The 57,671-nt window shown below is 56.9% G+C and carries 54 protein-coding genes (1 of these 54 cut by a window edge); 25 read left to right on the forward strand and 29 right to left on the reverse strand.

Annotation, left to right across the window (positions count from 1 at the left end):
- The 3 genes from obgE to rplU all read right to left on the reverse strand — a co-directional run.
- Window positions 1-574: the 5' portion of a GTPase ObgE gene (gene obgE / locus W02_RS16565; RefSeq protein ID WP_173049669.1), read on the reverse strand. Its footprint begins 452 nt before the window's first position; 574 of the gene's 1,026 nt are visible here — the first part of the coding sequence; its start codon is at window positions 572-574; the stop codon falls past the left edge of the window.
- A 99-nt stretch (window positions 575-673) separates the two neighbouring features.
- Window positions 674-937, reverse strand: coding sequence for a 50S ribosomal protein L27 (gene rpmA / locus W02_RS16570; protein WP_173049671.1), 264 nt, complete (start codon window positions 935-937; stop codon window positions 674-676).
- Between the two features lie 15 nt (window positions 938-952).
- Window positions 953-1,267 carry a 50S ribosomal protein L21 gene (rplU, locus tag W02_RS16575; protein ID WP_173049673.1) on the reverse strand — a complete coding sequence of 105 codons (315 nt, stop codon included), beginning with the start codon at window positions 1,265-1,267 and terminating at the stop codon, window positions 953-955.
- 206 nt (window positions 1,268-1,473) lie between these two features.
- Between rplU and W02_RS16580 the strand changes: the two genes are divergently transcribed.
- Together W02_RS16580 and W02_RS16585 are read left to right on the forward strand one after the other, a co-directional pair.
- Complete coding sequence (locus tag W02_RS16580; protein WP_173049675.1) at window positions 1,474-1,833, forward strand: PilZ domain-containing protein; 360 nt, start codon at window positions 1,474-1,476, stop codon at window positions 1,831-1,833.
- Between the two features lie 159 nt (window positions 1,834-1,992).
- The gene (locus W02_RS16585) at window positions 1,993-2,904 is read left to right on the forward strand and encodes a branched-chain amino acid transaminase (RefSeq protein ID WP_173049677.1); all 912 of its coding nucleotides are present in this window, start codon (window positions 1,993-1,995) and stop codon (window positions 2,902-2,904) included.
- Window positions 2,905-3,079: 175 nt separating this feature from the next.
- On the opposite strand, the gene secG is transcribed toward W02_RS16585, so the two are convergent.
- The 4 genes from secG to gap are packed head-to-tail and all read right to left on the reverse strand — an operon-like array spanning window position 3,080 to window position 6,513.
- Window positions 3,080-3,433, reverse strand: a complete 354-nt coding sequence (gene secG, locus W02_RS16590; RefSeq protein WP_173049679.1) for a preprotein translocase subunit SecG — start codon at window positions 3,431-3,433, stop codon at window positions 3,080-3,082.
- A 10-nt stretch (window positions 3,434-3,443) separates the two neighbouring features.
- Window positions 3,444-4,205, reverse strand: a complete 762-nt coding sequence (tpiA, locus tag W02_RS16595) for a triose-phosphate isomerase (RefSeq protein ID WP_173049681.1) — start codon at window positions 4,203-4,205, stop codon at window positions 3,444-3,446.
- Window positions 4,206-4,249: 44 nt separating this feature from the next.
- On the reverse strand, window positions 4,250-5,449 hold the full coding sequence (pgk, locus tag W02_RS16600; RefSeq protein WP_197742046.1) for a phosphoglycerate kinase: 1,200 nt from the start codon (window positions 5,447-5,449) through the stop codon (window positions 4,250-4,252).
- A 50-nt stretch (window positions 5,450-5,499) separates the two neighbouring features.
- The gene (gene gap / locus W02_RS16605) at window positions 5,500-6,513 is read right to left on the reverse strand and encodes a type I glyceraldehyde-3-phosphate dehydrogenase (protein ID WP_173049683.1); all 1,014 of its coding nucleotides are present in this window, start codon (window positions 6,511-6,513) and stop codon (window positions 5,500-5,502) included.
- A gap of 245 nt (window positions 6,514-6,758) precedes the next feature.
- On the opposite strand from gap, the gene W02_RS16610 reads away from it, so the two are divergent.
- Window positions 6,759-9,161 (forward strand): endonuclease MutS2, encoded by a 2,403-nt coding sequence (locus W02_RS16610; protein WP_173049685.1) that lies wholly within the window; start codon window positions 6,759-6,761, stop codon window positions 9,159-9,161.
- A 65-nt stretch (window positions 9,162-9,226) separates the two neighbouring features.
- On the opposite strand, the gene W02_RS22230 is transcribed toward W02_RS16610, so the two are convergent.
- From W02_RS22230 to queG, 4 genes are all read right to left on the reverse strand, one after another.
- Window positions 9,227-9,469 (reverse strand): S16 family serine protease, encoded by a 243-nt coding sequence (locus W02_RS22230; RefSeq protein WP_173051528.1) that lies wholly within the window; start codon window positions 9,467-9,469, stop codon window positions 9,227-9,229.
- A gap of 179 nt (window positions 9,470-9,648) precedes the next feature.
- Window positions 9,649-9,852 (reverse strand): hypothetical protein, encoded by a 204-nt coding sequence (locus W02_RS16620; RefSeq protein WP_173049687.1) that lies wholly within the window; start codon window positions 9,850-9,852, stop codon window positions 9,649-9,651.
- A gap of 188 nt (window positions 9,853-10,040) precedes the next feature.
- Window positions 10,041-11,399, reverse strand: coding sequence for a sigma-54 dependent transcriptional regulator (locus tag W02_RS16625; RefSeq protein ID WP_173049689.1), 1,359 nt, complete (start codon window positions 11,397-11,399; stop codon window positions 10,041-10,043).
- A gap of 83 nt (window positions 11,400-11,482) precedes the next feature.
- Window positions 11,483-12,445 carry a tRNA epoxyqueuosine(34) reductase QueG gene (gene queG / locus W02_RS16630; RefSeq protein ID WP_197742047.1) on the reverse strand — a complete coding sequence of 321 codons (963 nt, stop codon included), beginning with the start codon at window positions 12,443-12,445 and terminating at the stop codon, window positions 11,483-11,485.
- Window positions 12,446-12,934: 489 nt separating this feature from the next.
- Between queG and W02_RS16635 the strand changes: the two genes are divergently transcribed.
- Window positions 12,935-14,047, forward strand: coding sequence for a DGQHR domain-containing protein (locus tag W02_RS16635; RefSeq protein WP_173049691.1), 1,113 nt, complete (start codon window positions 12,935-12,937; stop codon window positions 14,045-14,047).
- The gene (locus W02_RS16640) at window positions 14,031-14,627 is read left to right on the forward strand and encodes an SRPBCC family protein (RefSeq protein WP_173049693.1); all 597 of its coding nucleotides are present in this window, start codon (window positions 14,031-14,033) and stop codon (window positions 14,625-14,627) included. Before W02_RS16635 ends, W02_RS16640 begins: the two co-directional genes overlap by 17 nt.
- Here the strand turns inward: W02_RS16640 and thiI are convergent.
- From thiI to coaE, 3 genes are all read right to left on the reverse strand, one after another.
- Window positions 14,611-15,789: a tRNA uracil 4-sulfurtransferase ThiI gene (gene thiI / locus W02_RS16645; protein WP_173049695.1), complete on the reverse strand. Its 1,179-nt coding sequence runs from the start codon at window positions 15,787-15,789 to the stop codon at window positions 14,611-14,613. The two genes, W02_RS16640 and thiI, sit on opposite strands and share 17 nt — an antisense overlap.
- 64 nt (window positions 15,790-15,853) lie before the next feature.
- On the reverse strand, window positions 15,854-16,774 hold the full coding sequence (trxB, locus tag W02_RS16650) for a thioredoxin-disulfide reductase (RefSeq protein ID WP_173049697.1): 921 nt from the start codon (window positions 16,772-16,774) through the stop codon (window positions 15,854-15,856).
- 44 nt (window positions 16,775-16,818) lie between these two features.
- On the reverse strand, window positions 16,819-17,439 hold the full coding sequence (coaE, locus tag W02_RS16655) for a dephospho-CoA kinase (protein ID WP_370467945.1): 621 nt from the start codon (window positions 17,437-17,439) through the stop codon (window positions 16,819-16,821).
- Between the two features lie 72 nt (window positions 17,440-17,511).
- On the opposite strand from coaE, the gene W02_RS16660 reads away from it, so the two are divergent.
- The 6 genes from W02_RS16660 to W02_RS16685 all read left to right on the forward strand — a co-directional run bounded on the left by W02_RS16660 (window position 17,512) and on the right by W02_RS16685 (window position 21,142).
- Window positions 17,512-18,537, forward strand: a complete 1,026-nt coding sequence (locus W02_RS16660) for a right-handed parallel beta-helix repeat-containing protein (protein WP_173049699.1) — start codon at window positions 17,512-17,514, stop codon at window positions 18,535-18,537.
- Window positions 18,538-18,726: 189 nt separating this feature from the next.
- Entirely contained in the window at window positions 18,727-18,912 is a 186-nt protein-coding gene (locus W02_RS16665) for a hypothetical protein (RefSeq protein ID WP_173049701.1), read from the forward strand.
- A 193-nt stretch (window positions 18,913-19,105) separates the two neighbouring features.
- The gene (locus tag W02_RS16670; protein ID WP_173049703.1) at window positions 19,106-19,558 is read left to right on the forward strand and encodes a hypothetical protein; all 453 of its coding nucleotides are present in this window, start codon (window positions 19,106-19,108) and stop codon (window positions 19,556-19,558) included.
- A gap of 84 nt (window positions 19,559-19,642) precedes the next feature.
- On the forward strand, window positions 19,643-19,840 hold the full coding sequence (locus tag W02_RS22235) for a DUF3565 domain-containing protein (protein WP_173049705.1): 198 nt from the start codon (window positions 19,643-19,645) through the stop codon (window positions 19,838-19,840).
- 96 nt (window positions 19,841-19,936) lie between these two features.
- Entirely contained in the window at window positions 19,937-20,569 is a 633-nt protein-coding gene (locus tag W02_RS16680; protein ID WP_173049707.1) for a methyl-accepting chemotaxis protein, read from the forward strand.
- Between the two features lie 9 nt (window positions 20,570-20,578).
- Window positions 20,579-21,142, forward strand: coding sequence for a type IV pilin protein (locus W02_RS16685; protein WP_173049710.1), 564 nt, complete (start codon window positions 20,579-20,581; stop codon window positions 21,140-21,142).
- A gap of 10 nt (window positions 21,143-21,152) precedes the next feature.
- Here W02_RS16685 and W02_RS16690 read toward each other — a convergent pair whose 3' ends face one another.
- Window positions 21,153-22,259, reverse strand: coding sequence for a dipeptide epimerase (locus W02_RS16690; protein WP_173049712.1), 1,107 nt, complete (start codon window positions 22,257-22,259; stop codon window positions 21,153-21,155).
- 109 nt (window positions 22,260-22,368) lie between these two features.
- Between W02_RS16690 and W02_RS16695 the strand changes: the two genes are divergently transcribed.
- From W02_RS16695 to W02_RS16705, 3 genes are read left to right on the forward strand one after another with little or no spacing between them, the layout of a single operon-like run.
- Entirely contained in the window at window positions 22,369-25,140 is a 2,772-nt protein-coding gene (locus tag W02_RS16695) for a YdbH domain-containing protein (RefSeq protein WP_173049714.1), read from the forward strand.
- A 12-nt stretch (window positions 25,141-25,152) separates the two neighbouring features.
- Window positions 25,153-25,362 (forward strand): YnbE family lipoprotein, encoded by a 210-nt coding sequence (locus W02_RS16700; protein ID WP_173049717.1) that lies wholly within the window; start codon window positions 25,153-25,155, stop codon window positions 25,360-25,362.
- Window positions 25,363-25,382: 20 nt separating this feature from the next.
- Window positions 25,383-25,718: a YdbL family protein gene (locus W02_RS16705; RefSeq protein ID WP_173049719.1), complete on the forward strand. Its 336-nt coding sequence runs from the start codon at window positions 25,383-25,385 to the stop codon at window positions 25,716-25,718.
- A 60-nt stretch (window positions 25,719-25,778) separates the two neighbouring features.
- Here the strand turns inward: W02_RS16705 and W02_RS16710 are convergent, their stop codons facing one another.
- A complete protein-coding gene (locus W02_RS16710) occupies window positions 25,779-26,423 on the reverse strand; it encodes a sulfite oxidase-like oxidoreductase (protein ID WP_173049721.1) in 645 nt (214 codons plus the stop codon).
- 158 nt (window positions 26,424-26,581) lie between these two features.
- Between W02_RS16710 and W02_RS16715 the strand changes: the two genes are divergently transcribed.
- From W02_RS16715 to W02_RS16725, 3 genes are all read left to right on the forward strand, one after another.
- Entirely contained in the window at window positions 26,582-27,115 is a 534-nt protein-coding gene (locus W02_RS16715; protein WP_173049722.1) for an EF-hand domain-containing protein, read from the forward strand.
- 228 nt (window positions 27,116-27,343) lie between these two features.
- Complete coding sequence (locus W02_RS16720; protein ID WP_173049724.1) at window positions 27,344-28,903, forward strand: mercuric reductase; 1,560 nt, start codon at window positions 27,344-27,346, stop codon at window positions 28,901-28,903.
- Window positions 28,881-29,690 (forward strand): DUF3047 domain-containing protein, encoded by an 810-nt coding sequence (locus W02_RS16725; protein WP_232068576.1) that lies wholly within the window; start codon window positions 28,881-28,883, stop codon window positions 29,688-29,690. Before W02_RS16720 ends, W02_RS16725 begins: the two co-directional genes overlap by 23 nt.
- Before the next feature lie 61 nt (window positions 29,691-29,751).
- Here W02_RS16725 and W02_RS16730 read toward each other — a convergent pair whose 3' ends face one another.
- The gene (locus W02_RS16730) at window positions 29,752-30,141 is read right to left on the reverse strand and encodes a hypothetical protein (RefSeq protein WP_173049728.1); all 390 of its coding nucleotides are present in this window, start codon (window positions 30,139-30,141) and stop codon (window positions 29,752-29,754) included.
- A 287-nt stretch (window positions 30,142-30,428) separates the two neighbouring features.
- Between W02_RS16730 and W02_RS16735 the strand changes: the two genes are divergently transcribed.
- Window positions 30,429-31,799 (forward strand): CCA tRNA nucleotidyltransferase, encoded by a 1,371-nt coding sequence (locus tag W02_RS16735; RefSeq protein ID WP_173049730.1) that lies wholly within the window; start codon window positions 30,429-30,431, stop codon window positions 31,797-31,799.
- Here W02_RS16735 and W02_RS16740 read toward each other — a convergent pair.
- Window positions 31,723-32,337 (reverse strand): hypothetical protein, encoded by a 615-nt coding sequence (locus tag W02_RS16740; protein WP_173049732.1) that lies wholly within the window; start codon window positions 32,335-32,337, stop codon window positions 31,723-31,725. The two genes, W02_RS16735 and W02_RS16740, sit on opposite strands and share 77 nt — an antisense overlap.
- Window positions 32,338-32,447: 110 nt before the next feature.
- On the opposite strand from W02_RS16740, the gene W02_RS16745 reads away from it, so the two are divergent.
- A complete protein-coding gene (locus W02_RS16745) occupies window positions 32,448-32,990 on the forward strand; it encodes a metal-dependent hydrolase (RefSeq protein ID WP_173049734.1) in 543 nt (180 codons plus the stop codon).
- On the opposite strand, the gene W02_RS16750 is transcribed toward W02_RS16745, so the two are convergent.
- The gene (locus W02_RS16750; protein WP_173049736.1) at window positions 32,987-33,652 is read right to left on the reverse strand and encodes a hypothetical protein; all 666 of its coding nucleotides are present in this window, start codon (window positions 33,650-33,652) and stop codon (window positions 32,987-32,989) included. The genes W02_RS16745 and W02_RS16750 overlap by 4 nt on opposite strands.
- A gap of 134 nt (window positions 33,653-33,786) precedes the next feature.
- Between W02_RS16750 and W02_RS16755 the strand changes: the two genes are divergently transcribed.
- Entirely contained in the window at window positions 33,787-34,425 is a 639-nt protein-coding gene (locus W02_RS16755; protein ID WP_173049739.1) for a DnaJ domain-containing protein, read from the forward strand.
- Between the two features lie 218 nt (window positions 34,426-34,643).
- On the opposite strand, the gene W02_RS16760 is transcribed toward W02_RS16755, so the two are convergent.
- The 3 genes from W02_RS16760 to W02_RS16770 are packed head-to-tail and all read right to left on the reverse strand — an operon-like array spanning window position 34,644 to window position 37,672.
- Window positions 34,644-35,867, reverse strand: coding sequence for an amidohydrolase family protein (locus W02_RS16760; protein ID WP_173049741.1), 1,224 nt, complete (start codon window positions 35,865-35,867; stop codon window positions 34,644-34,646).
- Window positions 35,867-36,466 (reverse strand): DUF3365 domain-containing protein, encoded by a 600-nt coding sequence (locus W02_RS16765; RefSeq protein WP_173049743.1) that lies wholly within the window; start codon window positions 36,464-36,466, stop codon window positions 35,867-35,869. The genes W02_RS16760 and W02_RS16765 overlap by 1 nt, the downstream gene beginning before the upstream one ends.
- Before the next feature lie 18 nt (window positions 36,467-36,484).
- Window positions 36,485-37,672 (reverse strand): alanine--glyoxylate aminotransferase family protein, encoded by a 1,188-nt coding sequence (locus W02_RS16770; protein ID WP_173049745.1) that lies wholly within the window; start codon window positions 37,670-37,672, stop codon window positions 36,485-36,487.
- A gap of 209 nt (window positions 37,673-37,881) precedes the next feature.
- On the opposite strand from W02_RS16770, the gene W02_RS16775 reads away from it, so the two are divergent.
- On the forward strand, window positions 37,882-39,372 hold the full coding sequence (locus W02_RS16775; protein ID WP_173049748.1) for a CPBP family intramembrane glutamic endopeptidase: 1,491 nt from the start codon (window positions 37,882-37,884) through the stop codon (window positions 39,370-39,372).
- On the opposite strand, the gene W02_RS16780 is transcribed toward W02_RS16775, so the two are convergent.
- Window positions 39,334-40,161 (reverse strand): hypothetical protein, encoded by an 828-nt coding sequence (locus tag W02_RS16780; RefSeq protein ID WP_173049750.1) that lies wholly within the window; start codon window positions 40,159-40,161, stop codon window positions 39,334-39,336. The two genes, W02_RS16775 and W02_RS16780, sit on opposite strands and share 39 nt — an antisense overlap.
- A 111-nt stretch (window positions 40,162-40,272) precedes the next feature.
- Between W02_RS16780 and W02_RS16785 the strand changes: the two genes are divergently transcribed.
- On the forward strand, window positions 40,273-41,928 hold the full coding sequence (locus W02_RS16785) for a putative Ig domain-containing protein (RefSeq protein ID WP_173049752.1): 1,656 nt from the start codon (window positions 40,273-40,275) through the stop codon (window positions 41,926-41,928).
- 42 nt (window positions 41,929-41,970) lie between these two features.
- The gene (locus tag W02_RS16790; protein WP_173049754.1) at window positions 41,971-46,296 is read left to right on the forward strand and encodes a DEAD/DEAH box helicase; all 4,326 of its coding nucleotides are present in this window, start codon (window positions 41,971-41,973) and stop codon (window positions 46,294-46,296) included.
- Window positions 46,297-46,323: 27 nt separating this feature from the next.
- Here the strand turns inward: W02_RS16790 and W02_RS16795 are convergent, their stop codons facing one another.
- From W02_RS16795 to W02_RS16805, 3 genes are all read right to left on the reverse strand, one after another.
- A complete protein-coding gene (locus W02_RS16795; protein ID WP_173049756.1) occupies window positions 46,324-47,151 on the reverse strand; it encodes a universal stress protein in 828 nt (275 codons plus the stop codon).
- 23 nt (window positions 47,152-47,174) lie between these two features.
- The gene (locus W02_RS16800; protein ID WP_173049758.1) at window positions 47,175-47,561 is read right to left on the reverse strand and encodes a DUF3015 family protein; all 387 of its coding nucleotides are present in this window, start codon (window positions 47,559-47,561) and stop codon (window positions 47,175-47,177) included.
- A 119-nt stretch (window positions 47,562-47,680) separates the two neighbouring features.
- Window positions 47,681-48,535, reverse strand: a complete 855-nt coding sequence (locus W02_RS16805) for a universal stress protein (protein ID WP_173049760.1) — start codon at window positions 48,533-48,535, stop codon at window positions 47,681-47,683.
- A gap of 178 nt (window positions 48,536-48,713) precedes the next feature.
- Between W02_RS16805 and W02_RS16810 the strand changes: the two genes are divergently transcribed.
- The gene (locus W02_RS16810) at window positions 48,714-49,169 is read left to right on the forward strand and encodes a DUF3617 family protein (protein ID WP_173049762.1); all 456 of its coding nucleotides are present in this window, start codon (window positions 48,714-48,716) and stop codon (window positions 49,167-49,169) included.
- A gap of 149 nt (window positions 49,170-49,318) precedes the next feature.
- Here W02_RS16810 and W02_RS16815 read toward each other — a convergent pair whose 3' ends face one another.
- The 3 genes from W02_RS16815 to pyk form a co-directional block, all read right to left on the reverse strand.
- Window positions 49,319-51,532: a DUF2330 domain-containing protein gene (locus W02_RS16815; protein WP_173049764.1), complete on the reverse strand. Its 2,214-nt coding sequence runs from the start codon at window positions 51,530-51,532 to the stop codon at window positions 49,319-49,321.
- Window positions 51,533-51,862: 330 nt separating this feature from the next.
- Window positions 51,863-53,398, reverse strand: coding sequence for an ATP-dependent DNA ligase (locus tag W02_RS16820; protein WP_173049766.1), 1,536 nt, complete (start codon window positions 53,396-53,398; stop codon window positions 51,863-51,865).
- 63 nt (window positions 53,399-53,461) lie between these two features.
- Entirely contained in the window at window positions 53,462-54,913 is a 1,452-nt protein-coding gene (gene pyk, locus W02_RS16825; protein WP_173049768.1) for a pyruvate kinase, read from the reverse strand.
- A gap of 124 nt (window positions 54,914-55,037) precedes the next feature.
- Between pyk and W02_RS16830 the strand changes: the two genes are divergently transcribed.
- Window positions 55,038-57,368: a 6-phosphofructokinase gene (locus tag W02_RS16830; protein WP_173049770.1), complete on the forward strand. Its 2,331-nt coding sequence runs from the start codon at window positions 55,038-55,040 to the stop codon at window positions 57,366-57,368.
- Window positions 57,369-57,671 lie beyond the last annotated feature (303 nt).

Raw genomic sequence — 57,671 nt, forward strand, 5'->3', positions numbered from 1 at the left:
TCGTAAAAGGGTAACCAGCGATCTTGGGCCGTGCGGCCGAGATGGCCGCGATGAGAGTGGATTTCCCGGCATTGGGATATCCGACGAGTCCCACATCGGCCAACAGTTTGAGCTCCAGGCGGAGCTGCCGCTGTTGTCCCTGTGTGCCGTGTTCGAAGTGGGTCGGGACGCGATTGGTGGATGTGGCAAAGTTCCCATTCCCTCGTCCGCCGCGCCCGCCTTGCGCGATGGTGACGGTGACGCCATCCTCGGTAAGATCAGCGAGGATCTCCCCGGTGTCGTCGTCGTAGACGACGGTGCCCACAGGGAGGCCGACAATCACGCACTTTCCTCGCCTGCCCGTGCAATTGGAGCCTGCGCCAGGCTTGCCGTCCTCGGCCTCGTAATGTTTTTGATAGCGCAGATCGAGCAGGGTGGTCAGTCGATGAGAGGCGGTAAAGATCACGTCGCCGCCGTTTCCACCGTCGCCTCCGTCCGGTCCCCCGCGCGGTACAAACATTTCTCGACGGAAACTGCAGACGCCATCACCACCGCGGCCTGACCTGACGGTAATGCGTACTTCGTCGACAAACATACGAGTCCATCCCGATGAGGTGAGTCGGAGGGACTGCCGCGAGGGCAGCCCTATATGACATCGCCGGTGAGGTGAACGATGGAAGAAGAGGAAGAGCCGCTATGAATTTATGGGCGCGGGGTAGACGCTGACCTTCTGCCGCGCGCGTCCTCCCTCGAACTTCACGGTTCCCGTTACTCGGGCGAACAGGGTGTGGTCTTTGCCGAGGCCCACATTGAATCCGGGGAAAAACTTAGTTCCACGCTGACGAACAATGATCGCCCCCGCCTTCACGGTTTCACCGCCGAACGCTTTGACGCCTAGATATTGTGGATTGCTGTCACGCCCGTTTCTGGATGAGCCGCCGCCTTTATTTGTTGCCATGGAAGGTCCTTGTGTCTATGCGGTGTGAATGCCAGTGATACGGAGTTGGGTAAATCCCTGCCGGTGACCTTTTGTGCGCCGGTAGTTTTTTCGCCGCTGCTTTTTGAACACCATGATTGAACGTGTCCGTCCTTGATTCACAATTTCAGCGGTGACTCTAGCGCCTTGCACGAGAGGCTGGCCGATGACGAGGCCGCCGGTTCCCTGCACCAGCCGTACTTGATTGAGTTCCACCGTCCCGCCGACATCTCCCGGGAGGCTTTCGACTCGAACTACGGTTCCGTTTTCGACCCGATACTGTTTGCCGCCTGTCTCTACGATCGCGTACATACTACGTGCCTCCGTAATAGAACACAGCTGTGTATCATAGTGATTTCAAAAGTGTCAAGCCGCAAACCGCATAGACCAACCACCATGAGCGGCCATGACAATCGCCATGTCGAACAATTCTGAGCGGGAGAAGTGCCTCTTTTAGGGGGCTACCGCAGTCGAGCCGGCGATTGTATTCTGAACTTCTGAAAGTGAGGGCTTCAAATATGAAGACTCATACACGATCCGTCTCCAGAAAATTTACCCTCAGGCCCTACCGCAGGATTCCCACCTGGTACACAGCCTTCTATATGACCGGTCATTCGATTGGAAAAGGCGTTGTGATGAATCTGTCACTTGGCGGCATGAGAATGCTGGGCGATCACGCTCTCAAGCCCGGCGCCGAATTGACAGTTCGCTTTGCGATCGATGACACACGCCCTCCAGTGGAAATTGCAAAAGTCTCCGTGCGATGGGCGAAAAATGGCGAACTTGGACTGCAATTCGACCAAATCAGTCCGTTGGCGTCTCGCCATATTGTGACGGTTCTTAACGAGCAAGCCAATGCGTTTCGTGAAGACCTGTAACAGAAATATAGACGGCCACCCGGCTCCATTCTCCGACGTGTAAGTTCGTGGTCTCCCTTTAGAACGATGCGCCTTCGTTCGAGTCGGCCTCGGCCTACTCGATGCCGACCGGTTGCTTGACGCTTCTTTAAGGGCGCTGCTATAGTTCGCCCGATCATCATGGAACAACAAGGAAAAATCTGGATGGACGGCTCCTTTGTCAACTGGGAGGAGGCAAACGTTCATGTGCTCACTCATTCACTTCATTACGGACTGGCGGCGTTTGAAGGTATCCGCTGCTACAAGGGCAAATCCGGATCGGCCATTTTCCGGCTGCAGGACCACATCGATCGCCTATTCGAGTCGGCGCATATCGGCATGATGGCCATACCGTTTGATAAAAAGCAGGTTGCCGACGCCGTTGTGGAGACCGTGAGAATCAATAATCTCGATGCCTGTTACATCCGTCCGCTGTTGTATATCGGACACGGGGCAATGGGCGTGTATCCTGGTGATAACCCCATTCGTTTGGCCATCGCGGCTTGGAAATGGGGTACCTATCTCGGTGATGAGGCATTGGCCAAGGGGATCAGCGCGTGTGTATCCTCATTTACCAGGCATCATGTCAACGTCTCTATGACCAGAGGGAAGATCTCTGGCTATTACGTGAATTCGATCTTTGCGAAACGCGAAGCCAAATCGGATGGCTATGACGAGGCTATTCTTCTTGATCCCGAGGGATATGTATCAGAGGGAACAGGAGAGAACATCTTCATCGTTCGGAAAGGCCGAATCAAGACAACTCCGCTTACGTCCATCCTGGAGGGTATCACCAGGAATTCGGTAATCGAGTTGGCGCGCGAGCAGGGAATCTCCGTGACGGAAGAGCGTTTCACGCGTGACGAGATGTATATTGCCGATGAAGTGTTCGTAACCGGAACTGCCGCTGAATTGACTCCCGTTCGAGAGATTGACAATCGACGCATCGGTGCGGGGCATCCCGGGCTCATCACTCAGGCTCTGCAGAAGCGTTTCTTTGCCATCGTGCGTGGAGAAGATGCTGTCCATGAGTCTTGGCTGACACGTATCTGATCGAGATCAGATCCTGACTTCCTGCCGCCAGTTCCCTTGAGCAAACACATCTCAGCTGATTTGGGACGATCCAGTCATCGATATGCAGCGCGTTGGACGCAAATGCCACCGCTTTGCCAATGGCGACGGAGGCGCAGGATGTTAGGGCAGCGATTATCGGAAGCGACGAATCAGTTTAATGTGCGGAGGAAGGGGCATCACCCGCTGGGTGGGTCTCAGTGGCCGGTTTTTCGGACGAAGTTGCGGGGGCTGGCGCAGAACTGTCTTTTTTCTTCATGTCGATTACCGTCGAAGCAAAGTTGCGCTCCTTGGCCATAATGGCAAGGGTCAGGGACGTCAACATGAATACTGCAGCAACGATCACTGTAAACTTGCTCAAGAAATTGGCCGGGCCTCGGCTGCCAAAAACCGTCTGACTCGACCCTCCGAAGGCTGCACCGATTTCAGCACCCTTTCCTGATTGGAGAAGGATGGCTCCGATCATCAGAAAACAGGCCAAAAGATGAATGATGATAACCAGTGTGTGCATAGTTCCCTATTCAATGTACCGCGGCGCGGATGATTGTAGCAAATGAATTCACGACGAGACAAGCCCCACCGACAAGTGCTCCATCGATTCCTTCAGCCGACAACAACGCGCCGGCATTGTGAGGTGTCACACTGCCTCCGTATAGGATGCGAATTGTCTCGGCTGCGTCTTTGCCCCACCGCTGGCCGATGAAGGTACGGATTACCGCATGCACTTCGACGGCCTGCTCCACCGTCGCGGCCTTTCCGGTCCCGATCGCCCATACTGGCTCGTAGGCAACGATGACCGAGGTTAAGTCACCGGCGGTCAACTGGTCCAGCCCCGACTGCAGTTGTTCCGTGATCACGTTGTGAGTCTGCCCGTTTTCACGTTGTTGCAGAGACTCGCCGACACAAAGAATAGGTTGAAGCCCATGAGCCAGCGCAGCCTGCACTTTCTTGTGAATGTCGGGGTTGCGTTCTCCAAACAGTGAGCGACGTTCGGAATGACCAATGAGTACGTGGGTACAACCCAGATCGCGCAACATTGGACCTGAAATCTCTCCAGTAAACGCCCCTTGAGGCTCCCAGTGCAGATTCTGTGCTCCCAGCCCGATCCCTGAAGAAGGTCCTAATGTCTCCCGTACCGCTGCGAGCGCGGTGAACGGCGGTGCGATGACGACATCGACCCTGGGAGAGGTCGAGAGGTGCGCGACCAGCTCCCGGACGCAGGCAGATGCCTCCGAGGCCGTCTTGTTCATTTTCCAATTACCGACGATGAGCGGCTTTCGCACGGTGTGTTCCGCGGAGGACTGGTGAATAGGGCCGGCCGATTGCCCTAGTCCCGTCGTTCAGGCAGGGCGGTCAGACCAGGGAGTTGTTTGCCTTCCAAGAGTTCCAGCGCCGCACCGCCCCCGGTTGAGATAAAGGAGATGTTTTCGGACTCTCCGGCGCGATGAACGGCCATCGCTGTTTCTCCTCCACCGACAATCGTCAATGCATAGGCATCTGCAATCGCATGGGCGACTGACAGCGTACCTCTGGCATAGGCGTCAACCTCAAATACTCCCATGGGACCGTTCCAAAGGATCGTTTTTGCATTCTGGACCGCTTCGTTGAACAGTTTGACCGACGCAGGGCCAATATCCAGCGCGTACCAACCCTTGGGGATTTCTTGGACGGGAACGATCTTGGTTTCCGCTCCGGGTTCGCGGCTTGCGGCGACGACGCAATCGACGGGAAGGTAAAATTTCACACCGCGTGAGAAGGCATGGTCTTCTATGCCTTTCGCAAAGTCCAGCATGTCGTTTTCGACGAGGGAATTCCCGATTTCAAGCCCCTTGGCTTTTAGAAAGGTAAAAGCCATGCCGCCGCCGATGATGACCTTGTCGACTCGTTTGCCGAGATTCTCAATGACGCCGATCTTACCGGACACCTTGGCGCCGCCGAGAATGGCCACGAACGGACGGACGGGATTTTCGACGGCTCCTTCGAGGTATTCGATTTCTTTCTTGAGCAAGAAGCCGGCTGCCGCCGCCGTAATGAATTTCGTAATGCCGACTGTCGAGGCATGGGCCCGGTGCGCAGCGCCGAACGCGTCGTTGATATAGACATCGCCGAGGTTGGCGAGCGCCTTGGAGAAGGCCTCGTCATTTTTCTCTTCGCCGGCATGGAAGCGAAGATTTTCGAGCAACATGACGTCGCCCGGATTCATCTTAGCCACCAGTCCTTCAACGGTGGAGCCGATGCAGTCGGGCGCAAAAATGACATTTTTCCCCAGAAGTCTTCCAAGCCGCTTCGCGATCGGGGCGAGACTGAATTTGGGATCGAACTTACCGTTTGGCCGTCCCAGATGGGAGCAGAGAATCACTTTCCCGCCATCGTCAACGACGCGGTTGATGGTCGGAAGAGTGGAACGGATGCGGGTGTCGTCGGTGATCTGCAAGGAATCGTCGAGCGGAACATTGAAGTCCGCGCGAATGATCACCCGTTTATTGGCGAGGGTCAGATCGTCGATTGTTTGCTTGTGCAGATTCATGAGAAATCCTTCGAGCGGAAGCGAATCGGGCGTCCTAGGCAGTTCCGCCGTCAGCGGTTCTTGGCCTTGGCGGCAAGCACCTTAATAAGGTCGCGCACGCGGCACGAATATCCCCACTCATTGTCATACCAGGCGGTGACTTTCACCAACCGCTTGTCGATCACGGCTGTCAATGGCGCATCCACCGTCGCAGAGTGGTCATCGCCCTTCTGATCGATTGACACGATCGGATCTTCGGAATATTCAAGGATGCCTTTGAGTGGACCGCCGGCGGCCTTCCTGAAGGCTTCGTTCACGGCGGCGACATCGCAATCCTTTTCAGTTTCGACGGTCAGGTCCACCAAGGAGACGTTCGGCGTAGGGACTCGGATGGCGAGACCGTCCATCTTGCCCTTCAGTTGAGGAAGAACGAGATGCAGAGCCTTGGCCGCACCGGTGCTTGTGGGGATCATTGACATTCCGGCTGCCCGCGCGCGGCGGAGATCCTTGTGCGGGAGGTCCAGCAACTGCTGATCATTGGTGTAAGAATGAATTGTCGTCATCACGCCATGTTTAATGCCGAAGTTCTCGAGCAGCACTTTGGCGACCGGCGCCAAACAATTTGTCGTACAGGATGCATTCGATACGATGTGATGGGTCTTCGGATCGTACTTGTCGTCATTGACCCCTAGCACGACGGTGAAATCGGGATCCTTGGCGGGCGCAGAAATGATGACTTGCTTCGCGCCGGCGGACAGGTGTTTGCCCGCCCCCTCGCGGTCGGTGAAGCGTCCGGTGGACTCGATGACGACTTCGACATTCAGCTCTTTCCAGGGCAGTTCTTTAGGATCCTTGACTGCTAAGACTTTGATCGGCTTACCTTCGACAAAAATGTGATCATCCTTGGCCTCAACCTTGCCCTTCAAAGTCCCATGGACGGAATCATATTTCAGCAAGTACGCTAGTGTCTTGGCATCTGTAAGGTCGTTGATCGCGACGAAATCCAACTGTGGATCACCGAGGGACGCCCGTAGAACGTTCCGTCCGATTCGACCAAACCCATTGATTCCGACTCTGATGGCCATGGCAACAGTTCCTCAAAGAAAAAATGAGCCGGTGAATCCACCGGCTCGAACGATCGCCGATAGTATCGGCGACGTCACAGCATTGTCAAGTCATACGAAAGGGTAAACCCGCGTGGGATTAGGTGTTTCGCATGTATTTGCCGCGCAGGAATCCCTTGCCGGATTGAGCAGGTTTCACGCCTTGCGTCACGGTAAGTGGTTGTTTAGAGTTTGCGGGATAATCTTATGAAGAAACGGAGACAATTGTGAATCTTTTCGATCTTGCGAAGCAGGTCCTGGAATGGGACAAGCTTCTGGAGATCTTGGCCTTACAGGCCCGCTCATCGATGGGGGCAATCCGTTGTCGTTCGATGACACTAGCGGAAGAACTGGGAGAGGCCCAACGTCGACAACAGGAAACGATGGAAATGGCGGTACTGATCGAAGGAGCCGATCCTTTTCAGGCGGTAGCATTCCCGGACGTCCGTGAATCACTGACCAGAGCGTTCAAGGGAGGGGTGCTCGATACACATGAACTTCGTGACCAGGCGCTGATTATCGCTCTTATCCAGGATACGTTCCAGTACATTGGCCGGCATCGAGATGCGGTGCCGGCAATTGCCAGGTTTGGAGATGCCCTGCAACAGGCAAGAGAACTTCGCCCCGTCGGACTCGCGATCCAAGCCTCTATCTATGAAGACGGATCAATCAAAGAAACAGCGACACCGGAACTCAGACGGTTGACGCAGTATGCCAACGGGTTAAAGCAGCAGATCCGCCAGGACCTCGATCGGATCCTGCACTCCACGCGATATGCTGAAGCACTGCAGGAACATTATTTCGATCAACGTGAAGGACGCTATGTGGTGCCGATCAAGGTCGAAATGCAAGGTCGGGTGGCGGGTATTGTACATGATGTCTCGTCAAGCGGGGCTACTGTCTTCATCGAGCCGCGCGAACTTCTTGACTTGAACAATGCCATCAAAGTTGCAGACCTCGAGATTGACAGAGAGATCCGTAAAATACTCCGAGAATTGTCGATCGCGGTGGCGAATCGTGCCGATTTGATTAGAGCCTGTATCGAGGTATTGGCCGAACTCGATGAGATCATGGCCCGTGCCGTTTTCAGTCGTCTCCTGCAAGCGAATCCGGTCACGCTCAATATCGAGGGGCGTGTGATCTTGAAGCAGGCACGACATCCCTTATTGGCTCTGTCAAAACCACACATCGTGCCCAACGATATCAAGCTGGATGAAACCATCGATGTCTTGATTGTTTCTGGTCCGAATACTGGCGGGAAGACTGTCACACTTAAAATTGTCGGGCTCTTTGCCCTTATGGCGAGGGCTGGTCTGTTGCTGCCGTGCGCACCCGGATCCGAGATGGCGATATTTTCGCAAGTATATGCCGACATCGGGGACGCTCAAGACCTGTCCAGAGACCTCTCTAGTTTCTCGGCTCATATGACCCAGATGATTCAATTGCTGCGTGAAGCGAGAGCGGCGCGCGAACTTCGTCCTGTTTCGACATCCATCCATTCGCTCGTGCTGCTGGATGAACCGGCGACCTCGACCGATCCCATCGAAGGAGCCGCGCTGGCCGAAGCATTATTGTGCCGTCTGTCTGAATTGGGCATGAAAGTCGTGGCGACGACTCATTACCAGTCTCTCAAAGCGCTTGCCCAAAGCACCTCGGGGTTTGCCAATGCCAGTGTGGAATTCGACGTAAGCACGCTCTCTCCGACCTATCGATTGTTCATGGGAATTCCCGGCGGATCATCGGCCATTGAGATCGCGGGGCGTTTAGGTATGGAAGATGATCTCTTGGATGACGCCCGACGAAGGATGGATAGGGATGATCGAGCCGTGGAGCGCATGTTGGAGGACCTGCATGCCAAGCAACGCCGTCTATCCGCTGATCTCGCCAGCGCAGTCAACGCGAGAGAGGAGGCGGACACCGCAGTGCGACTTGCCAAGGAACAGCTGGCGAGGTTGGAAGCCACGGACAAAGAACAACGCAAGGATTTCCGGAAAAAACTGCAGGAACAATTTAGCCGAGCCAGGGCTGAAGTGCAGGCAACCGTTGACGAAGTGAAGCGGGATCAGCGATTGATCAAGGCCAGAGAAGCGAAGCAACGGCTCCACGCTCTCGAAGCGCAGGCGACCAGCGAACTCGTTCCGATCGGGGAAGCCATTCCGCTCGACAAGCTGGTGGCGGGTGATCGGGTCGAGATCGGAGGGTTGGGACTGACCGGAACGCTGCTGGAGCCGGTACAGGGCAGGAAGCGCGTGCGGGTGAAGGTCGGGGAGGGAGAGCTATCGGCAACTGTCTCCAGTTTGATCGGGCTGCCCCGCGAATCCGTCGCTTTAGGATCTCCTCGATCCATTCAGCATGATTTGCCAAAACAGCGGCCGTATCATTCCGATGCACAACCGGTCGTTGATGTGAGGGGACGGGCAGTTGACGACGCGTTGGATGAGGTGGTTGCGGCCTTGGACCGGGCCATCTTGTGCGGTGAGCCGATGCTGCGAATTATTCATGGCCACGGAACAGGCAAGCTGAAATCGGCTCTGCGTGAGTATCTGAAGGGATCACCCTATGTCCAAACATTTCGAGCCGGCGACCGCTCGGAAGGTGGAGACGGGGTCACGGTGGCGAATCTCCCTTGAGCGATGCAGGGTGCAACGGAGGCTGTCGGTTGATGGAATAGGCACATTATTCCGATCCGGATATTTCAGTCAGGCATCAAGGCGTCAGGAATAGATCTGACTGGCGAGACGACGAACGTGGGAGATAGAGAAAAATCGACTCCAAGAGGAGCTTGGTGATGCGGTACCAGCACGCGGTGAAGCTGCGCACGTTTCGCAGCCTGTATTTTGAGATTGATTCTACCGACACGCCCGATCCGGCCGTCCGAGTAAACGGTGCCGGTGAGAACAGAGCCGGCATGAACCCGCTTCCCTTGGGCCGGGCTGATACCGTGAGGCCGACCATCGCGGAAAGGCTGTCACCGGAAAGCTGCACGTCCGGATATGGGCTGGTCGGCTGGACGGTCCAGGAGTCTGTCGACAGCTCGAGATATCCGGCCACCTGTCTTATCGCCCGCTCAGTCGCGAATTGCGCCACGGGAGAAAATCGACCGGGCTGATCATGAAATCACACCGTGAGCCCGCGGCGGTCGGCCCGTTGCTTCACGGCGACGACAATGTCTGTCACGGATCCCTGCGATGGCGTATCACTGGTAACGCTCAGAATGGGTATGAGTTGCTCATGAGATTGTGCCTCCTCCATTGCCGGAGTCACCGTCCAGAGCATCAAGCAGAGGCAAAGTCCGAATAGGCGACGACAGATTTGAGGCATGAGATGAATCGTGTGTTCGTTGTGAGCCCTCATCATGTCGGCAGGACTTCGCTTAGACTTGAGTGTTTTGCCATCCGATGTCGAAAGTGAGCAGTGAGAAGCACGCAAGCGGTTGGTCGCGAGAAATTGGCCGAAGCGTTTGTGTGAGCAAAAGCTTGGAAGCAGGTCGTGGAACGGAGGGCGTTTTATTAAGTGAGATGATGTTTGGCCATGCGATATCGAAGAGTATTGCGCGTCATCTTGAGAAGCCGACTGGCCTCTGTGACGTTGCCCGCGGCCTTATAGAGAGCTTCTTCCAATATTTTTTTCTCCATCTCCTGGAGAGACAGGCCGAATGCCAGTAGTGAGAGCTCTCCGTGGGAGGATCTGGGCGAAGGTTCCGCCGGATCGCGAAATGACGAGGGAAGATCGTCTACGGTGACCATTTCCTGTTTGCACGTGATCGTGAGCCCCTCGACGACGTTGTGCAATTCCCGCACATTGCCTGGCCAATCATGGCGTTGAAGCCTCATGAGCGCAGCTTGCGTAATCCCTCTGATTCGATGGCCATGAGCCTGTCGACTGCTTTCAAGGAATGCATGAAAGATCGGTTCAAGGTCTTCTGGTCGTTCCCGGAGGGAAGGGATTCTGAGTTGATAAACATTCAAACGGTAATACAAATCCAAGCGAAAACGTCCGGCCTTGATTTGTGCGGGCAGATCTTCATTCGTTGCAGCAACCACCCGGATGTTCACGGGTACGCTGCGGGTGTCGCCGAGGGGATCAACTTCATGCGTCTCCAGCACTCTGAGCAGCTTGGCCTGGGCAGAGGGACTCATCTCTCCGATCTCGTCGAGGAAGAGGGTGCCGCCTGCTGCCGATTGAAATCTCCCTTGCTTGGCATGTTTGGCATCGGTAAAGGCGCCGCGTTGATAACCGAATAATTCGGATTCGATAAGATGTTCGGGAATCCCTCCGCAATTGAGTGCGACGAACGGCCCGCGAGACCGTGCGCTGCCGAGGTGAATGGCCTTGGCGAACAACTCTTTGCCCGTTCCGCTTTCACCGGTGATGAGCACTGTCGCGTCTGTCGCAGCAACTTCGAGTGCCAGGCGTTTGAGCAGCTGCATCTGAGGAGACAGGCTAATGAGACGATCGAATCCTTCCTCCTGATGGGAACGGTCGCCGGAGTGTGAAGCTGTTCTCCGTTCGAAGCGGGCGAGCACAGGCCGCAAGGCCTCCACGGTGAACGGTTTGGCGAGATAGTCGTTCGCGCCATCCTGAAGCGCCTGCACAGCGGCTCTTGCCGAATCTGTCTCGCCCAGCACGATTATTGGGATTAGGGGAGCCAACTTCAAGATTTCTGATATGACAGTTCGGCCATGGATTTGCCCACCACTTTCGTCGATCACCGCACAGACAACGTCCTGAGACCGTGAGAGCGATTCGAGCCCTTCGTTTGCCGAACGGCTAACCAGGAGGGAATGGTGAGTGCCTGAGAGAGTCTCCTCGAGCAGGCGGTGGGAGTTAGGATCGGCTGAGATGAGCAGAAAGGTCGAAGGATGCATCCCGCACCCTCGGGTCGAATGTGACGAGCACTGGAACGTATTCTTAGCCTACTCCTATCTGCGGGAGTATGAAAGGGGCACGGTCACGAAGCCCGTGATTCATTGTCTTGAGCAATCGCAGCATTTCGCATCAAACCCGCGTGTTTGGCCCTTTTGAGTGGACTGGAATGAAATGTCTCGGCGAACCGGGCTTCGGTGAAATCGGTCAATTCGTCCAGACGCGGGGCAAGGGTGCCTGGCTGAGGCAGGAACTCGGCATGAACCGAGGGGTCCGCGCGAAGGTTAAAAGGACATACATCCAGACAATCGTCGCAACCGAAAATGTGATTTCCTATTGCCGAGGCCAGGTCGTCAGGTATCGACTCACGGTCTCCGCGATACTCGATCGTCAAATACGAGATGCACCGTCTTGCGTCCACCACGTATGGTTCGGAAATGGCTCCCGTGGGACATGCCTTGATGCAGAGAGAGCAACTGCCGCATAGATCGGTGCCAGGTTCGTCGCCCGGCAATTCAAGGGTCGTAAGAATTTCACCGAGCAACAGCCAGGACCCATGATCGGAAGATACAAGGTTGGAATGTTTGCCGATCCAGCCGATTCCCGCCTGCTGTGCCAGTGATTTTTCCATGATAGGTCCGGTATCGACATAGACGCGTGTCCGTGTATCGGGCACCTGTTCAAGAATCATCGCCTCCAGCTGACGCAATCGTGATTCCATTACGCCATGATAGTCCTTTCCCCAGGCGTATCGGGCGATGCGGCCCAAACCAGGACCTTCCGTCGGACGGTGTCCCGTATTGTAATTCATGGCGACGCAAATAATGGAGCGGCATCCCGGCAAGATTCGCCCGGGATCGGCGCGACGAGCCGGATCCCGCTCCATCCATGACATCGACGCGTGATAACCACGCTGGAGCCATTCTTGAAGCCGCCTGAGCCGTTGGGGTGCCCCGTGTTCGGAAGGGTCTTGTCTCAACGAAATGATACCGACGGCATCGAATCCGAGGGAGCGGGCTTCATGCTTGATCCTCTCAGCGGAAAGCATGGCGCGGGTCAATGGGGATTGCAGTCGAACCGAACGATAAATTGTACGGTGCACTGGGCGGAGGTGCAGCGTCCGCAACTTCCGGTAATTCTGGTTTTCCAGTCGGTTGATTTGTCGTCGAAACGGCAGACCGTTTTGCCGCCTTTAGAAATAGTCGTCCAGGGTCTATCAGTACCGGGCGTGCGGGCGACCAAACAACCGGCCGGGATCGGCACCTGGCAATTCCGGCTAGTCTCGCCCTTGCCCATGCCGAAACTACAGGATCGCTCCGTAGTGGCTGGAAAACTGGGCGTGTCTTGCGCCATTGCTAGAGGGGAGGTCCAAAGAAGCCATCCAGAGATCAGGCAAACGATTACAACCAGGTGCCGCAGGAGTTGCATACGGCAGATCGTACCACAGGGCTTACGCTTGCGGCTATGCTTGCGGCCATGATGGACTCTGCGTAGAATGCGCCCAGGTTCAGGGCATCATCTTCTCCCAGGAGGGATCATGCTGGCGACACGGATACGGCAGAAGGAAGGGACGTTCTATTTCATCGGGTATCAGGCGGTGGATCTGCTGTCGAAAGTCCGATTCACGAGCCGATATTTTTTTGAGGGAGAGGAACTGGCCCAGTCCAAGTTATCGGATAACGACGAGGTCGCTCAATTCATCGCCGGCATTGAACGGAGCGAAAAGGGATTTCAACGATTATTGAACCGGCAAAAGATCAAGCAGATCGTCAATTTCTACGAAACGGTCGTCGTCCAGCCCATGATTCCGGGCACAGTCCTGTTATTCACTGACGAAACATTGCGATTTCAACGGTCTGCTGATTCCGAATCTATCGGACATCTGAGCGAACCCAAAGGAAAGTATCTGATCATCGATGGTCAGCACCGGCTGGCCGGGCTCCATTTCTTCCAACAGCGTCATCCAGATCAGATCAGCAACGTCGAGGTGCCCTGTATCCTGTTCGACGGTCGAAGCGGCGACTTTGCTACGGAGATGTTCGTGATCATCAACAGCACGCATACCCGCATCAATCGCTCCCACCTGGTGGACCTGTATGAGAAAGTATCCTGGGAAAGTCCTGAGAAGAAATTCTCGGCCAAGGTCGTGAACATGCTGTACGGGGAAGATGATTCGCCGCTTCAATACAAGATCAACAGACTCGGTGGCCGCAGCAGACAGGAAAAATGGGTGCTCCAGTCGGAAATCTTCAACGAACTCCTCAAAGTGGTGATCGCACACAAACGGTGGATGGAATCCCATTTCGACATGAAGGCGGACCGTCTGTATGCCTTGATCCGGGACTACTTGAAGGGGGTCAAAGAGGTCATGGAAAGTGTCTGGGGTGACAACGATCGGTATATGTTTACCCGCGACGTGACGCTCAAAGCGTTGTTCCGGGTCCTGGACGATATCATTGTGGACCGCAAGCTTGTCGCCGATTGGGAAGCTCAGCGCTCGCCCAAGCCGTTTGCAGAACTGCTTAAGCCGTGGGCCGCTCTTGGGAAAGAGTTCAAGGCGGAAGGATTTTATGAGCGGTTCCCTGCGAAAGGGCAATTGGAACGCGTTCGCAAGATCCATCAGCGATTATTGGATGCGATCGTCGGGTAGAAACACCGGCTATCGGTTGGTGCACATTGCCGTACTCGGTCTGGCCGTTCTTCTTCCCATCTGTCCACTTCAACTCTTCGCCGCTTTGGATTCAGGGGAAGTAGACGTCACGACAGGGGCGGATGGGGCCATCCATGCCAAAGCGCACCTGCTCTTTTCTGCCGCGCCTGAAATCATCTCCGCGTTGTTGACGGATTATGCGCATTGGCCCGATTTGTTCGAGGTGCGCATGCGCGTGGCAAGTGTGACGATGCAGCATGGCGTGGCGACGACAGACCTGCGGATCGAGCATGCACTGATGCCGGGGGAGCGCCGGCTTATTACAGAGTCGCGCCAATTCCCGGACGGAAGGATCGTCACGGATCTTGCCGGCGGTGGTGATTTCAAGCGATATCATCGTGAGTGGAGGCTTGGAGCAGGCGCGACTCCGAATCAAACAGTCGCCGATTTTGAACTGATCGTTGCGATCGACACCATGGTGCCGGACTGGATGATCGCATTGGCCACGAGGCGCGAACTCGAATCTCATTTTCGAATTGTGAAGGAGAAGGCTGCTCGGCGGGCTACTCAGGAAAGGTGAACGTTGTGTTCTCGGCCTTGTCGATGCCCTGTTTGACCAGTCCGCCGATATCCAGAGCCCGCTCGACTTTGCGGATGTCATCGAGGCGAGTCTTGGTGCTGGGGTGGGCGGGGGTGAAGAGGGAGCAGCAATCCTGATCCGGTTCAATGGAAATAGGAAAGGTTCCAATTCTCGTAGCTTCCTCCGTAATTTCCAGCTTGTCCATGCCGATGAGCGGACGGAGAATCGGAAACTCCGATGCTTCTTCGATCACGCAGAGGTTCTCCGGAGTTTGCGACGCTACTTGGCCGAGACTGTCTCCGGTCACAAGACCCCAACAATGTTCCCGGTTAGCAAATTCCCCGGCGATTCTCACCATCAAACGGCGATACAGGACCACGCGATACGGAGCCGGTGCCCTCGCGACGATTTCCCGCTGAATTTCTCCGAATGGCACGACATATAGGCGGCTGTGCCGTTGGTAGGCGGACAGCAACTTGACCAGTTCGTGCACTTTTTCTTCCGAGGCCCTGCTCACGAGAGGCCGCCCCGTGAAATGGACAAAGACCGCATCGCATCCTCGCTTCATCATCCGATAGGCGGCCACCGGTGAATCGATCCCTCCTGAAATAAGACAAGCCACCGTTCCGCTGACTCCGACGGGCATTCCTCCCGGACCCTGTATCTTTCCCGTCGAATAGAAGGCCTCTTTCGACAGCAACTCGATGTATACCGTCAGGTCAGGGTCGATGAGCCGTACCTTCTTATTCGTCGCTTCGCGCAGGTGTTCCCCCACGGCACGTTCCACATCCATGGAGGTGAGGGATAGTCGTTTGTCGGCCCGTTTGGCCGTGATTCGAAATGTGTCGAAGGCGCGATGTTGCACGGCCTCCGCCGCTCCGCGCATCAATTCTCTCAGGTCGGGATTCGCGAGGTCCAGCGGGACGGATTCAGCGAGTGAAAAATTTGCAATGCCAAACACCCGTGCCAGACGCTCAGTCACAATCTGGTCGTCAAGTTGCGCGGGGAGGAGGATTCGAATGCGGCTCCGAAGACGCTCGATTCTCTTCACCCCGAGGTCTTGGAGCACGTATCGTATGTTAAGAACAAGACGCTGTTCGAAAAAGTTCCGGTTGCGCCCTTTGAGCGCGAGTTCATGATAATGGACAATGACGCAACGCATGGAGGTGATGGTGGCCGCTTACATGGGCATGGAATGCCGGCTGAGCACCGCGTGACGAAGACGGTCAGGCATGAAGGGATTCCAGATATCGCTCTGCATCGATTGCGGCCATGCAGCCCGTTCCTGCGGCCGTGACTGCCTGGCGGTAGACGGGGTCTTGGACATCGCCGGCTGCAAATATTCCTGGGATACTGGTCATCGTTCCGCGAGAAGTCCTGATATACCCTCTCTGGTCCATGTCGAGCTGGCCAGAGAACAAGGCCGTATTTGGACGATGACCGATGGCCACGAACACTCCGGCACCGGGGAGCTCAGCGGTCTTCCCGGTGACGATGTTTTTCAGCTTGGCTCCGGTCACAAACGCGTCTCCAAGGATGTCCTCGACCACCGAATTCCACACAAAAGCGATTTTTTCGTTTTTTAATGCACGGTCCTGCATAATTTTCGATGCCCGAAGTCTGTCTCGCCGGTGGACTACCGATACTTTTGTCGCGAATTTCGTCAAAAAGGTCGCTTCCTCCAGTGCACTGTCTCCTCCTCCGACCACGATCAATTCCTTGCCGCGGAAAAAAAATCCGTCGCAGGTGGCGCAGGTGGACACCCCGTGCCCCGTCAGGCGGAGTTCATTTTTCAGCCCGAGCTGAATTGCAGAAGCGCCGGTGGCGATGATCACGGCCTTCGTTTCAATGGTGCCTCCTGAGTCCACATCGATAGTAAATGGGTGCGCACCGAATGCGACCTTCGTCACGTCTCCGGTCAAGAATTCTGTACCAAAGCGCTCGGCTTGCCCGCGCATTTCTTTCATCAACTCCGGCCCCATGATGCCTTTGGCGAATCCAGGAAAGTTTTCCACTTCTGTGGTTGTCGTAAGCTGTCCACCCGATTGCCACCCTTCGATCACGAGAGGAGACAGGTTCGCTCTCGCCGCATAGACGGCAGCGGTGAGCCCGGCCGGTCCTGAGCCGATGATGACCACGCGTCGCACGCAAACAATCTAACACAGCGCCGCTTGCGATTGACACGGCGCCATTAAGCCAGCCGCTTCAGACTTTTGTAGAGAGCACGTACGGCGGTATGGAGTTGTTGGGGCGAGTCCGATCCGTCGAGTATCCAATTCGCCCGTCTCGCTTTGCGATCCAGCGGCATCTGGCTCTGGATCCGCCGGAGGGCGTCCGCTCTGTTGAGACCATTGCGCTGCCTAAGTCGCATCAGTTGCGTTGATTGGGCAGCCGTGACGACGATGGTGTAATCCACGCGCCTATCGATTCCCGTCTCGAACAGCAGAGGGACATCGTAAATCACCACCACTTTGGGGTTTCTCGTGGTTGCAGCCTTCGTCAACCGCCGTTGTTCGCGAGCAACAAACGGATGAACGATGTTTTCCAGCATGCGGCGTTTGGCGCGGTCGCGAAAGACAACTGCGCCCAAGGCGCAACGGTCAACGGTTCCGTCAGGATTGAGAATCCCGGTTCCAAAAGCCTTTCGAATCTTTCTCCAGGCGGGTGTGCCTGGAGTCACGACCTGGCGAGCCAGCCGGTCCGCATCGATCACCATGGCCCCTAACCGTCGAAACATCAGAGCCACAGTACTTTTCCCTGTTGCCACGCCTCCAGTCAGACCTATCAGGATCATGGCGGGCGAGAATACCATGCTGATCAGAGACTTCCCATACGAAATCCGTCGGTTGACTTCTCGAAGGATGTCCCTGTAAGAGCTAAACCCATGCGTGTTGGAAGCGGCATCCATTTTGCGGCGATGGTCCTGGTTGCTTGTCTCGACCCTGCGTTTGCAGCCGAACCGGTCAACCAGACCGCTCGTACCATTGTCGTGGCGCTGGACGGCAGCGGCGACTTTATATCCATCCAGGAGGCAGTGGATTCGGCCAAGAAAGGAGACACGGTGTTTCTTAAGCCTGGCCGGTACAGTCAGGACGTCACTGTTCATAGTAAGGAACGGGTCAAACTGGTAGGCGCGGGACGCGACGCAGTGACCCTGGTCGGTCGCGAGGATGTGGTGGGGGTGCTACACGTCGGCAAATGGCCTTATGGAGCCACGGACATAGAGATCAGCGATATGACCATTGAGGAACACGGCGGTCACGCCGTCGGTCTGTTCAATGGCCGAGGAGTGACTCTTCGCAGATTGACCGTGAACGGGATGCTGTTCAGTCAGCAGTTCGATGATATACGAATCGAAGACTGCGCAATCGGAGGCAGTGAGACTACCGGTGTACAATTTGCCGATTCGCAAGCGGTACTGCTCGGCAATTTCATCCATGACAACGACCACGGGGTCAATGTTGCAGGGAAATCGAAAGTTCGGCTAGAGCGAAATATCATTGTGAGGAGTTTGTTCGAGGCCATCGTCGTTACGGACAAGGCCAAAGCCACACTGGTAAGCAACACGCTGGTGAAAAACGGGGGTGGGGTGGCGTTCCTTGGACAGTCGGAGAGTGAAGTCAGCGGAAACGTCGTTGGACTCAATAAGGTCGGATTTCTCGTGGCATCTTCCAGTCGGGCTACCACCTCCTATAACTCACTATATGGCAACGAGTGGGATTATGGGCGTGCTGGTACTCCCAATGAACCGGCACCTGACCTCAAGCAACAGTCAGATATTACCGGAGACCCGTACTTTGTCGATCCGGCCCATGACGATTTCCGTCTGCGCGGCGACACTCCGCTACGAAAAATCGGCGAGTTTCCATTCCTCGGCGCCCTCCCCCCCATTACCACCTCTTCCCCATAGTTCAAACTTTTCCCTATAACGCAAATAAAACCTGCGCTTACAATGTCGTTGGCGTTCAAGCGACGATCATGTGCTATGCTGTTTGTATCTGACGATTGACCACAAAATGGTTGGCTCAAGAATTGCTGGGTATTAGCCGATATCTGTAACAAGAACAAGCCTGAACGCAGTCATTAAGAGGAGCAGACAGTGGCGAGTTACCGGCAAGATTTGGAAAAAAGGTGTGGGGACGGGATTCCCTCACTAGACGATATCGAGCCGGGGAAAATCGTCGGAGCCGTCATTCCCATGTCCGAGCGTGCCCAGACACAAATGCGGGATAGCATAGAAGTGATCGACTACTTGCTCAATCAAGAACGCGTTGTCTGGAGTTAGCCCTGGTCCTTCCCACCTTCTCGCAACTGCACCGTTGACATCGGTTGAGTTCCTCCGTAGCCTGCTGCGAGTCCTGTCGATAGCTATAGAGTTACAGGGATAGAATTTCACTCCAGAGCGTCCGCTAGGGTTTCACGCGATGTGGCCGCCATGCCGATCATGTAGGTGCGGCTCGCAATGTCGGACATTGCTCATGTATGTTCGATCTGCACCTGTCGGTATGCTTGTCCTGCTCTGTTCCGCTGGTTGCAATAGCGATCTTCCCGATCCGGCCACCACGGCCGTGGACGAACTCAGAGCGAAAGTGACTCTGACGCGCGTAGCCACTCATCCATTTCTTGCACGGTTCAACCTCAAGTTAGATGTGAATGTGAATGAAGCGTGCTCAGCGTCGGCCGACCTATTTCCCGACACGGGCGGCGTGAGCAGGCGAAATCTTTATGTCAGGTCCGACGGCCGGTTATACGTCATAGGGCAATTCGATGTCCGAGCGTTTGATGCAAAACAATGTCAGGTGTCTCTTGTTGAGTTCCGTTCGATTCAAGACGGGATGCGATATTTGGGGACATTCGATGTTGACCGTGAGAAGGGGTGGACATTTGTTCCTGCCTCCGTGCGGCCTGAGCGGCTGTTCGAGAAACTCTAGAGCAGGGATTGGGTCTGTAACGGTTCAGATCAACGAACTCGACAGGATGCCATAGACGACCAAATCACGAGACTCACAGGATCTATGAAGCAGCCGATTATCGGATATCATCAAGACGAACAGGGAGATTGGGTCGCCGATTTGGCGTGCGGTCATGGCCAACATGTGCGCCATCATCCACCCATGACGAACAGGCCATGGGTACTTACGGTTTCCGGACGACAAGACCATTTGGGCAGCTTTCTCGATTGCAAACGATGCGAGGAACCGAGTTCATTTTGACGATTTTCTTGGGACTCCTAGCCCGCCGGTGCTACTCTCTTCTTGCGCTGCATTCTCTAACATTCCGAGGACATCTGCCAGGTGGGGGATACTGCTATGACCACACTTGCTATCGGGAAGGCGGGATCCGCTGAACTCAAAGATCAGCGGAGGCTGCATCGAATTCAAAAGGGATATGCATTGTGGATTGGCTTGCTCTTGTTTTTGTATTCATCGTTATTCTTCACGCTCGCCTTCTTTGGCCCCCATCTACAACCGCTCATGACGCTTTATACAACCCGATCTCTCATCGAACGGCAGGAAGCGGCAGTGGAACTCCTGACATTGAGCGAGACCGTTTGGGTAGCCGTACCAGTTCTGTTTTTTGGAGCGGTCGTGTTCAGTCTCATCCTCACAAGGCGCGTCGCAGGCCCGTTGAGGAATCTGGAACTGAGCGTTGGAGAATGGGCTCAGGGGAATCTGACCGCTCGATTGCAGTTCAGGAAAACGGATAGGCTTGATCATTTGGCGACATCGATCAACGGAGCCATCGAAACCATTGAAGGAGCGTTCATCACCGTTTCGGGGGAGCATACTCGAGCACTCACTGCACTCGACAGAGCCCGGGCGGCCATTCAGTTGTCCCCAGCATTGTCTCAGGATCTTCTCAAAAATCTGACCGACGCCTCGGAAGCTTTAACCCGTGCTGAGGCATCGGTCGAGCGATTTCGATTCAGAAAGTCGAATTAGGGTCGTCGTATGGCTGGACGCTCCACGCCCGTATCGAGGGCCGGCGGCTTCACGCTGATCGAATTGTTGACGGTGCTGGCAATTGTGTCAAGCCTCATCGCCGTCGGAGGCCTGTTCTATTCCCGTCTCATCGACAAAGCGAGAGCCGTCGAGGCGGAAATTGCACTGTCTGAGATTAATCGTCTGGAGCAGATATACTATGCGTCGAACGGGTCTTACACGACCAACATGAACGAGCTGGGATTCAGACCCTTCCAACCGATGAAATATTATACGCTGTCTGTGCAAGTGTTGAGTCAACAGGGCACTAGCGCATTTCGTGCTTTTGCGGTGCCAGTAGCCGGTGCCGGAACTGGCCAGACATTCTCGGTGGTCCAATACGCGAATCCTGCCATGGCCGGAGGTGTCAACCCGGCCACGATCACGTCGTCCAGCGGCATGGCATTTGGTGGAGAGGGCTGGAGTGATGAAGGGATTGTCCGAATTGAGACGGGTCCCAGTTCTAGAGGCGGAATCGAAAAGGTCGTGCAGCATCAAAGGCCGGATGCCACTCCACCACCGCAGAACAAGTAAAGATACCCATCTATTCAATTCGCATTGCAGACCCAACTGGTTCGGTGGTCAGACCTAATCCGGGCGTTGACCAGGGATGCAACGTCGCCCCGTCATAGCGGTACCCTCCGGCTATCGGATCTTCGGCAAGTAGCAGAGGCGTGTCGAGATCAAGAATGTCGAACCCTCGCATACCCAATACCATGCTGAATGAACAGGCCATGGCGACTCTGGATTCCACCATCCCCCCGATCATGAGCTTGAGCCCAGCCTCCAATGCGAAAACTGCGATGGCACGAGCTTCGATGACGCCTGTTTTCATGATCTTGATATTCACGTAATCAGCGGCTGCCTCACGAATCACGGCCTTCAGGTCACTGAGCGATCGGACCGATTCATCGGCTGCAACCGGCACACCCGTATTCCGGCGGATGATTGCGAGCCCTTCCAGGTCGTTCCGATCCAGCGGTTGTTCGAGCAATGCGAGCATTCCTCCGAACCGCTTGACCGCCTCTGCAAAGAAGAGGCATTCATCTCGCGAAAAGCCCTGATTCCCATCGCCGATGAAACTGATGCCAGGAAAGGCATGGTGAACGGCTTCAAGCCGTCGAACGTCCTCGATGACATCTCGCCCCACCTTCATTTTGAACAACCGGAAACCCCGTGCATACCATTCGGCAGCCAATTCGAGCGTCTTGTCGATGCTGCAGATCGGAATAGTGATGTCCGTTTCCCGTTTGCGGACATCGGCTGCCCCCCAAAAACGCCACATCGACACCCCCAAAGACCGGCAATAGGCGTCGAGCATCGCGGTTTCCAATGCGCAACGTGCGGCTGGTTGGCTCTCGCCGACCGTTTTCATCCATGCGGCATGCTCCGTAAAGCCATGGACGGAGCGACCGACAAGGGCTTCGCCGAACTGTTGCAGGGCTGCCACACAGGACGCTCGGTCTTCTCCCCCGACCTCGGGGAATGGCGCTGCTTCGCCATACCCTTGCGAACTGTCTTCAAGGGTCACCCGCACGAACACATTTTCAGCGACGGATCGGGTTCCAGTAGCGACAACAAAAGGGTCCGTCAACGGCAAATTCACAGGCCAGAACTCAATTCTATGGATCTTCAGAGGCATAGAAATCATAGTGTCCTTCCGAGAGGCATAGTGACGGCATGGCCGCAATCGTTCAAGTCTGGCTGAGTGACAGGACTTGACTTCGTGCCGCCGTTAGTCGAGAAACACATCACGGCGTATGACACGGCGTTTCCGTCCCCCAGTTCTCCTTCTCTGCTTCATCCTCGGTATGACCCTATTATGGCTGTCATTTCCGTTCGTGACGGCATTCTCTCTCACGCAATGGCTTCTGTACCGCGGCTATAGGGATGTGACGGTGCATATCGGTTACCCCGGACTGAGGAGTGTGCGGATATTCGAGATACGGTTCGCAAAAGCCCTGAATGACGAACAATATTCGATTCATGCAAAAAATTGTAGTCTCGAGTGGAGTGTGTCCAGCCTGTTGAGCGGACAGTTTGATCGGGTTGTCCTTCCGGACGCTGCTGTCGCGCTCACGTCGGCATCACGAAGGGACATCCCTGCTACGAGGGTCGGCCAGGCACCCGCCGATGCCTCGGCGTCGACAAATATTGTGACGGTGAACGACTTGGTGGAAGGGATTCCCACGTTGCCGTTCGTGACGCTGCAAATGGACCATATGACGGTGCTTCGCGAACAGGCGACCGGACCGCTCCGAGAACTCACCATCGAGGGCACAGTTCAACAGCATTCCGAAGGCGTGTTTGCCCAATTCTCCGTCCGAGGCAGCGGCACGCAATCGTATCTGCTGCGAGTGACGGATCTTACCACGCAGGTCATGTCCATCCGGCTTGACCGTGGGGATCAGACTAAGACTCCCATCGTCTATTGGCGCTCAGAGGCTGTTCCCAGAGGCACGGAGACGCAACTTAAAGGACAGATCGAAATCGATGTCGATCAGCTGGCGCCCTTCATTGATGTCGCTTTACCGATTGGCCCTGAACTCCGTCAAGTGTCTGGAAAGATTCGCGCCTCGTGGTCCGGTACGGCCTCGTCGCTTGTCTCAGTCACCTCCATCTGGCGGCATCCTGACACTCGTATTCAGGGGATGATGCAGTCCGATATCCACCTTCCAGAGATCAAGGGGGTCGGCAAGAACCTGGCCCTCACAATGACAGGAAGGTTTTCCGGCAATTCGACACGACTCCTATGGGCCATCGATGCAGGAAAGCTCGGCGCGGCGACAGTGGATGTCCAATACGTTCCGTTTCTCCGGCAGATCCAACAATACCTGCCTACCGGAGTCCATGCCCTTCGTATTGAATGTAGACAAGGAATGACAGGGGAGCTGTCATGGGTATCGTCGCCTGCTCATTTCCTTATCCGAGGCCCCATTACGATTTCTCATGGGAGCCGGCCGTTCGATTGGTCTGGTCAGGTTGTCGTGGCAGATATCGCTGGGATCGGCAAGACGATCGAGACTTCCAGCGGCACATTCAATCTTAGCGGCCGTTTGCCCAAGGCATTGTTGGAGGCAACGCATGCCAGAGCAGCGAACATGAAAGTGTTGGGGTCTTTCACCATCGATCGGTCTCGCATTCGTGCGTCAATTGAAAAGCCTACCTCGATCACGATTGATGGCATTCGGCATCCACGTGCAGAGGTCGATCATCTGAGGGTATTCCTTCAGCGCTCGATGCCGATCGCCTTCGACGTGCAATCGAAAGAATGGGACATCGGCTCGTCGGCAGTGACAATCCGTTTAGGTGAAATCCGAGCGGATCACCTCAGGCTATCCTCCCAACCGGTCAGGCTGGATCTGAAGTCGGCGGGTGGTTCTCGCCTTTCCTGGAGCGTGACCGGATCCGTGGCCATGTCGTCCGTCACCTTTCTGGATAAGGCTCGTGTACCGGTCACGGATTGGACCGTGCATTTCTCGGCGGACCCGGGCATCATGAAGGCTGAATTTCAAGTCCAGGCGCATAACATCCCTGTGCCGCTTACCGTTCATGCGCAATACGGATTGAGCATTGGCCGTGGGGCGTTGCGCGGAGAACTGGGGCCGGTGTCGTTTGACCATGAAGCCGTTCTGATTCGAACGATGCCCTTTTTCTCTTCTTATCCGGTGAGCCTGACCGGAGGGAAACTATTCGTCCGATTCGACGCGGATTGGAAGGAAGGCCCATCCCATCTGATTCAGTTCCAGGGCGGGAGAGCGGAGATCGTGCTGCAGGGTCTTTCCGGCAGGTTTCAGGAGGTGCTCTTTCACGGCGCGGAGACCACCGTGTCCATGGCCGCCAAGGGGTTCGACAGCCTCTCGACCTTGCGGCCAGCGCAGGTGACTGTGACGTCGATCAATCCCGGTATTGAGATGACCGGTCTTTCCATGACGGTGCAAGCTGAGTGGATGAGCCCCGCTCCACTTCCAGTGATCGAGATTCGCGATGTCAAAGTTGGCCTGCTGGGAGGTACCCTCACCAGTCAAGGTGTTCGGGCAGACCTGAACCACCCACCTCATACCGTGACATTTCTCGCCAGGCAGCTCGACTTGCAGCAAATTCTCGGGCTGGAGCAACAGCGAGGTTTGCACGGAAGTGGGTTCATCGACGGGACCGTGCCTGTGACGGTCAATTCTGGCTCGGTGACAGCGAGGGAAGCCGAATTCGAAGCGCGCCCGCCCGGTGGAGTGATCCGATATGAGCCGCCCGATGGCGGGAAGACGGTCGCGCAGGCGAATCCAGCCATGAAGTTGGTCCTTCAGGCCCTGAGCAATTTTCACTATAATGTCTTGCAGGTCGGCGCCGAGTACACGCGGGACAAGAATTTGAATATCAAGGCACGTCTCGAAGGGCGCAATCCGGATCTGAAGATCGCTCCTCCCGTTCACTTCAACTTGACGGTTCAGGAGCATATCCCTGCACTGATCAAGAGTCTGAGGATCGCCAGAGACATCGAAGACTCGGTCGGTGCGAACGTTGAGAGACCGTAGAGGAGAACGGTAATGAGAAGACGTTGGATGCTGTCCCGGGCGATTCCATATTCAATTGTGGCAGCCATTCTGCTGTGCTCGGCTTGTACGCCGCGAGTGGAGGTGGCGGCACCCGACAAGCCGATTACGATCAATCTGAACGTCAAAATCGATCATGAGATTCGTGTGAAAGTCGATAAGGAGCTCGATCAAGTCTTGTCAAGCGATGGCGGACTCTTTTGATCCGTCCACCAGGAGGGTGCATGAAATTGTCAATCACGAAGCTTGTGACGGGAGTTCTTACCACTTCACTCTGGTTCGTGTCGGCTATCTATGGCATGTCTCTCGATGAAGCGAAGGACAAAGGGTTGGTAGGGGAGAAGATGGACGGATATTTGGGAGTCGTGAAATCCTCTGGATCGGATGTCCAGGCGCTTGCCGAAGCGGTCAACCGAAAAAGACATCAGGCCTATGAAGACATTGCTAAGAGAAATCGCACTCCGATGAGTTCCGTGGAAACCTTGGCTGGCGAAAAAGCGATTCATAACACCAAACCCGGTCATTTCATTGAAGGCCCGGAGGGCTGGATCAAGAAGTAGCGAACACCGAGGTCTGACACCTCATCCGCCGAGATGAACAAAACGAACAACCGTGATAATTCACGCGTAGCGATCGTTCAGCCAGGGGAAGGCTGTATTGGAGTAGCCTCTGACTTCCCAAAACCCTTTTTCGTCTTTGTCCGAGAACGTAATCTCTTTCACCCATTTCGCCCCCTTCCATGCATACCGTTTCGGCACGATGACACGGACGGGCCCGCCATGGTCCCGTGTCAACGGTTTGCCGTTCCATTGATGAGTAAGAAGGACGTCAGTGTCGTCGCAAGCCTCCAGCGGAAGGTTGGTTGTGTAGTCGTCGTAAGACTTGAACAGGACGAACTTGGCCATCGATACAGGTTGTACCACTGACAGGATGTGCTTGAAACTCACACCTTCCCAGTCATTGTCGAAACGGCTCCATGATGTGACGCAATGAAAATCGGATCGGTCTTGGAATTGAGGTTGGGCCAGGAACTGTTCCCACGTCCACGTCACCGGATTCGCGACGAAGCCGCCGATCGTCAACCTCCACTCATGCCGAGAGATCTCCGGTTTGAATCCCAGATCGAGAACGGGGAATGTCTCCACCAGGTGTTGCCCTGGAGGCAGCCGTTCGTCTCCCTGCTCAAATACCTCTCGTTCTTCACCGCCCCGGCGTGCTTTCGCCCATTGCTCCTTCGTTCTCGTCAGACGGGAGTCTTCATTCATGAGATCGTCTCCTGGTACAGAGTCGTGTAACAACGGGTTTCCAACTGTCCCAGCATTAGTTTGCCGGGTCGGAAGGGGACAAATCAACGATCGATTCGGCGATAGGTCAATAACCTGCTACACTTACAGGACTGGGAGGAAGTATGGGACTAATCCATATGTCATCCGCAACAGTCTTCTTGACGTGTTTGGCAGTATCGTCCTCCTGGGGAGTGCAGGCTTCGGCCTACGGCGAAAAGTCTGCGCAGGCACTTTCTCCACGTGACCGACCATCGGCATCGCAGCCGCCAGTGAGGCCGGAAAGCCCTGCATCCTCTGCTCGAATGCCCAAGCTGTCAGTGACCGCCCCGCAGCACATCGCCACCGGAGCACTCGCCATTCCAAAATCACCGGCCCGTCCCGTAAAGAAGGCGCGTTCATCGATGAGGTCTAAAAAGTCTATCGGCAAAGGGCACGGCAAGGCCGTGAGTCAACCGAATACGCATGATGCCTACTATGGCTTGTTGGCAGATCGCCAGCATTACGACCCGCGTCCCCGCTCACAAAGGGCCGGCTTCCCTCATCCCCGCGCTGCAGATCTCTCGTATGATTATTTTCAGGAACTCGATCGCAATCGTGACGGCCGCATCGATTCGATGGAACGTGCAGTGAGCCGCCTGGACATAGACCGCGATCTTGAAACCAGAAGATAAGAGTGCCGTCGATTTCCTCCGGTCCTAGCTCCAATTCTTCCCATGCATCATGATCCGCGACTTCTTGGTGCCTCCGGCATTGACAGTGCTATGCGGAGTCCCCATGATAGGATGGATCTGGCAAGCCGTAACAAGAGAGTGATTCGATCTCGACCCTGGGGGATCGCTTCTGAATCCCGAGAATGCACAGAGCCTGTGCCAGGATGCCGTCAGGTTTACTGATCCGGTATGCCGCTAAGCGCTGATCCCAGCCCTCTGTATCCTCTCGACGAGTTCAATCAAATCCTACAGGCCAACGTGCATCCGCCTGACTGGAACAATCCTATACCGCAGGAGCGGTACAACATCGTCGTCATCGGAGCCGGAACCGCGGGGTTGATTGTCTCGGTGGTTGCCGCGGGTCTGGGAGCCAAGGTGGCGCTCATTGAACGTCACTTGATGGGCGGGGACTGTCTCAACGTTGGGTGTGTCCCGTCAAAGAGCCTTATCCGATCGGCAAGGGCCTGGGCAGATCTCCGGCAAGCACAGGAATTCGGCATCCACATTCCGGAAGGCGTAAAATTTGATTTTAATGCGGTCATGACTCGCATGAGAAGACTCCGTGCGCGCATCAGCGCGAACGACGCTGCGCGGCGTTATACGGGGCTGGGAGTCGATCTTTATATCGGCCGAGGGCGTTTCATGGACAATGAAACGATTGTGGTCGATGGGCACGCCGGCCATCGCACGTTGAAGTTTTCGAAAGCAGCACTCTGCACCGGTACTCGGCCATCGGTGCCTTCGATTCCCGGTCTGCAGGAGACCGGATATCTGACGAATGAAACGGTATTTTCTTTGAAGGAAAGACCGAGACGGCTCGCCATTATCGGTGCCGGCCCAATCGGCTGCGAACTCTCGCAAGCCTTTGCACGTTTTGGCAGCGAGGTATTTCTGATAGAGGCCTTGCACGGGATTCTGCAGCAGGAAGATCGTGATGCTGCGGATATCGTCGAGCGGCACATGGCCCGAGACGGCGTCAAATTGCTGTGTTGCAGCAAGGACGTTGCCGTCGCCAGAGCGGGGCATGAGAGGCTCCTCACTCTCAAATCCCACGGCCAAGAGTACAGACTGACTGTTGACGATATTTTGATTGGCATCGGACGAACGCCAAACATAGAAGACATTGGATTAGATCGTGTCGGGGTCGAATTGGACAAGAACGGGGTCCGAGTGAATGAACGACTTCAGACCGCAAATCCGAGGATATTTGCAGCTGGAGACGTCTGTTCACGCTATAAATTTACTCATGCGGCCGATGCCACGGCGCAGGTCGTGATTCAGAACGCTTTGTTTCCCCATCCGTTCAGCCTCGGATATGCCAGCGTGGAATCGCTCATCATGCCCTGGTGCACCTATACCACTCCAGAGATCGCTCACGTCGGTATGTATGAGCGGGATGCGAAGGCCAAAGGTATCGAAGTGGAAACGTACACCTATAAACTTGATGAGGTTGATAGAGCGATTCTCGATGGACAGGAGGAGGGATTCGCGAGAATACATCTGCGAAAGGGTTCGGACAAAATACTGGGTGCCACCATAGTCGCAGATCATGCCGGCGATCTCATCAGTGAATATTCGGTTCTGATGAAAGCAGGGATCGGCGCCAAGACGATCGCAGGCACAATTCACCCGTACCCCACGCAGGCCGAAATAAATAAGAAAGTCGTGAATCTCTGGAGAAAGGCGCACTTTACCGATGGCCAGAAGCGCGTTCTCAAAAGGTGGTTTGCCTGGGCAAGAAGGGATTGAGAAATTGTACAACAACTGTCTGGGGGCAAAGTCCCAGGTTGCTGCGCTCGTCATTTGTGCGGGGGTACTGTTCGGAGAGGCGAGGTCGGCCGAGCAGATTTCCGTCATCGAAGCGGGACGCTTTTCGACCGCTTCCGCCGGCCTTGCTCTGCCGGACGGCTGGAAACCCCTGACGTTCAAAAAAATCCCCCAACATACAGCCTATGAGGTGGTGGTGGATGGAGGAATAGCGGTCGTGAAGGCCACGAGTCATGCCTCGGCATCGGGCCTGATCAACTCCGTTTCAGTTGATCCCAAAGAGTATCCATTCATGCGCTGGCGATGGAAAATCGATCATGTTCTCGGGAACAGTGATGTCCACCTGAAGGAAGGCGACGATTATCCCGCCAGGCTCTATGTGACGTTCGAGTACGATCCCGATAAAGTCGGTTTGGCGCGAAAACTCAAGTATAAGGCAGGCAAAGTCATCTTTGGCGATATACCCATTGCCGCTTTGAACTACATTTGGGACACAAAGAGCACAGTGGGCACTATGGTGGACAATGCATACACGGATTTCGCCAAAATGATCGTCGTCGAGAGTGGTTCTCTGAAAACAGGAAAGTGGGTGGAAGAAGAGCGAAACGTTTTAGAGGATTATCAACTCGCGTTCGGCGGAGATCCCCCCAAGATCAATGGGGTTGCCATCATGACGGATACCGATAACACGAGGGAAGAGGCCACTGCGTATTACGGCGACATTTCATTTGCCAAGGCAAAGAAATCATCAGCAGACAGCGCAAACTGAAGAGGCCGACCCGCTTGGGATCGGCCTCCTATAGGCGGGTGAGATGGAACCTAGGCGTTGATTACTGGATAGAATTTGCGAAGTTGCCTCTGGTGATCTCCGCGCGGACAGTGTCGCCGACTTTTTTCTGCCCTCGCATATACTTTGTGCCCTGACCCGTGTACAGCTTCACTTGATTCCCTTCGTAATCTTCTACCATATAGGCGGTCCCATCGATTTTCTTGATGGTGCCCCCGACGGTTTTCCAGGCTGGACCTGGCTTTTCGTCGTGATGGCCGTTCTTGGGGGCCTCCTGAGCCTGAGGCACGGACCCCATTGAAGACGCGGCTGAGGCAGCCGAAGAGTGCGACGCAGATTTCTTATTGTTCTTTGCCATGCCCGGATCAGCCGTCAGAGCTCCTGTCGCCACGATTGCGGCGATCATCGAGAACATCATTTTTGCCTTGCTCATGGGAAAACCTCCTTGAACATGCTGGTGGTGGACACAACGCAAGGTGCCACAGCAAAGCATGTGCCGAAGAGGCATCGGCCACATGCATACGACATTTCAGTTGGTTACAGCGCCGAGGGGGCAAGGTCTGCAAAGTTGAAGTTGACTAGTGATAAAAAACGGCAGGGTCTGTCCAAATATGGCCGACTGCAGCCGAATTAGCAGACATCTGTCTTCGATGTTGCAGTCGTTGCCACACGAACGAAGTGACGGGAATAAAGTTTCGAGGGAACAATAGAGAAACGGTCATGACTTTGATAAGAAAACTGCCACAAGCGGAGCGCGCGCTCCTGAAGCGGCTTGGCGAGGTAGCCGATGACCGCGGCATATCGCTGAGCCTGGTCGGAGGTGTCGTCCGAGACTTATTGTTGAAGAGAAAAACCTGGGATTTGGATCTGACGGCGGATGAAGACGGCATCGCCTTCGCCAAAGCCATCGTGCATCGTTATGGAGGAAGTGTCGTACTGTTTGAACGATTCCAGACGGCGAGAATCGTTTTCCCCGACGGCAAGAAAGTGGATATCACCACTGCTCGGCGAGAGTCGTATAGAAGTCCAGCCGCATTGCCCAACGTCTCAGCAGGATCGCTGGATGATGATCTCTATCGCCGGGATTTTACAATCAATGCCATGGCGATATCGTTGAATGCCGTCACATTTGGAGACCTGTATGATCCGTTCGGTGGACGGAAAGATTTAAGGAGCGGAATCATTCGCGTCTTGCATGCGGGAAGCTTTATCGACGACCCAACCAGGATTTTCCGAGCGATCAGATTTACGCGACGATTCGGGTTCAGACTCGAGCGCAGGTCTGCAACACTGCTTAACCGTGCTGCCGCGACCAACATGGTACAGCGGTTGTCGGGACCCCGTTTGTGCCGAGAAATCCTCTTACTTCTCGGAGACGCGAGCCCTGAGAAATCCATTGAAACATTGGACCGGCTTCACCTGATGCGCTTTCTCTCCCGTGGATTGTCCTACGGTCAAGAGGCGCGTCGAATAGTCCGGAATCTGAACAAGGCGCTACAGTGGTGGCGAAAACGATTTCCAAATCGACCAATCGATCAACCGATGGCGTATCTCGCGGCCGTGCTCACAGGTATGCACACATCGGTGGTGAAATCCGTCATACGGCGGCTGCAACTGCCTTTGGCTCAATCCGATATCCTGGAATGGTCCGGATCTGCACGTGATCGAATCATGCGGTCAGTGTCTTCGAAGAGTGACCTGCGGCCTTCTCAGGTTTATCATTTGCTGGAAAAAGCTCCAGACGAATGCATTGCGGGACTACTCGCAGGAGCCTTGGCGCACAGGCCGGGAAGCGTGGTGAGGCGTCTCGTCATCGCGAGACTGTCCCGGTTTCTGCAACGAGACAGGGATGTGACGACGAGTATTACGGGCGATGATTTGAAGCGGCTTGGATTGCCGGCTGGTCCGCGCTTCAGGATCATACTCAGGCAGATACGGGATGCGAAGATCGACGGCCGTATCGCCAACCGGCCGGCGGAGCTGGAACTGGCACGACGGCTGGTCAATCGTACGATCAGTAGAGGCGCAGTCGCGGATCGCGCTCCAGTTTTCCAAACAAGTCGTTCAACGCGGACTGGACAGCATGGTTGATCGGCTCGCGGTCGTCAGACTTCCCACCGCGCGAGACGTCTCCAGACGACTTACCCAAGCCCAAATAGGTCAACGGTTGACCGGTCTGCGGACTGACGAGCGCTGTTTCCACACGGGCGAGGTACACATGGTTGAACTGAAACGAGAGCCCTGGATCGATGTAGATATTGAGGCGCATGACCAAGTCCAGGTCGGTTTGGCTATCCAAGGAGAGGTAGCTAAAGGTCTGGCGGGCGGCGAGATAGTCTGACACCGATTTCTCCCAGTCCTTTTGCCCTGGGGCGACGGTATCGGTAATCCGAGTCACATGGTTGTCGATATTGGGATCGGCAATCATAGTGGAGCCAGGTTCTACCAGATATGCTTCTACCTGCGTCAATTTGATCTTGGCAGAATATGGAAGAGGGGACTTAGTAGGTACGACGGCTGCCGGTTGATAGACCAGCTTGGAGCAGGACATCGTGGACAGGATGACCGCACAAATAGCCGGCACGACCAACCTGGACAGTACGCGACACGACACCCAAGGAGGGATCATCTCGGCACCCCTTTCGTCTTCTGGATCGTGCAAGATGGTTCACCCTACAAGGCGGCTTTCAATAGATCAAGGGGCCCTCAGCCGGCTCGCATGAGACGAAGGAGCGTGCCATGGCTTCGCCGATTACCCATGCGGTGATGGCTGCGACCATTGCGGCCGGGATGCACATTCCGAAACAGGCGGTCAGATATTGGGTTCTTGCCGTCTTCTGTGCCGAATTCCCCGATATCGATGTGGTGGGGTTCTGGCTGAACATTCCTTACGAGCACTGGCTTGGCCATAGAGGAATCACCCACTCCATCATCTTTGCCGTGGTGTTCAGTTGGGGAGTCACGCACTGGCTGGTTCAGTGGACAGATGCGGAGTATTCCAGGGTATGGCTGCTTCTATTTCTGTCCACGATATCGCATACGGTGCTCGATGCGATGACGGACGGTGGACTGGGGGTTGCCCTCTTTGCACCGTTAAACACAACGCGGTATTTCTTTCCTATTCATCCGGTGAGAGTCACGCCGCTTGAACCCAGCCGCGCGGTAGGGCCTGCAGGGATGGCGGCGCTGCTCAGCGAGGTCATATGGGTATGGATTCCCTGCCTGGTCTTTCTGGCAGGGCAAAGATTGGCGGGTAAGCGTGTGAGGCGATCTCTCGACTAGTTCAATGGAATCATGGTGGTAGACACTTCGGTTGGTAGCAATAACGTGACCGTGGCCCGGTTCTGATCGTCCGGTTGGATCAGTGCGAACAACGGCGTCGGCTGTGGAATTGATCCCGGCGGGATGGCAAGCAGCGCAGGGAAGTCAATCAGCGGGGACACGGTCGGCTGCGAGGCAAGCCGCAAACGGAATGCCATGAGCACATCCCGTAATCGAGCCGACTGCTCCTCCTTGTTGAGTGTCTCGACAGGCGCGATTCCGACTTCCCATAAAGGTTTGGTGACCGTGACCTGAAACGAAAACCCAAGTTGTTTTGCCGCAGGCGTGACATCAATGAGCGCTCCGCTATCAATGGCCCGTCTAAAGGAAATGCCGGCAGGCAGAGTGTCCCCGGGTTTCGTGTCTCCCAGTGAAGGACCTGGCAGTGGCGTATGGGAAGCTGTTTCTGCTTCAGTTGGATCGTTCGTCACCGCCTCTGGCAGTATGCCGGACGGGGCATCTTCAGCATGGCTCGCATCTGAAAGATCCGGCGGCGGCAGGGCGCTTAATAAACCATCGTACACCGCTTTGGCCCGTAAGGACCATTTCGGGTTGAACGGCCTTCCGGCGAAGGCTGCATCAGCAGCCAATCTCTCATCATGGGTCAGATATCCAGGGGACATATTGTTATCCATGTTTGTCAGCTAACATCAAAACCATCGAAGTCAAGAGACAAAAAACCATTCATGGTCACTCAGACCCGTATAGCCTTTTCAGGGCAGGTGAAGCGGCTCAGAGCTTTTGCTATAGTCGGCTGATGGTACGGCTCGATTACTATTATGTTCTCGGCGTTTCACGTGGCGCCACCGACGAGGCCATCAAGAAGGCGTATCGGAAACTGGTATTCGAATATCATCCCGACCGCAATCCCGGTAGCAAGGAAGCCGAAGCGAAGATCCGGGAAATTAATGCGGCCTACGAGATCATTGGTGATGCGGACGCTCGAAAAAACTATGATCGTCTGAATTGGGGGGATGAAGTTCGTGATGATGTGGTCGACGTCTCCGTCATTCTCGAGGAAATGGAGAAGAAGCTGTTCGACGAAGGACGAAAAGAATTATTTGCCGTCCTTATCAGGAACGTCGCGAGAATCAAGGAAGAACTCGCTTTAATCCGCGAACGGACGGTGGCCCAGCAAGGGTATGATTCGTTTAAAGAGGAGGTCGTTCAGGAACGGGGGGCGGAGGTGATGTCGGAATTGACGACGGCGGAGATGGACGGACGCCTGAAACGGCTCGTGGACGTGGCGACACAGATGATGGTCACCCAAGGGGTCGTTGGCAAGCACGACGAAAGCGGCATTGGGGCTCTACGCGGGCGTTTGCGTGAACGGTTCCGGGAAGGACGGCTCCACGGATTTGCATCCGCGTTGGAGCTTCTGTATGAGCGGCGGTAACGCACGAGCCATCATCTAGCAGGCTGTTGATAAAGGCCGCCAGCGGCGTTCTCGCATCGCTCAGAGGCTCAACGTACGGGACAGAGTACGCTTCGCTTCTTCACTCGCTGCGGCCTTGCTGACGGCCTTTCTGAACAGCCTGCAGGCAGGCTCATGACGCCCGTGACCTCAGACACGACTCCATTTCCGAGGTCATCACGTAGTTTGTCAACACACTGCTAAGAAGCTCTGCTCTTCGCGGCCAGCGGACCGGCCACGAACACTCCGTCTTTCATCACTCCGACGATGCGGCTGCGGTCTCGAAGGATCTCGATCTTGCGGAGCGGGTTGCCTTCCACGAGAAGCAGATCGGCCAGTTTGCCCGGCTCAACCGTTCCCACGGAGCCCTCGATGCCTATCAATCGGGCGGCCTCCGATGTAGAGGCGAGGATCGCTTCCATCGGACTCATCCCGAAAGCCACCATCCGTTCGAGCTCCTGGGCATTCTCTCCGTGATAGTTGAACGGGGTTCCGGCATCCGTGCCCATGGCAATTCTCAGCCCGCCTGTGTGCGCCTGTTGAAAACTTCGTTGATGCCGTTTGGTCATCGCTTTGGCCTTGTCGCGCACGCTGTCGGGGATGCCGCATCCCCGTCGCGTGGCCGCCGTCGTGGCAAGCGCGGACAATGTCGGCACCACATACACTCCGTGCCGTTTCAACAGCCCGCCGGCCTCGTCGTCCAGAAGGGTGGCATGTTCGATTGAATGAACTCCTGCGGAAACCGCCTGTTTGATTCCCGCCGACCCGTGCGAATGAGCTGCGACTTTTTTCCCTGATGCACGGGCCGTCTCGACTGCAGCGGTTAGTTCTTCCATGGTCATCTGCGCTTGGTCCGGTGACGTTCCCGGTGTCAACACCCCGCCGGAGGCAATCACCTTGATCAGTCCGGCTCCAGCTGCCAGTTGTTCCCTGGCGATAGCCCGGACTTGTTCCACGCCGCTCGCTTCCCGTCCGATGAACCGCGCATGGCCGCCGACCATACAAATCGCCAGTCCGGACCCAACGATGCGGGGACCGGGCAGCAGAGACTGGTCGATCGACCGCTGAAGCGCGAATATGGAGTGGTCGCGCGATCCCACATCCCGTACCGTGGTGAATCCTGCCTCAATGGTCTGTCGGGCATGCCGGGAGGACTTAAGCAGGGTGAGAGCAGGGCTGTCCTGTTCGAGCGCCGCGACGACGTCGGCCTCTCCCCCCAGGCATAGATGCACGTGGCAGTCGATCAGACCCGGCAGCACCGTCAGTCCCCGCCCGTTGATACGAAGGGCCCCGTGAGGAACCGACACCTGCCGAACCGACCCCGCCGCCTGGATTTTGGCGTGTCGCACCAATACGGTCGCCCGTTCCGTTACCTGACCGGTTCCATCAATCAGGCGTACATGGCTAATGGCAATCATCGGCATTATTGGTCGATCGGGAAGGAAATAATGATGCCACCCATGACATCGTTGAGTTGGAAGTCTCGGCGGGGACTGTTGGGATGGGAATTATGACAATCGACGCAGGCCTGAGAGATAGCCTTATCCGAATAGATGGCCTGGAAGAGACGAACATCTCCCTTCTTGATAGTTCCGAAAAAGGGATTTTCAGGGTTTTTTTGAACTGCGGTCAATCCTTGCCGCTCCAAATCACTGTTCGCGCCGTTCCAAACGTAAATCGGAGTCAAGCTGGCCAGCCGAAACGAGAGATTGAGATCTTTCAAGGCCACCAGCCGCCCTGACTCCAATAGAAACTGGGCGGGCAGAGGAACGCCCCGTTCATCCCGCCAATGTTCATGGGCTTCGATCCCATCTCGCTGCAGTTTGACTACCACGTTGTCGGTGTAATTGTTTCTATTGGCTTCGAGAACGGCGTGAATAAATTCGGCGGTCCTCTGCGGCGTGATCTTGTCGGACCTCATCCGGTCGGACAACGTCAGGGCAAAGATCCAATAAAAAACCACCGCGACAAATGCAAATGCCGCACCGCCAAGCGTCCACAGAAGGGGCTTATTATCCGACATCGGTCTCTGCCTCCGGGATCAAGAGATACCTCGACTGAAGATACGGGCTGCCGCAGCCAGTGCGAGCCCTGGCGTATCCAACCATCCGCCTCGAATAGACAATTCCTCCAGCGCATTCAAGAACGTCAGCACGTTCGACTCGGTCGAGGACTCTCCCATCAATCCGATCCGCCAGACTTTTCCCTTGAGCGGCCCAAGGCCGCCGCCGATCTCGATGCCGTAACGAGACAGAAGGTCGTGACGAATCTCGGCTTCAGGAATAGCCGGAGGGACAAGGACGCAATGCAACGTGGTCAGCCGCTCTCGTGGTTGCGGAAGCGGATGCAATCCCAATTCGGCGAGCCCCGCCGTCAGTGCTTCACTATTGAGTCGATGTCGTGCGATGCGCTGCGTCAGACCCTCCTCATCGACCAATCGCAGCGCTTCCCGTAAGGCATACAGCATGGAAATCGGGGCGGTATGGTGATAGGCCCGTGTTCCCTCCTGCCAATAATCGGCAATCAGTCCCATATCCAGATACCAACTCTGGCAGGGCGTGCGGCGATGCCGGATGGCCGCCAGTGCCCGTGTGCTGATCGTCATGGGGGAAAGTCCCGGCGGACAACTGAGACATTTTTGGGTGCCGCTGTAGCAGATGTCGATGCCATGGCGGTCGACCTCGACAGGAAGACCCCCAAGAGAGGTCACGGCATCTACAATGAACAAGGCATCGTGTTCCCGGCACAGCATGGCGAGAGTGTCGAGCGGTTGCCACACACCGGTTGATGTTTCCGCCTGGACGACGACGACCGCCTTGACCGGTCCCGAGCGACGGAGCGCCTGCTCGACGGCATTGGGATCGATGCTTTGCCCCCAGGGGGCGTCGAGCCTGACAGCCTTTCCCCCACATCGATCCACGACAGAGGCCAAGCGCGTTCCGAACACGCCGTTGACCCCGACAATCACCGCGTCCCCCGGTTCGATTACATTGACGATCGAAGCCTCCATGCCTGCCGATCCGGTCCCCGAGACGGCAATTGTAAACGGATTGGTGGTCTGAAACACGGTTCGGAGCATTTCCTGGACGTCGTTCATCAGGCTTAGAAATGACGGATCCAAATGTCCAATGACCGGCAGTGACATCGCTCGTAAAACTCGGGGATGAACCTGGCTGGGACCAGGTCCCAGCAGAAGACGATGAGGAGGTGTAAAGTCAGGAATTCTCATAGAGCTGCGGAAAGCCGAGGGCGCAGTATAGCGGAGTTGTCGCAAGTTCGGCCATGGGAATCATACGGTCTCGGTCGGGGCGGTCATTAATTCGATCGCAGGCCCGGAACCGAGCGCAATAATCTGATCCTGGGCAGCCGTCGTTACTTTTGAGGGGTTAAGGTAAGTAAATTGCCATGTTATAGTTGAACGTCATGGAGAACCATCCATTGCGGTCGCCTCTTACTGAAGCTCCCCAACGATCGTCTTGGTTGTTCGCCAGCGACACGCCAGCGCCGGTCGGAACTTATACGGACCGATTTTCTCCGGGCGGCAGCCTCCTCGCGGCGTGCATCTTAGTTGCGTCCTTGGTTTCCGTGATCTGGCTATCGGCCTCCATCCCGAAACTCGATCGGATAGAAACCCCTGAATTGGCTTTGGCCCGCATGGTGGGCAGAACGATGGATGTTCAGGACGGAATCAGGCGGGCTCCGTTCTGGAAGCAACAACTGCTTGAATGGGTGTCGGGGAACAACGAGGCTGAACGCACCCAGGCCATCGAGTGGTACCGAGAACTCGCCAGATTCTCTGATGAGCCTATCGTCTCTTTGGAATTGGCTATCCTGCAGGCCGAATCCGGGCAAGTATCGCAGGCGCTCCTGTCCGCCTACGAATGGTCGAAACGGGAAGCACCGTTTCCCCGCTACGGAGAATTTATCGTGTCCGCTTATGGTGAAGGATTGTCGCTTGATCGACCCTCGCTTCTGTCCATGCAGACTGAACTGGCGGAGCAATTGCCGGCCGGCTGGTTTTACGAGCGGATTGCTATGCAGCTCGCTGCCCGCGCGAAAGAGACAAGTCTTCTTGAAAATATTGAACGGGGAGCGACATCCCGTGCGGACAAGCTACTTCAGCGATCATGGAAACTCACCACAGTTGAACTCGGGACCATGGGTCTCGGCACGTTGCTCGTGATCTATCTTTGGGCAATACGACGGACGCATCCGGCATGGCTCTATCTGCACACGTCCGGCGTTCCACCTCCGTGGCCCGGTGGCGTAGGGGCCGCTGTACTTCTCCGCGGCGGGGCGATCGGAGCCATCATGACCGCGGTCCTGCTGTTGTACATGCCGCCTGAGAATACTTCTTTACGGGCGCTCGCCATTCCGTTGACGAACGTTCCCTTGTTGTTTCTCGCCTATCGGTACCTCTTCCGTCCCTCCGGCCTTTCCTTTGATGAAGGCTTTGGGCTGGATATTCCCTGGTCGCGGCTCTGGCGCCTGGCGTTGGCCGTCATCGCGATCGTCGCCGCAGGTCTGTGGATCGAGTGGTGCATGGATCGTCTGGCGACCGCGTGGCAGCTGACAAGTCATTGGACGGAATGGTTCGATGCCGATCTCGTCTGGGGTTCTCCGTCTCAGACGCTGATCAGTCTGATCGAATATGTTATCTTTGCCCCGATTTTTGAAGAACTCGCCTTTCGGGGATTGTTGTTTGCCATTCTCCGCCGCAAGTTCCAGTTTCTTCCTGCCGCGCTGATCAGCGCGTTCATCTTCGGCGTCGCGCACGGCTACGGGGTTGTGGGGCTGCTCAGTGTGTGCTGCAGCGGGGTGCTGTGGGCATGGATCTATGAAAAAACGGGAAGCATCGTGCCCGGGATTCTTGCGCATGCCATCAACAACCTACTCGTGTGTCTGGCCGTAATCGGGCTGATGCGCTAGCGACCCGCGTTCGATGGCATCCAACGCGTCGAACAGGTTCTCATGCTGTATCATCGTGCCAAGCGACTGAGCGATCTTTTTGGATGCGATCCATTTCCCCGGTTCTCTCACCTGCTCGCCGGCGCGAGGCACGACCTGCCACCGAGCGCTCGCGTAGATACAGATTTCCTCCCATGTCTTCGGCCTGCCGTCGCTGACATTGTAGACGTCGCCGCGCCTTGCCAGTTGCAAGGCGGCCAGACAGATTCGCGCCAAGTCCTCCACGTGAATCAAGTTCACGTATTTTCGTGAGCGTCCGATCCGTCCAGTCCTAAGCCAGTCGAGCGGATTCCTTCCTGGTCCGTAAATTCCTGCGATCCGAAGCACGACGGCACCGCATTCTTCGCGAAGAAATTCCTCGCCGGCCACGCGAGGCTTACTCCGGTCGATTGGCGACAGTTCGTCGGTCCACGGCGGCGGATACGCGTCCGATTGTCCGACATCATACGCCGAGGTGCTCGCAAGGACGACCAGACGGCGCGAAGAGACTCCAAGAGCCGCAGCGCATTGCTTGACCGCTGCGAGAGGAGTCGCGGGAAAAGACCAGAGGATGTCTCCTTTGACCGGAATCCCGGCCCATGTTCCGGGACGTTCGAGGTCAAACGTCAGGCGATGGGCGCCAGTCATCTGAGGAAAAGCTCGATCTGGCCGGCGGCTGGTCACATAGATAGCCGAATACCTCTGCGCCGCCAAGGGAAGGACATAGCCTGCGGTATATCCGGCGCCAAGCATGACGATCGTGGAAGACATGATAACGCCAATGGTCTGATTACAGCGTAAACGTGTAACGATGACTACTTAATGGCGGAACCTGGACGCTCAAGATTATAATGCCCTACCTTGAATCAATCGCGAGGGCCTATGAACATCACGGCTCATCATCGTCTCTTTCTCCTTTTCATCACCTGCACGTTCGGCGTCGGCTGCAGCAGCGGCGGCGGTGACGGCAATGGCGGCTCCGGCGGTGGCAGCTCACTCGCGGTCGGCACGACTGCTGCCAATTTCGGCGTGATCGGGAATACCTACACCTCGACGCTCACCGCCGTCAACGGCACGGCCCCATTCACGTGGTCGATAACCGGAGGAAGCCTGCCCGCGGGATTATCGTTGAACCCTTCGACGGGTGTCATGACAGGGATGCCTGCCGCAGCGGGCAATACAACCGTGACAATACGGGTCGTCGACAGCGCCGGCAACTCGGCGACAGGCCCGCTGCTCGTTGCTGTTTATACGAGAACCGGCCGTGTCTCCGTGGACGGAAACGGTGCCCCGGGCAATGGAATCAGTTCGAGCCCATCGTTGAATGCCGACGGGAGCCTGGTGGGATTTTCCTCGCAATCGACCAATCTCGTCCCCGGCGTCAATGGAGCGCAGGTCTATGTGCATAATCGGCAGACTGGTCAAATGGAGTTGATCTCACGTGACAATGGCGCAGCGGTCGTCGTACAGGGCAACGGGGCAAGTAGCGCCCCTGTAATAAGTGCCAATGGACAGTTTGTCGTGTTCGTGTCCCAGGCCACCAATCTCCTGGGGCCAGGGACCCCTTCAATCTCATCTGGACAGCAGATTTACGTCAGGGACCGTCAAAATGGCGTGACCACTCTGGTATCGGTCGACAATGCTGCGGTCCCCAATCCTGGCAACGGTCTCAGCAGCGCGCCGGCGATTAGCTCCGACGGTCGTTTTGTCGCGTTCGTATCGCAAGCGACCAACCTATTGTCGCCCGGCACATCGACGATCCCCTCAGGACAGCAGGTGTATGTCAGAGACCGCCAAAACGGCCTTACGACTCTCGTCTCCGTGGAGAATGCCACGATCTCGAATCCAGGAAACGGTGTGAGTAGCGCACCCGTTATCAGCGCAGATGGGCAGTTTGTTGCGTTTGCCTCGCTGGCCTCGAATCTCCTTCCTGCCGGCATACCAGTCGGAGTCAACCAGCAGATCTATCTTCGAGACCGGCAGGGGAATCAGACCAGTCTGGTCTCGGTCGACAATAATAGTCCTCCCAATGCCGGCAACGGCGTCAGTCACGCGCCCTCGATCAATGGTGATGGTACCATCATCGCGTTCGATTCACTGGCCACCAACCTGCTGGCGCCCGGCAATCCATCGATCACCGGGCAGCAGGTGTACATCCGGAATCGGTCATTGAACCAGACCAATTTGGTGTCCGCTGACAACAATGTCGTGGCGCTCTCAGGAAACGGCACGAGTCAGTCTGCCTCCGTCAGCTCGGACGGCCGCTATGTCGCATTCGCTTCCGTATCGACCAATCTCCTGGCTCCAGCCGTTTCTTCAACCTCGGGCCAACAGGTGTTCGTCCGCGATCGACAGTTCAGCTTGACGACCATGGGATCCCAGGACAATTCCAGCACCACGAGTGCAGGGAACGCGCCCAGCAACAGTCCGGCCATGAATGGCAACGGCGGCTTCGTTGCCTTCGCTTCGCAGGCTTCCAATCTGGTCACTGTCCCTCCGATATCGCAGGCAGATCTGTACGTGAGGGCCATACCCTAGTATCTGGAGGTGAGGCGCTTCGCATGGTAGCATCACTGAACCATGCCGCTTTCGCCGTTTCATCCCCTCATCGCAGAGTGGTTTCGGGCTTCGGTGGGAACACCCACCGATGTACAGGCTCAGGCTTGGCCTGCCATTCGATCGGGTGCCGACGCCTTGATCGCCGCTCCAACCGGCTCCGGTAAGACCTTCGCGGCGTTCCTCTCCTGCATCGACCATCTGCTCAAACAGGCATTGGATTGTGAACTGCAAGATCAGACACAGGTCCTCTACGTTTCGCCGCTGAAAGCACTCAGTAACGATGTGCAGAAAAACCTGCAACGGCCATTGATGGAGATCGGCCAAGCGGCATTGCAGGCCGGATTACTATTGCCCGATCTCCGCGTGCTGGTCCGCACTGGCGACACGCCCATGGCTGACCGCCAGCAGATGCTTCGCCGGCCCCCCCACATTTTGGTCACGACTCCGGAATCGCTTTTTATCTTGTTGACCGCGGACAAGAGCCGGCGCCTGCTCCAGACTGTGCGGGCGGTAATCATCGACGAGATTCATGCGGTGGCTCCCAACAAACGAGGCGCCCATTTGGCGTTGTCGCTGGAACGGCTGGAGGCATTGACCCTGACGAAACCGCAGCGCATCGGATTGTCGGCGACGCAACGCCCGATCGAAGCCGTCGCCCGGTTTCTCGTGGGAGCCCGGCCATTGCCCAGGGTGATTGATGTCGGCCACAAGCGGGAGATGGATCTCGCGGTGGAAACGCCGAAGGACGAACTGAGCGCCATCGCGACGAATGCCATCTGGGCCGACATTTACGATCGTCTCGCGGAGCTCGTCCGTGAGCACCGCTCGACGCTGGTGTTCGTGAACACGCGGCGCCTCGCCGAGCGGGTGTCGCATCATCTCGAGGAGCGATTGACCGACCTTGGCTCCGATGCCGTCGCGGCGCATCACGGAAGCTTGTCACGGCAGATCCGGCTGTCGGCGGAGGAGCGCCTGAAGAGCGGGAAAACGCGCGTGGTGGTCGCTACGGCCTCGCTTGAACTTGGGATCGATATCGGCGCCGTGGATCTCGTCTGTCAGATCGGTTCCCCCAGGGCCATCTCGACGGGTCTTCAACGAATCGGGCGAGCCGGACATTGGATCAAGGCCGTTCCGAAGGGCCGGCTGTTCGCCACGACACGCGACGAGCTGTTGGAGTGCGCCGCCCTGATTCGAGCCATGCGCAGCGGCATGCTGGATCGGATTGAAGTGCCGCCCGCGCCGCTGGACATCCTGGCGCAGCAGATCGTGGCGGCCTCCGCAGCCCAAACCTGGAGCGAAGACGAGCTGTTCACCCTCGTATGCCGGGCGGCACCGTACCAAAGCGTATCGCGTGGGACGTTCGATAAGATCGTCCGCATGCTGGCCGATGGGATCGCCACGAGCCGGGGAAGGGGCCTGGCTTATATCTATCACGACCGTGTCAATCATCGGATCAAAGGGCGTCGCGGTGCGCGTCTGGCCGCGATTACCTCGGGCGGGGCGATTCCGGACACGGCCAACTATGCCGTGGTGGCGGAACCTGATGGCACGGTCGTCGGGTCGGTGGATGAGGATTTCGCGGTCGAAAGTTTGGCCGGTGACGTCATGCTGCTCGGCAACACGTCTTGGCGTATCAAAGGCGTTGGCATGGGCACGGTGAGGGTGGAGGATGCCCATGGTGCCCCGCCGAACATCCCGTTCTGGCGCGGCGAAGCCCCGTCGAGGACCATGGAATTGTCGGCTGAAGTCTCGAGACTTCGGAATGATCTGGACGGGCTCTTAAATGCTCCCGATCGAGGCATCGGCAGCGAGGATGCGTACGGCAATGCCCGGTTGCTGTCACCGCTCGCCTGGTTGAAGACGGAGTGCGGCCTGGGGACACGGGCGGGACAACAGGCCGTCGAGTACCTCTTATCGGCCAAAGCCGTCCTCGGAACCGTTCCAACGCAGGAGACGATCATTGCGGAACGGTTTTTCGATGAAAGCGGCGGCATGCAGCTCGTCATCCATGCGCCGTTCGGCGGCAGGATCAATCGTGCCTGGGGACTGGCGCTCAGGAAGCGTTTCTGCGTGACCTTTGATTTTGAATTGCAGGCGGCCGCGACGGATAACGGCCTGGTGATCTCGCTGGGCGAGAAACACAGTTTCCCCCTGGAATCGGTCTTTTCCTACCTGCATTCCCATTCCGTCCAGGACGTGCTGACCCAGGCTGTGCTCCAGGCACCCATGTTTGCGACCCGCTGGCGCTGGAATGTCTCGCGAGCCCTCGCGCTGCTGCGATTTTCCAAGGGGAAGAAGGTGCCGCCGCAGATTCAACGGATGAGGGCGGAGGATCTGCTGGCCGCCGTTTTTCCCGATGCCATCGCCTGCCAGGACAACATGACGGGCGATCACGCCGAACGGTCGATTCCCGATCACCCGCTGGTGCGGGAGACCTTGAGGGATTGCCTTGCCGAGGCGATGGATGTCGAAGGTCTGGTGGCGTTGCTGCGTCGGATCGAAACGGGGCAGGTCCGGTGCGTGGCACTGGATACGCCGATTCCATCCCCATTTTCGCACGAAATTCTCAACGCCAATCCCTATGCCTTTCTTGACGATGCTCCGCTGGAAGAGCGCCGGGCCCGCGCGGTTGAACTGCGGCGAATGCTGCCCGCAGATGTGGCCGGAGGGGTCGGCGCGTTGGATGACGCCGCGATCGAGGAGGTGGTGCGTGAGTCGTGGCCCGTGGTGCGCGATGCGGACGAATTGCATGACGCGCTGCTGACGCTCATCTGGGTGCCGGCATCGGCGATGCAGGAGTGGAGCGCCTTCCTTTCTGTCTTGCGCGACGACGGGCGAGTGAGCGAAATCGGCGTCGATGTCGATGGACGGTGTGAGTCTGGATGGGTTGCGAAGGAATTGGAGTGTCAGGTCAGGGGGCTGTTCGACCAGGGCGATGAAGCGTCGATGGACGCAATGGACGCAGTGGTTCAGGGGTGGATGGAAAGCACCGGGCCGACCACGGCGGTGCGGTTGGCCGAACGGCTGTTTCTTCCCGTGACAGGCGTCGAGATGGCGATGATCCGGCTCGAAGCGCAAGGCCAGGTCTTGCGCGGCAGCTTCACGTCCCGGTCATCCAACGACAACAGGGATCAGATCGAATGGTGCCACCGCCGCCTGTTAGCCCGTATTCACCGATTGACGATCGGCCGCCTGAGGAAGGAAGTCGAGCCGGTATCGGCGGCCGATTTCATGCGCTTCCTCCTTCAATGGCAGCATGTGCAAGCCGGCTCCCGCCTGCATGGAGAATCCGGTCTGCTGCAGGTCATCAGACAACTGGCCGGCTTTGAGAGCGCCGCCTCGGCATGGGACTCGCAAATCCTGCGGACGCGCATGGCGAAATATGATCCCGAGTTGCTTGACCGTCTCTGTCTGAGCGGAGCGGTGAGCTGGGGCAGACTTGCGCCGCACCCTCGCCTAACTCAGTCGGAACAAGACACTCGCCTCCGGAGAATTGTTCCCACGAGTCTGGCTCCGATCAGCATCTTTCCGCGCGAAGAGAGCGACTGGTTGTTGACCGTCATGGCCGATGACGCGTTCCATCGAGGGCCGGAACCCTTCGCCGGTCTGACAGCCGTTTCCGCAGTCATCTATCGGGGGTTACTGGAGCGAGGGGCAAGTTTTTTTGCGGATCTGGTCCGGATGACGAATCATCTGCCCTCCGAAGTAGAGGAAGGGCTCTGGGAGCTGGTGGCCGCCGGCCTGGTTTCGGCGGACGGATTCGACAATCTGCGGGCGCTGATGGACCCGCGCCGCCGCCGTGCCGAAGGCCGCGAACGGGGCCGCCGCCCGCGTCATGCGGCTGGACGGTGGTCGGTATTGAGACGACCTGACGCTTCGGGAAACTTTCATACGCCCTCCGCGGAGAGTTCGGCTGTTTCACACATTGCTTCCCAGATGCTGCTCCGGTACGGCGTCGTCTTCCGCGATCTGCTCGCGCGGGAATCACTGGTCCCATCATGGAGAGATCTTCTGGTGCAGTACCGCCGGATGGAATTGAAGGGCGAAGTGCGCGGAGGACGCTTCGTGTCCGGATTCGTCGGTGAGCAGTTCGCACTGCCCGAGGCGGTTGAGGCGCTTCGAACCATAAGAAAGAGTGCCACAGCGATCAACGGGGCCGAGCTGAAGATCTCCGCCTGTGATCCATTGAACCTCGCGGGTGTCGTTCTTCCGGGACCACGGGTTCCGTCCGTGCCAACCAATTTCATCATACTCCGTGACGGTCTTCCTGTTCGGACCATTAGGGCGAAGGGAGAGCGAGCGGACAACCCGTTGATGCAGGTGGCAAGGAGCGTTCCTATCGTGTAGGAGGTGGTGGAAGGCCTTGATCGCCGGTCAAGCCGGGAGAGCCAGCAGGGGAGAGCGCGCGCCGCGTACGACCCGTTCCATCGTACTGCCGCGCAGCATGTCAAGGACACTGTTGTGACCTTCAGTCATCATCACGATCAAATCGACGTCGAAATCATTGCCTGCTGCCAGAATCCAATCCGCCGGATCGCCGGTGGCGATCAGGCGCTCCCACTTCCAACCGTGACGTTCCGGTTTGTTCAGTTTCGGAAAGTCTTCATCGGATCCTATGTGAACGAGTTCAAATAGGACATCGCTGCTCCCCACCATCTCGGCAAGATCCGTTGCGGCATCAATGGCGCGTTGCGGATCGGGCTGCAGCGATACGGGAATCAGTACGCGCCGCAGCGAGGCGGTTCCATGCTCAAACGAGACAAATCCTTCCACCCCGGTCGGTACGAACAATGTGTTGGCGTGTGCGCCGCGTGCGATCGGTTCGGCAACCGCTTGATGCGTCAACCGGGAGAGCCCTTCCCGCTGATGGGTCGAAACCACCAGCAGGTCGGCCGGATGGAGTGAAAGATGATTGAGCATCGCGGCAGACGTGTCTCCCGCCACCGCCCTGACCTTGCTGATCTGAATCCCCAGCTTGCTGACGTCCTGTTTCGCGCTGCCTTCCGCGAGAAGCCCCCATTTGACGAGAAGCGGGCGAACGCGTGGAAAGTCCTCAAAGTCCTCGCGTCCGACCGTGGGATCGACGTGCATCATCGTCAATTCCGCCTTGGCCAGACAGGTGAGTTTCAGTGCGTGAGCGAACGCGGGCAGATCTGACGGTGAACAGTCGGTCGGATGAAAAATCCGTTTCGCAGAGTGCATGGCGGTCAGCAGCTCTCCCGTGACTATTTGCCCCAGTCGCGGAACTGTCGAACACGCGATGCGGCATCTGCGGAGAGCAAGGATTCAAATCCTTGCTGTGCGTGAGCGCCAAATCGAGACTCGGCTTCGGCATCCATGCCGAGCAGAGATTCGAGAGAAGAAAGATATTCGCCGTGCCCTCTGGCAACGTCCTGCTCGAGATTGGCCCGGTTCAGCGACGTGAAGGCGATGATTTTGTGGTCGGGTTTGACGAGTCCGTCCTCGTCGAACCACGTGCGGCCTGATGTGGACACGGTGATGTTGTCCGTCGTGTCGGTGATTTCATTCGTGGTTCCTCGAAGCGTGCAGCCCGGACTCGCCAAGAGCGCCAATCCGATGACGAGTGTGGAAACGGCCTGAATCATCAGCATGGAAACCCTCCTCCTTCTCCCGGTCTTGAGGTCGGATACACGGTCTATAGATCCACTATACAAAGGTTCCGCTGCTTCGGCTAGGTGTCCGTTCTCTCACCATCGTTCCCGTTAGGGGACTACGCCTCGGCAGCATCGGCCGCGATGGCCGGCAGGGCCAGGACCGGGCAACTCGCGCCCCGAACCACGTGCTCTGTCGTGCTGCCTCCGAGCATGCTTGAAAAGGTCTTGTGTCCTTCTGTCACCATGACGATCAGATCTGCCTGACATGCGGCGCTCTGCTCGTGAATGCGCTCGACGATATCGCCGTCCGTCACGATGGTGTTCCATGCCCATCCCGGTTGCTTCGGCGTGGCCGGCGTCGGGCATTGTTCCGACGGGCCCACGTGCAGAAAATGAAAGACGATGTGTTCGATGTTCATGGCCTTGGCAAGCAGGGCAGCTGCGTTGACGGCCTCCTGGGGATCAGGTGATTTAGCAACAGGGATGAGAATGGAACGGAGAGACACGCTGCCGTCCTCCTGAGACACAAAACCACCGGTTGCGGCTGGAATAAAGAGGGTCCGCCGATTCGCCGCCCTGGCCAGAGGTTCGGCGACTGAGTCGCGTGACCAGCGGGCCAATCCATCGCGTTGAGAGGTGCTGAGGACGACGAGTCCTGTCGGATGATGGGCGAGATATTCGATGATACCCTGCGAAGGACTTTTTGCGACGGCCGCGACCTTCTTCACCTTGAGACCGGTGCCCACGTCGTCGGGAGTCTTCCACCGTTGGAGAGTCGCGCGGACCTGAGGAAACTCCTGCAAGTCCAGATCCTCCTTGTTTGCCTCCGTATGCATGATGGTAAATTCCGTGCGTGCGACGAGCGCCAGCTTGAGCGCGTGCGCAAACGCCACTTCGCTCTCCTGTGAAAAATCCGTTGGATGAAAGATACGGTGAAATCCCAGAGGAGACAGCATGATATGGTCGCTCATCGTCCGGCAGCTCCTTTGTTGTTGACCATCGCCAGTGGATTCGGGTGGGCGAGTATAGCAGTGGTGTGTTCCGTAAAACCATCGTGGAGAACTCGTAACACTGTCGGGTGGAGCGGAAGCGGCCCTCAATCGGGTAAGATGCATACGACGGCTCGAATTCTGCACAAAGGAGAAGGAAATGCCGGGTGCCAACCGAATACTCTTACGAGTGTGGACGATGATCGTGGTGTTCGCGCTCCCAATGCCTCTCATGGCCGAAACCGTTCATCTGAAGCCCGGCCAATATGAGATCACGGTGCTCACGGAGGCGACGCCATACGGCAGCAAGGCTGCGCCTGACACCACAACCCGCTGTATTCAAGCCGACGACCTGTCCAATCCGGACGCCGTGTTCAATTATTATTTCATGACCGGTTTCAAACCGAAACCCTCGAACAAGGTCTCGAACCTATCCATGCAGAATGGGAAAGTCGGGTATGACGTGGAGGGACCCTACTCGAATACGCGCGTCGAGGGAACTACATCGGACACGGCCTTTTCCGCCGTTCGGAAAGCGAAGCCGAAATCGGGCAAAGGCGACCCCGTCACGATGAAGATCGAGGGCAAGCGCACGGGTGACTGCGCACACCAGTAACCCTGTCTTTTCGAAGGACATCACGCACTGCGATCCCTCCCGGTTCTCGGTTTGTTCACCTGAATCATATTCAATGCGGACGCCTCAATGACTGGAGTGACGGAGGCCGGACGGAGACGGCCCCCGTATTGGATTTCATTCCCGGACGTTCAATTCGCCCAGAGGCGCCGGTACCATGTGCGTTGTTCCGGCAGTACCACGGCCGTGAGATTCATGTTTTTGCGGATGCCGCCGATATCCCGCCCGGTCAAGGTCGCCAGCGTCTGAGCTTCCCGCTCGTGGCGTTCGTGTAGGTGCTGTCGGTACGCGGTTGCAGCCGGACACTCATCCGCGCCCGTCCAGGGATGGCGCAACACATACCGAGCTTGAAAGTTGGATCGATCCGACGTTTCCTGAAAAATGAGATCTTCGGGAAAGTGGGCGGCATCATAGCGCACGTGCAGCCGCGTCAGGAAGACAGGCTGTACCATGGGCATGCCTTTGCCCGTTCGTCCGGTGGTGTCCTGCCAGAACACCCCGAGGCTCCGCAGTTCATCGGTGGAGAGCGGATCGGCAGCACAGGGATCGCACCAGTTCATATCCCACGCATACTCCAAGAATACGCCGCGCTTGCTCTCACGCCGTACTTGTTGGCTGAACATATCTCTGTAAAAATCCCCGAACGTGTCCTTTACAAAGAGCGGTAGTTCCTGCGCATCGGGCAAGCGCACGGTACGGTAATTTGTCGTTTCCACTCGCCCCTGTTTCGTCAGAAAGTAGGCGAAGAGTTCCTGCGGTCCGTCGGCGTTGACGGTCCCGAGGCGGATTGGCAGGACGAATTTAGGTGATTCAAAGGCGATCTGGAGCGGACGGAGATGCGTCAGGCCGAGCTTGGCCTGTTCTCCCAGATTGACTTTGGCAACGAAGAATTTCAGGTTTTGTTTCAGGTAGCTGTGTAAGACGGCTGAAGCGCCGTGAGGGATGCGATAGCCGTTTTCGGTGAGCCAGGTCTCAAGCCCCGCACTCTCCTTTCCCGACAAGATGAGAATGTCGTATTCGCCGACGGTGTACCGGGCCTCGACCGTCACTCCGAGTGCACGATCACGCTCTCGGGTGGGGGATGCGGCAGGGGCCATGCTCTTCATGGCATCCATCTTGCGTTCGAACAACTCATAGCGTGTGCAGGGGTTCTCGTCGAAGTATTCGACCAGCCGAGGGGCCGAATAGTCGGCCAGATGTTTGATGACGGCTGGATTGCCCACATGAATCTGGTCCTTCTCCAAGACGCTCGGGACAGGCACGACCAGCGCGAATTCTTTCACGTCTCCACGAAAATCATTGGCCATGGTGAGCACGGTTTTGTCGTCATGGCGTGCGACGACGACCTCCGAGGCCTTGTTGAATAGCTTGGTATCGGCTTTGCCGACATAGAACCCACAAAACGCCCAAGCAGGTGCGCTCCAGAACAGAAGACCGGAGCCGAACGTCATAAAACAGAGAATGGCTTTCGTCATAAGCACCTCCGTTGATGGTGAGGAAAGCGGGACAGCGAATGTCGGATTGATTGCGCCTGCCGATGGACGCGACCAGTCGTATCGCGAGCCAGGCAACAGACGATCAATGAACGGCACAAGAGGACAGCAGGCGATTAAGCCCCAGAGCAATCCATTGGAACGGTATAAGACAAATTGAACCGAAAGCGCGCTGACGGCCACGAGCAGTGAAAATATGATCCGGCCGGCGCGGGAATCAGGCGTCGTCTTGGGGTCGGTGATCATGAAAAACGAAAAGATGAGCAGAGTTGAGCTTTCGATCTGATGCAGCGGGATCGTGAGGGGATCGCCAAGCCACAGGGCGCGTGTTATCAGCAGTCCGGCGTAGAATCCCAGGAAAGACAGCGTCACGTCCGCCCGCACGGCTCGTGCGATCACGAGACTGCCCATACAGGCGATGAGAAGTCCGAGCCAGGCCACCTGCCCCCATTGGCCCGGCGAAATCCAGCCGATGCCGGCCGCGAGCACGACGATCAATGCAAAATTTGTCGGATTGAAGATGTGCTTGCCCTGCCGCCGGATGAGAAACTTGCTCGCAATAGCGACGCATGAGGCGAAGGCGACGGCAGGAAGATCGTTCGTGCGGAGGAAGATGCAAAGCCCGACGGCCGAGACGATCGCGCTCAACGGATCGAACGAGGGCAGCTTATACCATCGAGTGCCGGTATATTGCGTGAGGAGGGTGACGGTGAATGTAACGGCGATCTGAGCGATCGATACGTCGAAGTGCAGCCACAGAAGACCATACAGGAGCAGCGTCCCAAGGCTGGCGATTTGATAGATGCGGGGGTCGAAGGAAGAAAACCTGGACTTGATCTGATCGAGCGTCATCCTGCACCTCATGAATAGATGGCCTATTCACGGTATGGCGCCAGATGAGAGATCCTTTCAGGCGAAAAGTAGGTCTGGCAGAGAGCGCGACCTCTCTCACCTCCTGGAGCGACCCTTCGAGACTCGCCGCGGCGGAAACCTTCAGAAATTCCCTCGCGCTAGCATAAAAAAGATCATCATTGCCTGCTATGAAGACAAAACTCATGCGAGCTTCTGAAAGAAGGAATCCAAGGCACGATTGACCTCATATCCAAACGTGTGCGAGCGGCATCTCAATAAACATAATCTGAACGAGTTGCAGAACTGTTGATCCGATAAATAAACATTCTGCTAATTCCGCTGTGCGCGGAACAATTCCGACACCGTCTGAATCGTGTCCGCTTGGTCGGGCGTCTTGTCCGGGCGGTAGCGTTTGACTCTGGCGAAGCGCAGCGCGAGTCCGGCCGGGTAGCGCGGCGATTCTTGGATGTCGCTGAACGCAATTTCCACGACCATCTGGTGTTTCACGAAGACCGTGTGCTCTTCCCTGTGCGTCTCGAGCGATAGGAGTTGTTCCGTCTGCTGCCGCAGCATCTCGTCGGTCAAACCCTTGAAGGTTTTGCCAAGCATCACGAAATGCCCGCTCGATGGATCGCGCGCGCCCAGGTGCAGATTCGAGAGCCAGCCTTCGCGGCGGCCGTTGCCCCACTCGGCGGCGAGGATGACGAGGTCGAGCGAAGTCGCTTCCTTCAGCTTCAGCCAATGGTATCCGCGTTGACCCGCCACGTAAGGGGCAGTTGGAGATTTGGCCATGACGCCTTCATGCCCCGCCGCCAACGACTGAGCGAGGAATCGCCGGGCTTCTTCGGGTTGTGAAGTGACGACGTGCGGGATCAATTCGGCTGGTGTCATGGTGGCCAAAGCGCGAAGGCGTTCTTCGTACGATTGGGTCAAGAGTGAGCTGCCGTCCAGGTATAATGCATCGAATGCAAAAGGCGAGAGTGGTATCGATTCCCGCATCGCGGCCACGTCCTTGATGCGGCCGAGGCGTCGCATCGTCGTCTGAAACGGCTGCGGACGCCCGTCAGGTCTCAACGCGATCGCTTCGCCATCGAGGACCGCTTCACGCACCGGCAGGTTCCTGGCCCATTCGACGATCTCCGGGAGCCGGCCGGTGATGTCCTGCAATTGGCGGGTGAAGACGCGCACGTCATCGCCGCCTTTGTGCACTTGGACGCGTGCTCCGTCCAGCTTGTACTCGAAAACCGCACGATCCAGCCGCTGCAGCGCTTCGTCCACGTCCTCGGCGCTGTTGGCCAACATCGGTGCAACCGGAACGAATAGACGCATCGAGAAGCGCGCGAGACCGGCGGATTGTTCTTCCAGCGCCGCCTGCGCGAGGTCTCCGATGTTCGGAGCGAACATAAACGCTTGCCGCACCTCGGCGGCAGGCAGGCCGGCCGCAGCGGCGATGGCGTCCAGCAACACCGCTTCCAGGGCACCTTGTCTCACCTCACCGATGAGCAATTGCGACAGGAACGTACGTTCCTGCGGGTTGGCCCGGCTGAATAGGTTGCTTAGCGCGAGAATTCGCCGATCCATTGAACCGGCGCCTCGCTCGGCTGCCAAGACATCCATCAACCGGTCCACGTCCGAAAGCATGAGCGGCTCGCCTGAGGCGGGCGCGTCGTGCATCGCCTTCTGAATGACGCTCCACCCGATGCCGATCTTGCCTTGAGGGAGGGAACCAGTGAGATACAGCGCGGCCAGGACGGCCTCGCGTCCATTGACTTGGCCAAGACATTCCGCCAGCAACCGGATCTTTTCAGATTTCTTGGTCGTGGCGCGGACGCGTTGGACCGTTTCGACCAGTCGGGCGAGTTGCATGCCTCATTATACGAGACGGTTGATGCCTACGATATTCGAGCGCGGGCCGGTTTGCCGGCGCGATCAGCCCACTTCCTGCAGCTTGATCAGATTGGTGCCGCCCGGTCTGCCGATGTGGGTGCCGGATAGAATGACGATGCGTTCTCCGGTCTTGATGAGGCCTTCGGTTTTCAGGCGCCGTTCCGCTTCGAGCAGCCGCTCGTCTGTCTGTGCGATCTCCCGCATCGTATGGGGCATGACGCCCCAATAGAGCGCCATCTGGCGGCGGATCGGCTCGAACGGCGTGAAGGCAATGATGGGGGCGGCGGGACGCTGCTTGGATATCAGACGCGCGGTCATTCCTAACTCGCTAAACGCCACGATCGCGCTGGCCGAGATTGCCGTGGCGGCCGACGACGCTGCGGTGCAGATCGCTTCCGGGCAGGACATCGACACTACGTCGGCGTGCCGTCTCTGGAGGACTCCCGGCTCCGGCCCCTCTTCAGCCGCCCGGATGATGCGGTCCATGACCTCGACGGTTTCGACCGGATGCTGCCCGATCGCCGTTTCAGCCGACAGCATGACGGCGTCGGTGCCGTCGAAGACCGCATTGGCGACATCCGAGGCTTCGGCCCTGGTTGGACGCAAATGCCGCGTCATCGATTCCAACATCTGTGTGGCGGTGATGACGAGACGTCGCCGCCGGTTCGCTTCTCCGATGATGCGCTTTTGAAGGCGGGGCACTGCTTCCGCGCCCATTTCGACTCCCAGATCGCCGCGGGCGATCATCACGCCTTCCGCTTCGTCCAGGATGGCGGTGAGGCAGGAAACGGCTTCGGACCGTTCGATCTTGGCGATGATGGGAATATTTCCGCCGCATTCTGCAACCAGTTTTTTCACTGCCACGATGTCCTCCGGCCCCCGGACGAATGAGAGAGCCAGGTAATCCACTTCCTGTGCGACGCCGAACCGGATGTCTTCGCGATCTTTGTCGGTCAGGGTCGGGGCGCTGACACGGGTGCCGGGGAGATTCATGCCCTTATGCGAAGTCAGCGTGCCGCCGACGATGACGGAGCATTCGACTGAGCCTCCGGAGATCCGATCAACTCTCAATTCGATCAGCCCGTCGTCGATCAGAACCCGCGCCCCGGGCTGCACATCGCGGGCCAAATAGGGATAGGCGACAGGAATCTCGACGCGCGCCGAGCGAGTGGTCGACTGCGCACCCAACTGGCCGCCTGCACGAGCGAGCGGGGTCTGGAGAACCAGCGACTGGCCCTCAGCAATGCCGATTCCTCCTTCGGGAAGCGTCCCGAGGCGAATGCGAGGTCCCTGAAGATCCTGAATGATGGCGACTGCCCGTTGTTGCCGCTCGGCGGCCTGCCGGATGCTCTTGATGGCCGCCTCATGGGATTCGTGCGTCCCGTGTGAAAAGTTAAGGCGCGCCGCATCCATGCCGCGCGCAATAAGCCGATCCAATATGGGCGAGCCATCGCTGGCGGGTCCGACGGTGCAGACGATTTTGGCTTTTCGCATCTTCATTTCCCGGCGTTCGGCCCTTGACAAGAATTCTTGAACACTCAATGATGCGTTGACATCTCTCTTAACGGGTTGGAGATCCAGATGGTGACACAAACCGTCCGGCGGGTGAAGAGGGAATATGAAGCCGGCGAGTGATTCTCTCGACTTTGTGACGATCGACGGTCTGCTGGTCTACGGAGAGCAGTTCTCGCAACGGCAGCCGCAAGATGGCATCTTGTTGCCGGGCGTTTCCGCTCGTGAGGGGAACCGGTCTGAACGCGCCCGTTCTGCCATGAGCAAGATCGTGGCGTTCGTGCAGGGTGCCCGAAGCGGATTTTCAGGAGCCGACGTCTACCGAAAGGCCCGGCAGGCTATTCTTGATGAAACGTGTGCAGGCGATGCGCTCGTATTTTATGCGGCTTGGAACAAGCTCCTTGCCGAAGGGCAGCTCCAGCCTCTGTTGCGCGCGCCCATTGGATCCGTGCAGAAACCTCTCCACCGCCGTCCGGTGGCCATCGTGCCGAGGTCGCAACTCACCCCGCAACTGGCCGAGGGGCGTATTGTGCTCGATCTGGGAGACGAGAGGTTCTGGCTGTTACCGCGTGATCTCGCCGGCCGCACGCTGCTGTTTACCATGCGGCACGGTATTTCACAGGTGGAAAGCAAGACTCACCGCGTCGGCCGGCGTTTGATGAATCAATTGGACGGGCAACGGGGAGTACCGCGGGCGGACGCCGTCGGTACGGCGCTGGCGCGCATGCTGGGCGTAGTCGGCCAGCAATTGGATTTTCTCCACCTCTCCAACTATCTCGACCCCCGCACGTTTCTCCATTTCGTCAGCGTGAGTCCAAACACGCGCCAACTCTTCGACCGCGTGAGCGCCGCGTTGACGAAAGATGGGCCTCTCACACATGAGCCGGTGCAGGTGTCGGCCCTCGAGTCGTCGGATTTTGGCTGGATCACCGGCATCGAGAAAACGGTCGAGCTGCAGGAACTGGCCAAGGCGCTGGGGGTTGAGACGGCCATTGCCAAACGGCTGATCAAGGATCCGCTGTACTGCTATCCCGGCGGGAATTCGTTTTTCGATCTTTATGTAGATGTGATCGACGGGTTGCACAAACTGGGTGAGGCCAATCGAGGGAAGGTCGCCTGCCTCTATACCCATAGCTCCACCCTGCGCGCACTGATGATTTATCTGGATCCCCGTCCGTTTCACGAGGCCTTCACCGAGTTCAGCGATTATAAGGAGAGTCAGGACAATGTCGTCCTCCTCACCGTGGAGAACGGCCGATTGTCCGGGTATTCCACCGCCGTCGGGTTATCAGAGCGTGAAAAGGCCACCCGTGATTCATGGACCGTCGTGGAACGTGTGCGGAAGGACCGGGTGAATTTGAAACCGGGCCAGATCAAACGGATCGTCGCCCTGGTGTCCGGAGGAGATTTTGCCGGCGCAGGCGCCGCGTTGAAAGAGCTGCGGGCAACGGGAAAGCGGTTCGGCCTCGACGTTCACTTCGTCCGGCACGGATTTCTTGGCCTGGCCAACAATTGGATCGAACCGGTGAGTGAAGACGACACGCGCGGCATGAGCAGCCATGCGAGCAGTCCCATCGGCAGCAGCCGCTTCGAGGATTTCAAAGACGAACAGGTTCAGCAGGCCGCCATCCGCAATCTCGAACGGTTCTTGACGGATGCGGCGCTCGTCGTCTTGGGAGGGGACGGCAGCCTGCGAGGCGCCCGCGCCATTTACGAAGCCTTCGGTGTTCAGGTCGTTGGCCTTCCCGGCACCATTGATAACAATATCGAGGGCACGACCTCGTTAGGCTTCCATTCGGCCATTGCCCTGGCTGACCAGTCGATCGAGTCTCTCAAAGCCACCAGCTCTGCCATGGGAAGTGTCTTCTTTGTCGAGGTCATGGGAGCCGGATCAGGTCACTTGGCGCTGGCCTGCGCGTACCAGGCGAGAGCGGAGGGACTGCTTGTCAACGAACATCCGGATCCGGATGCCTATATCGACGAAGCCATTCTCGGCACATTGAAGCGGACACTGGGAGTGCCAAACAAGAGTCACTTGTTCGTCGTGGCCGAGCGCACTCCGCACCGCCATCATCGCGAAGGCGGTGTGCATGGGCTTGTCGATTACGTCGCCGGTGTCATTGCCGAGTGGCCTGAACGGCACGCGCGCCCGGGACAATACCCGTTGACGCTGGCGACCAAGGCGACGATCCTCGGGCACACGCTGCGTGGCGCGCCTCCCACGCCGGATGATAAGGCGATCGGACAGCACCTGGCCTACGAAACCGTGCGCCGTCTCGTGGAATGCCCCGAAGATGTTGTTGGCTGCATGTTGGCGTATCGTGAACGTGGCATCATCGAACCGGTGGCCCTTCATGCGGTCACATCCAAACAATTTGATTGGGACGTATTCGCGAGAATGCACGGCAGCGAAAAAGTCGTAAAGCCGGTTTTATGAGCGGAACCGAGAGCAGACTCTCATCGAGTATGACGTTGTCTGCCTAAACGCTCCCTCCGCTCTCGTATCATTCCTCATCCTTTCCCTATGCAACACCAGGCGAAGACAGCGATGTAGGGCCCATTGTCTCTAGCGGGACGGTCTATCTGGACGCGGCAGTTGGCGAGCGGCTTGAAAATACCTGCCCATGCATGGCTGGAATGTCGAAAGCTCAATGAAATTTTTTCCGCGCTGATCTCATACCCATTGATCGGTCTTTGGTCGGTCTTTGCACATGATATGGAGTTGCGCGAGGACGTTGAA

The organism is Nitrospira sp. KM1 (genome assembly GCF_011405515.1).
GTDB lineage: Bacteria > Nitrospirota > Nitrospiria > Nitrospirales > Nitrospiraceae > Nitrospira_C.

Coding starts and splice junctions, on each gene's coding strand:
- rpmA (WP_173049671.1), bottom strand. CDS start 937: ATGGCAACAAATAAAGGCGGCGGCTCATCCAGAAACGGGCGTGACAGC.
- rplU (WP_173049673.1), bottom strand. CDS start 1,267: ATGTACGCGATCGTAGAGACAGGCGGCAAACAGTATCGGGTCGAAAAC.
- W02_RS16580 (WP_173049675.1), top strand. CDS start 1,474: ATGAAGACTCATACACGATCCGTCTCCAGAAAATTTACCCTCAGGCCC.
- W02_RS16585 (WP_173049677.1), top strand. CDS start 1,993: ATGGAACAACAAGGAAAAATCTGGATGGACGGCTCCTTTGTCAACTGG.
- secG (WP_173049679.1), bottom strand. CDS start 3,433: ATGCACACACTGGTTATCATCATTCATCTTTTGGCCTGTTTTCTGATG.
- pgk (WP_197742046.1), bottom strand. CDS start 5,449: ATGAATCTGCACAAGCAAACAATCGACGATCTGACCCTCGCCAATAAA.
- gap (WP_173049683.1), bottom strand. CDS start 6,513: ATGGCCATCAGAGTCGGAATCAATGGGTTTGGTCGAATCGGACGGAAC.
- W02_RS16620 (WP_173049687.1), bottom strand. CDS start 9,852: ATGCCTCAAATCTGTCGTCGCCTATTCGGACTTTGCCTCTGCTTGATG.
- W02_RS16625 (WP_173049689.1), bottom strand. CDS start 11,399: ATGCATCCTTCGACCTTTCTGCTCATCTCAGCCGATCCTAACTCCCAC.
- queG (WP_197742047.1), bottom strand. CDS start 12,445: ATGCTTTCCGCTGAGAGGATCAAGCATGAAGCCCGCTCCCTCGGATTC.
- W02_RS16635 (WP_173049691.1), top strand. CDS start 12,935: ATGCTGGCGACACGGATACGGCAGAAGGAAGGGACGTTCTATTTCATC.
- W02_RS16640 (WP_173049693.1), top strand. CDS start 14,031: ATGCGATCGTCGGGTAGAAACACCGGCTATCGGTTGGTGCACATTGCC.
- thiI (WP_173049695.1), bottom strand. CDS start 15,789: ATGCGTTGCGTCATTGTCCATTATCATGAACTCGCGCTCAAAGGGCGC.
- coaE (WP_370467945.1), bottom strand. CDS start 17,439: ATGGTATTCTCGCCCGCCATGATCCTGATAGGTCTGACTGGAGGCGTG.
- W02_RS16660 (WP_173049699.1), top strand. CDS start 17,512: ATGCGTGTTGGAAGCGGCATCCATTTTGCGGCGATGGTCCTGGTTGCT.
- W02_RS16670 (WP_173049703.1), top strand. CDS start 19,106: ATGTATGTTCGATCTGCACCTGTCGGTATGCTTGTCCTGCTCTGTTCC.
- W02_RS22235 (WP_173049705.1), top strand. CDS start 19,643: ATGAAGCAGCCGATTATCGGATATCATCAAGACGAACAGGGAGATTGG.
- W02_RS16680 (WP_173049707.1), top strand. CDS start 19,937: ATGACCACACTTGCTATCGGGAAGGCGGGATCCGCTGAACTCAAAGAT.
- W02_RS16685 (WP_173049710.1), top strand. CDS start 20,579: ATGGCTGGACGCTCCACGCCCGTATCGAGGGCCGGCGGCTTCACGCTG.
- W02_RS16690 (WP_173049712.1), bottom strand. CDS start 22,259: ATGATTTCTATGCCTCTGAAGATCCATAGAATTGAGTTCTGGCCTGTG.
- W02_RS16695 (WP_173049714.1), top strand. CDS start 22,369: ATGACACGGCGTTTCCGTCCCCCAGTTCTCCTTCTCTGCTTCATCCTC.
- W02_RS16700 (WP_173049717.1), top strand. CDS start 25,153: ATGAGAAGACGTTGGATGCTGTCCCGGGCGATTCCATATTCAATTGTG.
- W02_RS16705 (WP_173049719.1), top strand. CDS start 25,383: ATGAAATTGTCAATCACGAAGCTTGTGACGGGAGTTCTTACCACTTCA.
- W02_RS16710 (WP_173049721.1), bottom strand. CDS start 26,423: ATGAATGAAGACTCCCGTCTGACGAGAACGAAGGAGCAATGGGCGAAA.
- W02_RS16715 (WP_173049722.1), top strand. CDS start 26,582: ATGTCATCCGCAACAGTCTTCTTGACGTGTTTGGCAGTATCGTCCTCC.
- W02_RS16720 (WP_173049724.1), top strand. CDS start 27,344: ATGCCGCTAAGCGCTGATCCCAGCCCTCTGTATCCTCTCGACGAGTTC.
- W02_RS16730 (WP_173049728.1), bottom strand. CDS start 30,141: ATGAGCAAGGCAAAAATGATGTTCTCGATGATCGCCGCAATCGTGGCG.
- W02_RS16735 (WP_173049730.1), top strand. CDS start 30,429: ATGACTTTGATAAGAAAACTGCCACAAGCGGAGCGCGCGCTCCTGAAG.
- W02_RS16740 (WP_173049732.1), bottom strand. CDS start 32,337: ATGATCCCTCCTTGGGTGTCGTGTCGCGTACTGTCCAGGTTGGTCGTG.
- W02_RS16745 (WP_173049734.1), top strand. CDS start 32,448: ATGGCTTCGCCGATTACCCATGCGGTGATGGCTGCGACCATTGCGGCC.
- W02_RS16750 (WP_173049736.1), bottom strand. CDS start 33,652: ATGTCCCCTGGATATCTGACCCATGATGAGAGATTGGCTGCTGATGCA.
- W02_RS16755 (WP_173049739.1), top strand. CDS start 33,787: ATGGTACGGCTCGATTACTATTATGTTCTCGGCGTTTCACGTGGCGCC.
- W02_RS16760 (WP_173049741.1), bottom strand. CDS start 35,867: ATGCCGATGATTGCCATTAGCCATGTACGCCTGATTGATGGAACCGGT.
- W02_RS16765 (WP_173049743.1), bottom strand. CDS start 36,466: ATGTCGGATAATAAGCCCCTTCTGTGGACGCTTGGCGGTGCGGCATTT.
- W02_RS16770 (WP_173049745.1), bottom strand. CDS start 37,672: ATGAGAATTCCTGACTTTACACCTCCTCATCGTCTTCTGCTGGGACCT.
- W02_RS16780 (WP_173049750.1), bottom strand. CDS start 40,161: ATGTCTTCCACGATCGTCATGCTTGGCGCCGGATATACCGCAGGCTAT.
- W02_RS16785 (WP_173049752.1), top strand. CDS start 40,273: ATGAACATCACGGCTCATCATCGTCTCTTTCTCCTTTTCATCACCTGC.
- W02_RS16790 (WP_173049754.1), top strand. CDS start 41,971: ATGCCGCTTTCGCCGTTTCATCCCCTCATCGCAGAGTGGTTTCGGGCT.
- W02_RS16795 (WP_173049756.1), bottom strand. CDS start 47,151: ATGCACTCTGCGAAACGGATTTTTCATCCGACCGACTGTTCACCGTCA.
- W02_RS16800 (WP_173049758.1), bottom strand. CDS start 47,561: ATGCTGATGATTCAGGCCGTTTCCACACTCGTCATCGGATTGGCGCTC.
- W02_RS16805 (WP_173049760.1), bottom strand. CDS start 48,535: ATGAGCGACCATATCATGCTGTCTCCTCTGGGATTTCACCGTATCTTT.
- W02_RS16810 (WP_173049762.1), top strand. CDS start 48,714: ATGCCGGGTGCCAACCGAATACTCTTACGAGTGTGGACGATGATCGTG.
- W02_RS16815 (WP_173049764.1), bottom strand. CDS start 51,532: ATGACGCTCGATCAGATCAAGTCCAGGTTTTCTTCCTTCGACCCCCGC.
- W02_RS16820 (WP_173049766.1), bottom strand. CDS start 53,398: ATGCAACTCGCCCGACTGGTCGAAACGGTCCAACGCGTCCGCGCCACG.
- pyk (WP_173049768.1), bottom strand. CDS start 54,913: ATGCGAAAAGCCAAAATCGTCTGCACCGTCGGACCCGCCAGCGATGGC.
- W02_RS16830 (WP_173049770.1), top strand. CDS start 55,038: ATGAAGCCGGCGAGTGATTCTCTCGACTTTGTGACGATCGACGGTCTG.